This is a genomic window from Klebsiella sp. AqSCr (genome assembly GCF_008452795.1).
Taxonomy (GTDB): domain Bacteria; phylum Pseudomonadota; class Gammaproteobacteria; order Enterobacterales; family Enterobacteriaceae; genus Klebsiella; species Klebsiella pneumoniae.
The window spans coordinates 287,349-345,019 of record NZ_MJDM01000001.1 but is presented as its reverse complement, the minus strand read 5'-3'; the positions used below and the strand labels follow the sequence as shown (position 1 = coordinate 345,019).

Sequence of the window (57,671 nt, the reverse complement as noted above, 5' to 3'; positions counted from 1 at the left end):
ACATGGCCCGCGAGCGTCGCGTTATTGGCCAGAATGCAGCGATCGCCAAGCGTACAATCGTGCGCCACGTGGGCGTTGATCATCAGCAGGTTATCGTTGCCCACCTTTGTTAATCCACCGCCCTGTACTGTGCCGCGATGAATGGTGACGCTTTCGCGAATGCGGTTGCGATCGCCAATTTCCACCCGGGTCGGTTCGCCAGCATATTTCAGATCCTGGTTAACTTCGCCGATGGAAGCGAACTGATAGATCTCATTGTCACGGCCGATTTTGGTGTGGCCGTTAACGACAACGTGAGACTTCAGCACGGTGCCTTCGCCGATTTCGACGTTAGCGCCAACAATACAAAACGGACCAATGTGAACGTTAGCGCCAATCACGGCGCCTTCTTCTACAATGGCGGTAGGATGAACAAAAGCGGTTTTATCAATCACGTATCAGGCCTCCCGGCTACGCGCACACATCATCGTCGCTTCGCAAACCACTTTACCGTCAACCAGCGCAACGCCTTTGAAACGGGTCAGGCCGCGGCGGGTTTTCTCGAAAGTGACTTCCATAATCATCTGATCGCCTGGTACTACCGGGCGTTTGAAGCGTGCTTCATCGATACCCGCGAAGTAGTACAGCTCGCCTGGTTCCAGTTTTCCGACGCTTTTGAACGCCAGAATCCCGGTGGCTTGCGCCATTGCTTCCAGAATCAGGACGCCCGGCAAAATCGGCTTACCAGGGAAGTGCCCCTGGAAAAACGGCTCGTTTACAGAAACATTTTTTACTGCGCGCAGAAAACGACCTTCTTCAAAATCCAGCACGCGGTCTACCAGCAGGAACGGGTAACGGTGAGGCAGAAGTTCCAGAATCTCTTCAATGTGCAGAGTATGAGTGTCAGTAGTCAAAATACTCTTCCTGTCTAAATGTACTAAAAGGCAATAATAACACGGCCTGCGGCAATCTTTTAGCGAATGCAACAGGCCGAAAATGTCATGTGACCAAATGATGAATTAGTCTTGTTGATTAACCTTGCGCTCAATCGCTTTCAGGCGCTTGCTCATCTCGTCAATATTCATCACCAGCGCAGCGGTTTTACGCCACGCCTTGTTCGGCTGCAGCGGAATACCGGAGGAATATACGCCAGGTTCGCTGATAGGACGCATCACCATCCCCATCCCCGTGACGGTGACCTTATCGCAGATTTCCATATGGCCGTTAATCACGCTGGCGCCGCCAATCATGCAGTAGCGGCCAATTTTCAGGCTGCCCGCCATGATAACGCCGCCAGCGACCGCGGTATTGTCGCCAATCACCACGTTATGCGCAATCTGGCACTGGTTATCAATGATAACCCCGTTGCCAATCACGGTATCGTCCAGCGCACCACGGTCAATCGTGGTGCAGGCGCCAATCTCCACGCGATCGCCAATAATGACGCGACCCAGCTGCGGGATCTTTACCCAGTTACCGCGATCGTTAGCGTAGCCGAAGCCATCCGCGCCAATCACCGTGCTGGACTGAATCAGGCAATTCTCGCCGATCTCAATCTCATGGTAAACGGTCACATTAGCCCACAAACGCGAGCCGGCGCCTATTTTCGTATTTTTCCCAACGAAGCAGCCTGCGCCGATAACTACGTTATCGCCCAGCACTACGCCGGATTCGATAACCGCGTTGGCGCCGATGGCAACGTTGCTACCCAGCTTCGCCGACGGATCGATGACCGCGCTCGGCGCGATATCCTCAGCCGGCTGCGGCGTGGTATCAAGAATTTGAGCCATGCGCGCGTAGGTCAGGTAGGGGTTACGCACTACCAGCGCGGCGCTATGGGCAAAAGGTAAATCATCCTGCGTCATCACAACGGCAGAAGCCTGGCAAGCGGCCAGGTGCTCACGGTACTTAGGGTTGACCATGAAAGTGATTTGGCCCGTTTTCGCGCTCTGCATGGACGCAACGCCGGTGATGACGATATCGCCATCACCGTGTAATTCTGCATCCAACTGCTGCGCGAGATCAGCCAGTCGAATTGAAGGCATTACTTATTTAACCTGTTTCAGCACATCAGCGGTGATGTCTTTTACATCGCTGCTGTTATATGCAACGGCATTCGCGTCAACCACCAGATCGATGCTCTGATCTTTCGCTACGCTCTGTACGGCAGTCTGGATACGGGTAACCAGTTTGCCACGCTCTTCGTTGGAACGACGTGCGCGATCCTGTTCAAACGCCTGCGCTTTCTGGGAGAAGGTCTGGCGCTGAGCCATCACGTCTTTTTCCAGTTTGGTACGTTCGGCGCCCGGCTTCATGGACTGCAGACGCTGCATTTTGGATTGCAGGTCGCCTTCCATACGCTGCAGTTCGCTAGCGCGGCCTTTGAACTCGTTTTCCAGCGTGTTGGAAACGCCAGTTTTCTGGGCAACCTGTTGGAACAGGCTGTTCATGTTCACCAGGGCAATTTTATCTGCCGCCTGAGCGGAAGTTACCATTGCCAAACCCAGACCTGCAGCTAATAACCACTTTTTCACAATAAACTCCTTACCATCCCATGAGTACCCAGGGGTACCGTTATTTGCGTGGCGAGGCGATAAACGCGTTATCGCCTACAGTCAGCGCTATACTGCACTTGCATTCCGTTGCCGCCAACAATTACCAGGTTTTACCAATGTTAAACTGGAACTGTTCGGCTTTGTCTCCATCGTACTTTTTGAACGGTTGGGCGTAGGAGAAGACCAACGGCCCCAACGGCGACATCCACTGTACGGCAATACCCGCAGACATACGGATGTTGCTCGGATCGCTGTAATCCGGATAACCAGCGTACGCGCTCGAATCCCAGTGAGTATCCCATACGGTACCCATATCCCAGAAGACGGAAGTCCGGACCGAGTTCGCATATTTGTCACTAATAAACGGCGTCGGGGTAATCAGCTCAAGGCTGGCCACCGCCATCGCGTTACCGCCAACCGCATCATCGGATTTACACGTTGCGGATTCGGTGCTCTTACAGTCATTGGTATAACCGCTATCGCCATCATGACGGCTGCTCGACGGGAAGTACACCGCCTTCGGACCAATGGTGTTCGACTGGAAGCCACGCACGGTGCTGGAACCACCGGCATAGAAGTTCTCATAGAACGGCATCTCTTTGCCGCCGATACCATCGCCATAACCAAAGCGCGTACGACCCAGTACTACCCACTGATGATCGTTGTCGATCGGCACGTAGGTCGCGGTATCCAGCGTCGCTTTGTAGTACTCGTTGTCTGAGCCCGGAATGGTCACCTTACCGTTCAGGTTGACGCGCGAACCTTCCGTTGGGAAGAAGCCGCGGTCAAGCTTGTTATAGGTCCAACCGTAGTTGAAGGTGAAGTCATTCGCACTGAACGAGTTCCGGTCGTTGGTGTTGTCCGGATACTGGCCCATCGAGTTAAGGTAACGCCACATTGCCACCTGCGGCTGCATATTGGACAGGGAGTTATGCACATAACCGACGCCGGCGCGCAGCGTGTTGTATTCATTGACCGGGAAGCCCAGCGTAATGTCTGTACCATAGCTTTTGTTGGTATAGTCAGACAGATCCGCATCGTTCGCATCAAAGTCATTATAGAAGACACGACCGCCGAGGCTTACACCGTCTACGGTGAAGTACGGGTTGGTCACCGACAGCTCGGTATAGGTCTGGTAGTCGTTTTTGGTACCGTTGATCCCGACAGCATAGCCAGTACCTAACCAGTTATCCTGCTGAACGCCCGCCTGGAAGCTGACGCCGCTCTCGGTGCCGTAGCCGATACCGAAGTTGAAGCTACCGGTGTTACGCTCTTTCACCTTGTAGACAACGTCGACCTGGTCCGGGCTGCCCGGCACGCGCTGGGTATCAGTATCCACCGTTTCAAAGAAACCTAAACGGTTGAGACGGTCTTTACCCTGATCGACGAGGTCGCTCCCCAGCCATGCGCCTTCCATCTGGCGCATTTCGCGGCGCAGTACGGCATCTTTAGAGGTGTCGTTGCCTTCGAAGCGAATTTTACGCACGTAATAACGGTTGCCTGCGTCGACGTTAACGTGCAGCTTAACGGTTTTATCGCTGTCGTTGATCTCCGGCTGCGACTGCACGCGCGGATAGGCGTAACCATAACGACCCAACAGTTTCTTGATGTCGTTTTCCATCTTGGTCACTTTCGCGCCGTTGTACAGTTCGCCTGGCTCAACTTTAGTCAGCGCTTCGATTTCCGCGGAATGGCCAGCGAGGTTGCCCGTCACCTGCACTCCGGAAAACTTGTACTGATCGCCTTCGGTGATGTTGACGGTGATGTAGATCCCTTTCTTATCCGGCGTCAGGCTGACCTGGGTAGAATCGATGTTGAAACGGGCATAGCCGCGATCCAGGTAGTAGCTGCGCAGGGTTTCAAGGTCGCCCGCTAGCTTCTGCTTCTGGTATTTACGGTCGCCGACCACGTTCCACCACGGCACCTCATCGCGCAGCTGGAAGTGGGAGATCAGCTCATCGGTCGAAAACGCATGGTTGCCGACGATGTTGATCTGTTGAATTTTTGCGGAGACGCCTTCCTGGAAGACCAGCTTCAAATCGACACGGTTACGCGGCAGCGGCGTAACGACTGCTTTGACGCTGGCGCTGTATTTACCGACGCTGTAGTAGAAGTCTTCAAGACCCTTCTCGATATCCGCGATGGTCGTGCGGTCAAGCGACTCGCCCACCCGAACGCCTGAGGCCTCAAGGTTCTGCTTGAGCATGTCATCTTTCACCGACTTGTTGCCGGAGAAGGTGATGCTGGCGATCGTCGGACGCTCTTTCACCTGCACCAGCAGGGTATCACCATCGCGCAGGACGCGGACGTCCTCGAAGTTGCCAGTGGCAAACAGCGCGCGAATAGTGTTACTGATATCATCGTCGGTCACCGTATCGCCAGGACGCACTGGCATACTGAGGAGGGCCGCACCAACAGCGACACGCTGCAAGCCTTCGAAATGAATGTCCTTCACCACGAACCCTTCAGCACCGTATACAGTCGCGCTGCTAAACAGCAGCGACGCTATGAGCAACTTTTTCATCGCCATCGTTATTATGCGTTCTTCCTAACAAACTCTCTTATAACCGAGAGAAATCATTGAAAAGTGCAAGCCCCATTAACAGCACCAGCAGTATTGAGCCAATGCGATAACTAAAGTCTTGAACTCGCTCGGATACCGGCCCGCCCTTCAGCTTTTCAATCGCTAAAAACAGCAGATGTCCCCCATCCAGTACGGGTAGAGGGAACAGGTTGATGATTCCGAGGTTCACGCTAATCAGCGCCAGGAACATCAGATAATAAATCAACCCAAACTCCGCTGACATTCCAGCCCCCTGAGCGATAGAGATCGGCCCACTGAGGTTGTTCAGTTTGACATCACCGGTTATCAATTTACCCAGCATCCTGACCGTCAGCGACATCAGCTGCCAGGTTTTATCCGTGGCTTCAGCGATGGCGGCAAACGGTCCGTACTGACGTACTGTCTTGTATTCTTCAGGCAGCGGGATGACCTTTGGCACCACCCCTGCGAACCCTTCCGCCTTACCTTTCACCGTTTTCGCATCCGGCGTCAGGGTTAACGGCAGCGCACTCCCCTGCCGTTCAATCTCCAGCGCCAGCGCTTTGCCCGGATTATCGCGCACCAGATTAACAAACGTCATCCACTGCGTTAACGGTTGACCATCGACTTTAACGATCCGGTCGCCCGCTTGCAAACCCGCTTTCTGGGCTGCCGATCCCTCCTGAACCTCAGCCAGCACCGTATCAATCTGCGCGCTGCGCGGCTGGATCCCCAGAGAGGTCACGGGATCTTGCTTGTCTGGCTCAAACGACCAGTGCCGCAGATCGACGATTTTATCCTGGCGCTGATTGGTCCCGAAAGGGGCGACGGTAACTATTGTTTGCGGGTTGCCGATTTTGGCCACCAGCTGCAGACGCACCGCATCCCAATCAGGCGTTTCGATACCATCTATCGCTTTAAGTTCCGTTCCTTTTGCAATTTGTGCTTGCGCGGCAACCGAATTGGGCGTTATTTCACCCACCACCGGCCGCACGCCGGGAACGCCGATGATAAAGACCAGCCAGTAAGCAAAGATAGCGAAAATGAAGTTAGCGATGGGGCCGGCGGCAATAACCGCCGCACGCTGACCGACGGTTTTATTGTTGAAGGCGTAGTGACGCATCTCCGGCGCCACCGCTTCAACACGCTCATCCAGCATCTTGACGTAGCCGCCCAGTGGGATCAGGGCGATGACGAACTCTGTGCCCTGCTTATCCATCCGCCGCCACAGCGCTTTGCCGAAGCCGATAGAAAAACGCTCAACCCGGATACCGCAGCGGCGCGCCACCCAAAAATGGCCAAACTCATGCACCGTAATCAATACGCCAAGCGCAATGATAAAAGCCGCCAGATTCCAGAGCACGCTCAGCATATAACCTTCCGTCAAATCGTCCTGAAGACCAACAGTAGCAGACAGGCGAAGACCGGTACCGCCGCCGTCAGGCTGTCGATACGATCGAGAATACCACCATGTCCGGGAATCAAGTGCCCGCTATCCTTAATGCCGGCCTCGCGCTTAAACATACTTTCCGTCAGGTCGCCCAGCACCGAAGCCAGGGCCGCCACCACCGAACAGACCAGCAGCACCGTCGGCGTGACGTCAAGATGGGCCCACACGCCGTAGGCCCAGGAAATCACTGCCGCGGTCAGCAAACCGCCAAAAAAGCCCTGCCAGGTTTTACCCGGTGAGACCTTCGGCGCCAGCTTGTGCTTGCCAAACATTTTACCAAACATATAGGCGCCAGAGTCCGCGCCCCACACCAGGATCATGACGTACAGCAGCCACAGCGCGCCGCTATAGTGGTTATCGGCATAGTGCCAGGCGCGCAGCGCCAGCATGCCCCAGAAAAACGGGACGATGGTCAGAATGCCGAAGATGAGGCGCAGCACCTTAGAGTGGCGCCAGAATGCCGCCGACGCCGGGTATGAGAGCACCAGCAGTAACGCGACGATCCACCAGGCAAAAGAGGCCCATAGCGACCCTTCAACCATCGGTTGATGAACGTCATAGTGGTATTCAGGCAGCAGAAAAAGCATCGCCGCCAGCAGAAGGCCGCACAGCACCGCCAGCCAAACCCGCTGCGACGTCGAGGTAAAACCGCTCAGTTGTCCCCACTCCCAGGCGGCGAGCATACAGACCACCAGGGTGACGATAGCAAAGCCCATCGGCGGCAATAAAAACAATGCCGCAATGACGATGGGGATTAAGACGAAAGCAGATATCAGGCGATACTTCAGCAAAAGTGACCCCCATCAGGCATGACTGCCACCCGGCTCAGTGCCGCCGAAACGACGCTCTCGATTAACAAAGGCATGGAGTGCACCTTCAAAGTCCTGTTCAGCAAAATCGGGCCAAAGAACATCCGTAAAGTAAAGTTCGGCATAGGCAATTTGCCAAATCAGAAAGTTACTTATTCGGTGCTCTCCCCCGGTCCTAATAACTAAATCAACGGGAGCCAGTTCATGCATGCAGACCTGCTGACTCAGCATGTCTTCCGTGATCTGCTCAGGCAGCAGCGTCCCGTCCTGTACCTGTTTCGCCAGCAAACGAACGCCCTGGGTAATATCCCAGCGACCGCCGTAATTGGCTGCAATATTCAGCGTTAAGCCGGTATTGTTTGCGGTTAGCGCTTCCGCTTTGCGGATCCGCTCCTGCAGGCGCGCATTGAAGCGCGTGGTGTCGCCAATAATCCGCAGACGCACATTGTGTCGGTGCAGGCTTTTGACTTCGCTATCCAGCGCCCAGACGAACAGTTCCATCAGCGCACTGACTTCCTGAGCCGGACGGTTCCAGTTTTCGCTGCTGAACGCGTATAACGTTAACGCCTCAATCCCATTATTCGCCGCGAAGGAGACCGCGCGACGCACGGATTTCGCCCCGGCCTTATGCCCGAAAGCGCGAATTTTACCTTGCCGTTTCGCCCAACGGCCGTTGCCATCCATAATAATGGCGACATGACGGCAGCCATGGGTGGGCGATATTTCGCTGACAGTTTGATTAGCAGACAACATCACGCGTTTTAAGTCCATAATAAGGATTAACTAGCCACCAAACAGAGGCCACCGGGCCGCGCTGGATACGCATTTTTATCCGGTGCCGGGGCTGCAGCCAATCGCAGAGAACAACCAAAAGCTTTACGCAAAAAAGCCGTGTTTTGTCACGGCCACCGTAATCTTTAACAACAAAATGCAACGATCGGGTGGCGCAGACTATATCACCGAAGCCTTGCGCCCACAAATATCACCGCGTTACGCCTGCGCAACCAACCGCTGCAGCTGCTGGTGAGCGATTGCGCGCGCCTCGGCGTCGATAACCAGAACATCATCAATGCTTTGCGGCTCCTGCAGGTCCATCTTATCCAGCACCGCCAGGTTAACCGCCGCAATATCGGTAAAGCGGATATCGCCATGCAGAAACGCGGCAACCGACTCTTCATTAGCCGCATTCAGCGTCGTGGTCGCGGCCTGGCCGACGTCAAACGCGTCCATCGCCAGCTTCAGGCACGGATATCGCGTATAGTCCGGCGCGGAGAAGCTCAGATTGCTCAACTGACAGAAGTCCAGCGGTTTAACGCCGGAATTCAGTCGCTGCGGCCAGCCCATGGTATGGGCGATCGGCGTGCGCATATCCGGCTCCCCAAGCTGGGCCAGCACGCTGCCATCCTGATAGCGAACCATCGAGTGGATCACCGACTGCGGATGGATCAGCACTTCCATCTGCTGGGCCGAGGCGTTAAACAGCCAGCGCGCTTCAATATATTCCAGGCCTTTGTTCATCATCGTGGCCGAATCGACGGAGATCTTGCGCCCCATCGACCAGTTGGGATGACGGCAGGCCTGATCCGGGGTCATCGCCGCCAGTTCAGCCACGGCCGTCTCGCGGAAAGGCCCACCGGAGCCGGTCAGCAGGATAGACGAGACGCCGTTCCGGGCAAGATCAGCGTATCCCAGATGCTGCTGAATTGTCTCCGGCATACTCTGAAAAATAGCGTTATGCTCGCTATCGACCGGTAGCAATCGCGCCCCCGACTGTTGCACCGCCTCCATGAATAAGCGACCGCAGGTCACCAGCGATTCTTTATTCGCTAACAATACCGTTTTCCCGGCGCGGATCGCCGCCAGCGTCGGCACCAGTCCCGCCGCGCCGACGATTGCCGCCATGACCTGATCGACCTCATCCAGCGCCGCGACCTCGGCCGCCGCCTGCTGGCCGCTTAGCACCTCGGTGCGACAGCCATGCTCATGCAGACGGGTGCGCAACCACTCAGCGCTTTGCGCATCGTCCATCACCGCGTAACGGGGGGTAAATTCCAGGCATTGTTCAACCATACGGTCAACGTTTTTCCCCGCGACCAGCGCGGCGACGGAAAAGCGACCAGGGTTATGGCGCACCACGTCCAGCGTGCTACAGCCAATGGAGCCGGTCGAACCGAGAACGGTTAATTGCTTCATGAGACGTCCAGAAGAGTGGAAACAGAATAAAAAGCAAAACGCCGCCAGCAAGCCCCTACGCAGCAACTATCGGGGATAAGGCGGCGGCATTAGGCCTTCAACTAAGCGCTAAAGGCTACAAGGCCAGCGGTCGCAACGCAATCCCGAGAATTGAGCGTACAGTCTTCTGTACGGCGTTTCAGATTTTACTCAGGCCAGAGCCTGTCTGGCCCGAGTAAGGGCAGAGCATTAGAACTGCATCAGTTCCGCTTCTTTGTCTGCCAGCGCCGCGTCAACTTTTTTGATGGCGGCGTCAGTCATTTTCTGCACGTCGTCCTGAGAACGGCGATCGTCATCTTCGCTGATCTCTTTTTCTTTCAGCAGCGCTTTGACTTTATCGTTGGCGTCACGGCGAACGTTACGCACGGCAACGCGCGCCTGCTCGGCTTCACCACGCACGATCTTGGTCAGATCTTTACGACGCTCTTCGGTCAGCGGCGGCAGCGGGACACGAATATCGCTGCCGGCAGAGCTTGGGTTCAGACCGAGGTCTGACGCCATGATCGCTTTTTCAACGGCCGCGGACATAGAACGGTCAAAGACGTTGATTTTCAGGGTACGGGAGTCTTCGACGGTGACGCTGGCCAGCTGGCGCAGCGGGGTCGGAGTACCGTAGTATTCAACAACAATCCCGTCCAGCAGGCTCGGAGAAGCACGACCCGTGCGAATTTTGCTGATTTGGTTTTTGAATGCTTCGACGCATTTTTCCATGCGGATTTCAGCATCTTTTCTGATATCGCTAATCACGTTACGAATCCTTGAAAGCTTGTCTCAGTCAGACCAGACGGGGCACCCGTCGGAAAATGAGCTAAGTATAGTCAGATTTAATGAAAATCACCGGGCAATATCCCCGCGAAAGTAAAGCGGAATATTACCCGGATTTGGCGCTGACGGGAATTATTCCGTGATCAATGTGCCTTCTTTTTCGCCCATCACCACGCGACGCAGGGCGCCAGGTTTGTTCATGTTGAAGACGCGAATCGGTAATTTATGGTCACGCGCCAGGGTGAAGGCCGCCAGATCCATGACTTTCAGCTCTTTTTCCAGAACTTCGCTGTAGGTCAGCTGATCGTACATGGTGGCAGAAGGATCTTTTGCCGGGTCAGCGGTGAATACGCCGTCAACCTTGGTGGCTTTCAGCACCACATCGGCTTCAATTTCGATACCGCGCAGGCAGGCTGCGGAATCGGTGGTAAAGAACGGGTTGCCGGTACCAGCGGAGAGGATCACTACGCGGTTGTTGCGCAGCAGGCTGATTGCCTCTGCCCAGCTGTAGTTGTCGCATACGCCGTTCAGCGGGATGGCGGACATCAGACGAGCGTTCACATAGGCGCGGTGGAGCGCATCACGCATTGCCAGGCCGTTCATGACCGTTGCCAGCATGCCCATGTGGTCGCCCACAACGCGGTTCATACCCGCTTTCGCCAGACCAGCACCACGGAACAGGTTACCGCCACCAATTACTACGCCAACCTGAATACCCAGCTCAACCAGCTCTTTGATCTCCTGAGCCATGCGGTCAAGTATGCTTGCATCAATACCGAAGCCTTCTGAGCCCTGCAGCGCTTCGCCACTTAATTTCAGCAGAATACGTTTGTAGACGGGTTTTGCATTGGTAGCCATGTTTCTTTCCTGAGACTGTCAACGAATGAGATGTGTTAATTCCGGCGACATTGTATGTCGCATTTCAGCGCGGCCACTATAAGCAGTTGGCTGAATTTACAAAATGGGCGCAAAAAGAAGCCGCCCTCAGGCGGCTCCTTTTTTTAAAAATTAAGACTGCTTGGACATCGCAGCAACTTCTGCTGCAAAGTCAGTCTCAACTTTCTCAATGCCTTCGCCCACTTCAAAGCGGATGAAGCCAGTCACGTCAGCGTTGTGCTCTTTCAGCAGCTGGCCAACAGATTTGCTCGGCTCCATAACGAAAGGCTGACCAGTCAGAGAAACTTCGCCGGTGAATTTCTTCATGCGGCCTTCAACCATTTTCTCTGCGATTTCTTTCGGCTTACCGGACTGCATCGCGATGTCCAGCTGAACCTGGTACTCTTTCTCTACCACTTCAGCAGACACGTCTTCCGGCTTAACGAATTCCGGCTTGCTTGCAGCAACGTGCATTGCCAGCTGCTTAACCAGCTCTTCGTCAGCGCCTTTAGCGGCAACCAGAACGCCGATACGCGCACCGTGCTGGTAGCTGCCCAGAACGTCGCCTTCCAGAACAGCGATACGACGGATGTTGATGTTCTCGCCGATTTTAGCAACCAGCGCAACACGTTCTTCTTCGAACTGCGCTTTCAGAACTTCAACGTCGGAGATTTTACCTGCAACAGCGGCGTCCAGTACTTTGTCGGCAAATGCCTGGAAACCACCATCTTTAGCAACGAAGTCAGTCTGGCAGTTAACTTCCAGAATGTAACCGTAGTTGCCTTCGATTTTGGTTTTGATCACGCCGTCAGCAGCCACGTTGCCTGCTTTCTTCGCCGCTTTGATCGCGCCGGATTTACGCATGTTTTCGATTGCCAGCTCGATGTCGCCATTCGCTTCAGTCAGCGCTTTTTTGCAATCCATCATGCCTGCGCCAGTACGTTCGCGCAGCTCTTTTACCAGGGAAGCGGTAATTTCAGCCATTCTAAAATCCTCGGGAGATGTGGATACTGCCCGGCCAACGGCCAAACAGCGTAAATTGAAAAAAGGGGCCGATAATGGGCCCCTATTCATACACGGTACTAATAAGGGCTTAAACCTTATTATTCAGCTTCTACGAAGCTTTCTTCCGCCTGAGAAGCCAGGTCCTGAGAGCGACCTTCACGAACGGTAGCAGCAACAGCGCCCAGGTACAGGCTTACTGCGCGGATTGCATCGTCGTTACCCGGGATAACGAAGTCTACGCCGTCCGGATCAGAGTTGGTATCAACGATAGCAAATACCGGGATGCCCAGGTTGTTTGCTTCTTTGATAGCGATGTGCTCGTGGTCAGCGTCGATAACGAACAGTGCGTCCGGCAGGCCGCCCATATCTTTGATACCGCCCAGGCTGTTTTCCAGCTTGTCCAGCTCACGAGTGCGCATCAGCGCTTCTTTCTTGGTCAGCTTGTCGAAAGTACCGTCCTGGGACTGAGTTTCCAGGTCTTTCAGACGTTTGATGGACTGACGAACGGTTTTCCAGTTAGTCAGCATACCGCCCAGCCAGCGATGGTTCACGAAGAACTGATCGCAGCTCAGAGCAGCGTCTTTTACCGCTTCGCTTGCAGCGCGCTTAGTACCAACGAAAAGGATTTTACCTTTACGAGCAGCGATCTTGTTCAGTTCAGCCAGAGCTTCGTTGAACATCGGTACGGTTTTCTCAAGGTTGATGATGTGAACTTTGTTACGCGCGCCGAAGATGAAAGGCTTCATTTTCGGGTTCCAGTAACGGGTCTGGTGACCGAAGTGAACACCAGCCTTGAGCATGTCGCGCATGGAAACAGTTGCCATGTTTAAAACCTCTATAGATTAAATTGGGGTTATGCCTCCACGTATCCCATATTACCGACCCCGAAGGGCACCCCGGAATATGTGCCGATACGTGTGTGTTATTACACAAAGTGAGCTATGTCGCTTACGTCCATCCTTGTGTATCTGAGATGGAACGGAAGTCCGGCGCGCTTTATACCACAAAATCCATCCAGACACCAACTCTTGTTGACGTCGCGTGCTGTTAATGATTCTCAGTTTGGCACCAGCCTGCCCGGACTGTTACCATTGACAGGACTTACTCTATTATTGTCGAAAATATCGACACTGCTGGACATACTCCATGGCTATCTCTATTAAGACATCTGAAGACATCGAAAAAATGCGCGTTGCCGGCCGCCTGGCCGCCGAAGTGCTGGAAATGATCGAACCCTACGTCAAACCGGGCGTCAGCACCGGCGAACTGGACCGCATCTGTAACGACTATATCGTTAACGAGCAGAAGGCCATTTCCGCCTGCCTCGGCTATCACGGCTATCCGAAATCCGTCTGCATTTCGGTCAATGAAGTGGTCTGTCACGGTATCCCTGATGACGGCAAGCTGCTGAAAGATGGCGATATCGTGAATATCGACGTGACCGTCATTAAAGATGATTTCCATGGCGATACCTCCAAAATGTTTATCGTTGGCAAACCGACGATTCTCGGCGAGCGCCTGTGCCGCATCACTCAGGAAAGCCTGTACCTGGCGCTGAGAATGGTGAAGCCAGGCATCAACCTGCGCACCATCGGCGCGGCGATCCAGAAATTTGTGGAAGCCGAAGGTTTCTCCGTGGTTCGCGAGTACTGTGGCCACGGCATCGGCCGCGGCTTCCATGAAGAACCTCAGGTGCTGCACTACGATTCGCCGGAGACCAACGTCGTACTCAAACCAGGCATGACCTTCACCATCGAGCCGATGGTCAACGCCGGTAAAAAAGAGATCCGCAGCATGAAAGACGGCTGGACGGTGAAAACCAAAGACCGGAGCTTGTCTGCGCAGTACGAGCATACTATTGTGGTGACAGACAACGGCTGCGAAATTCTGACGCTACGCAAGGATGACACCATCCCGGCGATAATCTCGCACGATGAATGATGAAAAGCCGGCGCCCGCCGGCTTTTTTATTAGATAGTTTTTTCTTATGGTGACGCGATGAGCAACTCATTACCTGACACAGCCTCCCCTCTCCTGCCCGTCCCGCCAGAACACCCGGTGAGCTGGCCGCAGGGCGATCTGAACTGTGCCGCAATCAAGGCGCACATCGATACCTTCCAGCACTGGCTGGGCGAGGCGTTTGACTCCGGCATCGTCGCGGAGCAGCTCATCGCGGCGCGCACCGAATTTATCGACCAGTTGCTGCAGCGATTATGGATCGCCTGCGGTTTTGAATCTGTCAGCGACCTGGCGCTGGTCGCCGTCGGCGGCTATGGCCGTGGCGAACTGCACCCGCTCTCAGACGTCGATCTGCTGATCCTCAGTCGTAAAAAACTGCCGGACGACCAGGCGCAAAAAGTCGGCGAACTGCTCACCCTGCTGTGGGACGTCAAGCTGGAGGTAGGCCACAGCGTACGCACCCTCGAAGAGTGCCTGCTGGAAGGTCTCTCGGATCTGACCGTTGCCACCAACTTAATCGAATCGCGCCTGCTGATCGGCGACGTCGCGCTGTTCCTTGAACTGCAAAAACATATTTTTAGCGACGGCTTCTGGCCATCGGAAAAGTTCTTCGCCGCCAAGGTCGAAGAGCAGAACGTCCGTCATCAGCGCTATCATGGCACCAGCTATAACCTCGAGCCGGACGTGAAAAGCAGCCCCGGCGGCTTGCGCGATATCCATACGCTACAGTGGGTGGCTCGCCGCCATTTCGGCGCCACCTCAATGGATGAGATGGTCGGCTTCGGCTTTCTGACCGAAGCCGAGCGCAATGAACTCAATGAGTGTCTGCATCAGCTGTGGCGCATCCGTTTCGCGCTGCATCTTGAACTCACGCGCTATGACAACCGTCTGCTTTTCGACCGCCAGCTCAGCGTGGCCCGCCGGCTAGGCTATGAAGGCGACGGCAACCAGCCGATTGAACACATGATGAAGGACTTCTTCCGCGTTACCCGCCGGGTGAGCGAGCTGAATCAGATGCTGCTTCAGCTGTTTGAGGAGGCTATCCTCGCCCTGACCGAGGATGAAAAGCCACGCCCGATCGATGATGATTTCCAGCTGCGCGGCACCCTTATCGATCTGCGTGACGACACGCTGTTTATTCGCGAACCGCAGGCCATTCTGCGCATGTTTTATATCATGGTGCGCAATAGCACCATCACCGGCATCTACTCAACGACGTTGCGCCATCTGCGCCACGCCCGCCGTCATCTCACCCAGCCGCTGTGCTATATCCCGGAGGCGCGCACGCTCTTTCTTAGTATGCTGCGCCATCAGGGGGCGGTAAGTCGCGGGCTGCTGCCGATGCATCGCCACAGCGTACTGTGGGCCTATATGCCGCAGTGGTCGCATATCGTCGGCCAGATGCAGTTCGACCTGTTTCACGCCTACACTGTCGATGAACACACCGTCCGGGTGATGCTCAAGCTGGAAAGCTTTGCCAAAGAAGAAACCCGCAGCCGCCACCCGCTGTGCGTGGAGCTGTGGCCGCGCTTAACGCACCCGGAGCTGATCTTAATTGCTGCCCTGTTCCACGACATCGCCAAAGGGCGCGGCGGCGACCACTCGATCCTCGGCGCGCAGGATGTGCTGAAGTTTGCCGAGCTGCACGGGCTGAACTCGCGCGAAACGCAGCTGGTCGCCTGGCTGGTGCGTCACCACCTGCTGATGTCGGTCACCGCCCAGCGGCGCGATATTCAGGATCCGGAGGTGATTAAGCAGTTCGCCGAGGAGGTGCAAACGGAAAATCGTCTGCGCTATCTGGTGTGTCTGACCGTCGCCGATATCTGCGCCACCAACGAAACCTTATGGAACAGCTGGAAGCAGAGCCTGCTGCGTGAACTCTATTTCGCCACCGAGAAGCAGCTACGTCGCGGCATGCAAAGCACCCCGGACATGCGCGAACGAGTGCGTCACCATCAGCTGCAGGCGCTGGCCCTGCTGCGGATGGACAATATTAATGAAGAGGCACTGCATCAGATCTGGAACCGCTGCCGCGCCAACTATTTCGTGCGACATACGCCGACGCAGCTCGCCTGGCACGCCCGCAACCTGCTGCGCCACGATCTGAATAAACCGATGATCCTGCTGAGCTCGCAGGCCACCCGCGGCGGTACGGAGATTTTTATCTGGAGCCCGGATCGTCCTTACCTGTTCGCCGCGGTGTGTGGCGAACTTGACCGTCGCAACCTCAGCGTCCACGACGCGCAGATCTTCACCACCCGCGACGGTATGGCGATGGATACCTTTATCGTCCTTGAGCCCGACGGCAGCCCCCTTTCCGCCGACCGCCACGAGGCGATCCGCCAGGGGCTGGAGCAGACCATCACTCAGCGCAGCTGGCAGCCTCCGGCCCCGCGTCGTCAGGCGGCAAAGCTACGCCATTTTTCCGTGGACACCGAGGTGAATTTCCTGCCGACCCATACCGACCGAAAATCGTTTCTGGAGCTGATAGCGCTCGACCAGCCCGGGCTGCTCGCCCGCGTCGGGCAGGTGTTCGCCGACCTCGGGATATCGCTTCACGGGGCGCGAATTACGACAATTGGTGAGCGAGTAGAAGATTTATTTATAATCGCCACCGCCGACCGGCGTGCCCTTAATAATGAGCTGCAACAAGAAGTGCAACAACGGTTGACAGCGGCCCTCAATCCAAACGATAAAGGGTGACGTATTTTTTTTAGTAAATGGAAAGAAACAATGCAGCAGTTACAGAACGTTATTGAGTCCGCTTTCGAGCGTCGCGCCGACATTACGCCGGCTAATGTGGATACCGTGACCCGCGAAGCGGTTAACCAGGTTATCGCCCTTCTTGATTCCGGCGCGCTGCGCGTCGCTGAGAAGATCGACGGTCAGTGGGTGACGCATCAGTGGCTGAAGAAGGCGGTACTGCTCTCTTTCCGTATTAACGATAACCAGGTTATCGATGGTGCGGAAAGCCGCTACTTCGATAAAGTGCCGATGAAATTCGCTGACTACGACGAAGCGCGTTTCCAGAAAGAAGGTTTCCGCGTGGTGCCGCCGGCCGCCGTGCGCCAGGGCGCGTTCATCGCCCGCAACACTGTGCTGATGCCGTCCTACGTTAACATCGGCGCCTACGTTGACGAAGGCACCATGGTTGATACCTGGGCCACCGTCGGCTCCTGCGCGCAGATCGGTAAAAACGTGCATCTGTCCGGCGGTGTCGGCATCGGTGGCGTACTGGAGCCGCTGCAGGCGAACCCGACCATCATCGAAGATAACTGCTTCATCGGCGCGCGCTCTGAAGTGGTTGAAGGGGTGATTGTCGAAGAAGGCTCCGTCATCTCCATGGGCGTTTACCTCGGTCAGAGCACCAAAATCTACGATCGCGAAACCGGCGAAGTCTTCTACGGCCGCGTACCGGCTGGCTCGGTGGTGGTCTCAGGCAACCTGCCGTCGAAAGATGGTAAATACAGCCTGTACTGCGCGGTGATTGTGAAGAAAGTCGATGCCAAAACCCGCGGCAAGGTCGGCATTAACGAACTGCTGCGCACCATCGACTAAAGCAAATAAAAAGCGGGAGATATCCCGCTTTTTTTATATTTGATGCTGGCGAAAATGGATTTTTTCGTTAATTATTCAATGGTTATGATGCTATCAAAGGTACCGTTATGTACGATAATCTGAAAAGTCTTGGCATTACCAACCCTGATGAGATCGATCGCTATAGCCTGCGGCAGGAAGCTAACAACGACATTCTGAAAATCTATTTTCAGAAAGACAAAGGCGAATTCTTCGCCAAGAGCGTGAAGTTCAAATATCCGCGTCAGCGCAAAACCGTCGTCGCCGACGGCGTCGGCCAGGGCTACAAAGAGGTCCAGGAGATCAGCCCCAATCTGCGCTACGTTATCGACGAGCTGGATCAGATCTGCCAGCGCGATCGCACTGAAATCGATCTCAAGCGTAAAATCCTCGACGATTTACGCCATCTGGAAAGCGTGGTCACCAATAAGATCAGCGAAATCGAAGCCGATCTGGAAAAGCTCACCCGTAAGTAAGAGCATCCCGGCGGCGCGTTGCCTGGCCGGGCTGGTGGTCTCTATCCACTCCAGACAGCATGCATCGTCCAGGCCGGGTATGGCGCGTCGCTACCCGGCATTTTTTTTGCCTCCACGTCTTAGCGTTGTTCGTCCAGCTGCAGCGCGATATACAGCAGCAGCCTGTCGTCAAAGCTACCGAGATCCAGGCCGGTCAGCTCCGAGATACGGTTCAACCGGTACTCCAGCGTATTGCGATGAATAAACAGCGCCTTTGACGTCGCCAGCGGCTGCACGTTATGGCGAAACCACGCCTGCAGCGTCCGCCGCAGCAGCCCGTTGTTGTCCATGGCCTTCAAACGCGCCAGCGGACGGGCCAGCTCATTGGCCTGCCAGCCGCCGCGCAGGCTGTCAAGCAGCACCGGCAGCATCAGATCCTGATAGAAATAACTGCGGCTCTCCGGCATCCGCTGCTTGCCAACCATCATCGTCGTCCGTGCGGTACGGTAAGAGCGGGCGATACTTCCTGGGCCGGTGAAGAAGTTGCCCAGCGCCACGCGAAAGCGCAGCTGGCCATTCTCTTTCATCCTGGCGATAAGCTGCTCGACGCGCCGGACGTGATCGTCAGCGTCCCAGCGGCCAAAGCTGTTCAGCGCCGGTTTCAGCACCACCATTTCCGTGAGCGAGACAATGGCCACCAGATTATTGCGATCGGGGGTGGTCAGCGCGTTCTGTAACTGTTGCAGTTCCGCCATCGCGCTGTCCACGCCGAGCTGACCGCTGTCTACCTCAATCATCGCCACCACGCGCGGCTGATTGAGATCGATGCCTAAACGCTGAGCCCATTCGTTCAGCGCCGGGGTATGCTCTTCCGGCTGAATCAGGTTCATCACCAGCTCTTCGCGCAGACGGCTGTCCTGGGCCAGGAGATGCATCAGCCGCGACTGCTCCAGCATCATCTCTGCTGTCATGCACACCAGCTCGCCATATTTTCGCAGCGACTCCGGCTCGCCGGTCAGGCCGATCACCCCGACGATCTCCCCCTCCAGGCGCAGCGGCAGGTTAATCCCCTGGCGAACCCCGTGCAGATGGCGAGCGACCGCGTCGTCGATATCCACCACCCGCCCCTGGGAGAGGACCAGCAGCGCGCCTTCGTGCAATTCACCAATCCTTTCCCGATCGCCGCTGCCGATGATCCGCCCGCGGGCATCCATCACGTTGATATTGGTATCGATGATGCGCATGGTCCGCGCCACAATATCCTGCGCCATTTTGGTATCAAGATGCCAGCCAGCCATGTAGTCCTCCCCTTTGCTGGGCACCAGCATAAAAGAGTCATCGTCGCGCTGCATTGTGCATTTGCACTAAGCCGGGGTGAGATATGTGGAGTTGTGGGGGCGGTCACAGAACGAAAAAAGCCCCTGCCCTCGGCGAGGGAAGGGGCTGGGAAGCGAGCGCTGGCGGTTACTGCAACAGCAGATAGATAGAGGCGTCGCCGCGCTGAATGTTCAGCGCCAGTACGGACGGTTTGGCGTCGAAGATTTTCCGCAGATCGGCGATGTTTTTCACCGGCTGCTGATTCGCCCCGACGATGACGTCGCCTTTCTTGAGGCCAATCTGTGCCGCCGGGGTACCGGCTTTCACATTATTGACCACCACGCCCTTATCCTGACCCTTATTGCTCATTTCCGCCCCTTCAATCCCGTTGAAGATGGTGCTGGAGTCAACCTGGGTCTGGTTGCTCTGCTGCAGTTCGACGGTCACGGTCACCGGTTTGCCGTCGCGCAGCAGACCAAGCTCAACTTTGCTGCCGATAGGCATGGTGCCGACCTGGGCACGCAGCGCGGCGAAGCTGCTGATCGCTTTCCCGTTGAGGGAGGTGATGACATCGCCGGCTTTAATGCCCGCTTTCGCGGCCGCCGAACCTGGCATTACCTGGCTGACGAAGGCCCCGCGCTGGGCATCGACTTTCATCGCTTTCGCCAGCTCAGAGTTCAGTTCGGTGCCCATAATGCCGAGCTCACCGCGTTTCACCTGGCCATATTTCACCATCTGCTCGGTCAGGTTTTTCACCATGTTGCTCGGGATAGCAAAACCGATACCGATGTTGCCGCCGTCCGGCGCCAGAATGGCGGTGTTGATACCGATCAGCTCGCCGTTGAGGTTCACCAGCGCGCCGCCGGAGTTCCCGCGGTTAATCGCCGCATCGGTCTGGATAAAGTTTTCGTAGTTTTCCACGTTGAGGCCGCTACGGCCCAGCGCGGAGACAATCCCGGAGGTCACGGTTTCGCCCAGACCGAACGGGTTGCCGATAGCCACGGTGTAATCACCGACGCGCAGCGCATCGGAGTCGGCAAGCTTAATCGCCGTCAGGTTTTTTGGATCCTGAATCTGAATCAGCGCGATATCAGAGCGCGGATCTTTGCCGACGACTTTGGCATCAAACTTACGGCCATCGCTCAGCTGAACCTTAATCGTGGTGGCGTTGTCCACGACGTGGTTGTTGGTCACCACATACCCTTTGGCGGCATCAATGATGACGCCGGAGCCCAGCGCCATAAATTTCTGCTGCTGGCCGCCGTCAGGCTGACCGCCCTGTCCGCCGCCCTGGCAAAACGGCGAACTCTGGAAAGGAGAACCATCCTGGCAGAACGGCGAATTATCGCCAAAGAACTGCTGGAAGTTACGTGGCATCCGTGGGGTATTAACGGTGGTGCTACCTTCAACGTTAATGCTCACCACCGACGGCATCACCTTCTCCAGCATCGGGGCCAGGCTTGGCATCTGCTGTGCATTAGTAGCCGAAGATGCCGTTTCTGCCGCGCTCGCAGAGAGCGGGGACAACGCCAGACCTAAACTCAGAGCCAGTGCACTCATTGCTAACGTGGTTTTTTTCATCAGTTTCAATCTCAATATCAGGTAACGAAAGTTGCTGTGTACGTGACTATCAGAGTCATTTTATAACGCTAAGTTCCGGAATTAAGTTTCTGGAAAAAGTAAAAATTTATTGTCCATCTTTACAAAACTCCAGCCTATTCCACCGCCATGAGTCGCCGATATTCATCCCACGCATACAAATCCGTCATCCCGCTGATATAGTCCTGAATCAGACGGCAGCGATAATAGTATTCCATCAGCGCAAATTCGGGCGCCGTACGCGCCAGTTTATTTACCGCTTCAACATAGGCCAGCCGGTGACGGGTCGAAAGTTTCTGATACAGCCGGGAGGCAATGGGTAAACGTCGTACCCGCTCCTGCGCTACTAATTCGCTGAAATCCTCCAGCGATAATTTCAGCAGCGGCTGATAGATATCCAACAGGCCGCTGATCACCCGGTAGCCCTGCAATTCCAGCTGCTCAACATCCGGATGGCTAAAGACCTGTTTCATCGCCACATTTTTATAGAGTTCCAGTAGCTGACTGCAATCGCTGTCGTCCTCCAGCAACGCATGATTAAAGTCCCCGGTGAAGATTGCCGGCAGGTTGTCAATAAATCGGCGCGCCGCGTAGGGCACCAGCTTATTCAGCGTATTCACCCGCAAATACATAAAAAACTGATCTTCCGCGCTCTGCTTCAGATAATTGGCTCGCGATTTCTCCCAGGCATTTTCTACTACCTGCGAAAATAACGAGCCTTTTTCATGACTGCCCCAGGCGTCGTAAAGATGCTGATAGAGCTGTTCTGCGCTAAAAATACGTTTTTCCACCGCGTCCTCGAGATCCGCGACGCAATATGAGATGTCATCTGCAGCCTCCATAATCCAGGTTAATGGAAACCGATTGTAAGGCGCGAGATCCAGTTCTTTACGCAAACGCGCGACATACTCTTCTTCGGCTAAATAATAGCCAGGTTTCTTCATTAAATAACTGTGGCTGGCCGGCGTCTCCTCAGACCACCACGCCGGACGAGTATATTTCAGGATACATCCCACCTGCGCCCAGGTCAGGTTCATACGCATTAGCGTATGGACCAGACGAATGCCCTGCGCGTTGCCCTCAAAGCTGCAGAGATCCTGGCGCACTTTACGGCGCAGCGCATTAAGCGATGTCTCTCCGTCATGCAGGCGTAAGGCCTGCACTTCGCAGCGATCGTCGGTCAGCGGCTGCCCGAGCGCATCGCCGGGCGCCAGGCGCTGACGGAACCAGTCGTTAATCGCCGCTTCGCCAAAATGGCCAAACGGGGGATTGCCGATATCGTGCATCAGGCAGGCCATCTCCACCACGCTCTCGAATGGCCCGGTCAGCTCTTCCAGGCCATACTCTTCCAGCAGCCTCAGCTCTTTCAGCCGGCTCAGCACCTCTTTGGCGATATAGCGCCCCACCTGCTGCACCTCCAGCGAGTGGGTCAGGCGAGTGCGCACCGCCGCGTTGCGCTCGAGCGGGAAGACCTGAGTTTTTTGCTGCAGGCGGCGGATTGCCGGCGAGTTGACGATCCGTCCCCGATCGCTTTCAAAGATCCGCAGGATGTCGCGCTCCGTCTCCACCCGCGGCGGCGAACGGAAGCGTCGACGCCAGTTTATCTTGTTGCGAAAATCAATCTTTGCCATAGCCTCTCCCGCGCGAGCAATACGCTTCCCCTTAAGCGCATGATAGACTATGCAACTAAACCTGACACATCGCGAGTAAATCTATGAAAATTGGCATTATTGGCGCTATGGAAGAGGAAGTTACCCTTCTGCGCGACAAAATCGAAAACCGCCAGACCATCACCATTGGCGGAAGCGAAATCTATACCGGCCAACTTCACGGCGTTGACGTCGCTCTGCTGAAGTCTGGTATCGGAAAAGTAGCGGCGGCGATGGGCGCGACCCTGCTGCTGGAGCGCTGCCAGCCTGACGTGATCATTAATACCGGTTCTGCCGGCGGCCTGGCGTCGACGCTGAAGGTCGGCGATATCGTCGTCTCCGATGAAGCGCGCTACCACGACGCCGACGTCACCGCCTTCGGCTATGAATACGGCCAGCTCCCTGGCTGCCCGGCGGGTTTTAAGGCGGATGAAAAACTGGTGGCCGCCGCAGAGAGCTGCATTAAAGCGTTAGATCTCAACGCCGTTCGCGGCCTCATCGTTAGCGGGGATGCCTTCATTAACGGCTCTGTCGGTCTGGCGAAGATCCGCCATAATTTCCCGCAGGCGATCGCCGTGGAAATGGAAGCGACCGCCATCGCCCACGTCTGCCATAACTTTAAGGTTCCTTTCGTAGTGGTTCGCGCTATCTCCGACGTGGCCGACCAGCAGTCCCACCTCAGCTTTGAGGAGTTCCTTGCGGTCGCCGCCAGACAGTCCACCCTGATGGTGGAGAATCTGGTACAGAACCTGGCACGTGGCTAAGTCGCTATCCTTCGCGCTTGCCGCGCTGCTGTTACTCGCCCCGGCGTGGCTGCTGGCCGCGCCGCGGGTGATCACCCTCTCCCCCGCCAATACCGAACTGGCCTTTGCCGCCGGGATCACGCCGGTCGGCGTCAGCAGCTATTCCGATTATCCTTCGCAGGCCAAAACGATCGAACAGGTTGCCAGCTGGCAGGGAATGAACCTGGAACGCATCGTGGCGCTCAAGCCAGACGTGGTGCTGGCCTGGCGCGGGGGCAATGCCGAACGCCAGGTTAACCAGCTGCAGTCTCTGGGTATTCATGTCCTGTGGGTACAGACCTCGACCATAGAAGAGATCATCGCTACCCTGCGTGAGCTGGCGCAGTGGAGCCCGCAGCCGGAAAAAGCGCAGCAGGCGGCGCAGGCGATGCAGCAGGAATACGATGCGTTGAAAGCGCGCTATGCCAACGCGCCGAAGAAACGCGTCTTCCTGCAGTTCGGCTCCGCACCGCTGTTCACCAGCGGCCCCGGTTCGATTCAGGATCAGGTGCTAAGGCTTTGCGGCGGCGAGAATATCTTCGCCACCAGCCGCGTTCCCTGGCCGCAGGTGAGCCGCGAACAGGTGCTGGCCCGCCAGCCGCAGGCGATCGTGGTGACCGGGGATGCCAGCCGCATTGCCGAAGCGCAGCGCTTTTGGCAACATCAGCTCACCATTTCGTTGATTGCGTTACACAGCGACTGGTTTGAACGCGCCGGCCCACGTATTATCCTCGCCGCCAAACAACTTTGTGCGGCGCTTGACCAGGTAAAATAATCATCCGGCACACCGGATGTTCAGTGGGAATCAACGATGCTTGTCTATTGGCTGGATATTATTGGCACAGCTGTCTTCGCGATCTCCGGCGTACTGCTGGCCGGAAAACTGCGTATGGACCCATTCGGCGTGCTGGTGTTAGGGGTAGTGACGGCGGTAGGCGGCGGGACCATCCGCGACATGGCGCTGGCGAATGGCCCGGTATTCTGGGTCAAAGATCCCACCGATCTGGTGGTGGCGATGGTCACCAGCATGCTGACCATCCTGCTGGTCCGCCAGCCTCGCCGGCTGCCGAAATGGATCCTGCCCGTTCTTGATGCCGTCGGTCTGGCGGTGTTTGTCGGCATTGGCGTCAATAAAGCTTTTCTCGCTGGCAGCGGCCCGCTGGTCGCGGTGTGCATGGGGGTGGTGACCGGCGTCGGCGGCGGGATTATTCGCGACGTGCTGGCGCGGGAAATTCCTATGATTCTGCGTACCGAAATCTACGCCACCGCCTGTATCGTCGGCGGTATTGTCCACGCCACGGCACACGACACCTTTCATCTCCCGCTGGAGAATTCGGCAATGATGGGGATGGTGGTCACCCTGGTAATTCGTCTGGCGGCTATTCGCTGGCATCTGAAGCTGCCGACGTTTGCCCTGGACGATAACGGTCGGTAATAAAAGCAAAACGGTAACCTTAAGGTTACCGTTTTTAGGGTTTGCTCCCTCCCGCTGGGGGAGAACTCGCTTTAAACGCTGAACGAGGAGCCGCAGCCGCAGGTGCTTTTCGCGTTCGGATTGGTCACGATAAAGCGCGAACCTTCCAGCCCTTCGGTATAGTCGACAGAGCCGCCGACCAGATACTGCAGGCTCATCGGGTCAACCACCAGGCCGACGCCCTGTTTCTCAATGGTCATATCCCCTTCGTTCACCTGATCGTCAAAGGTGAAGCCATACTGGAAACCGCTGCAACCGCCGCCGGTGATATACACGCGCAGTTTCAGGTTCGGATTATCTTCATCCGCAATCAGGTGTTTTACTTTATTGGCTGCGGCTTCGGTAAACTCCAGCGGCAACGCTACGTCATCACTCATTTTCTGCTCCCATTGATACTTCCGGCCGGTTAAAGAATAACCGGACCTTTTGAGCCATTATCTAATACCCTGGTAAATCGTTCAAGTATTCTCCCGGGGAGCCTGCTGCGCTTTTGCCGCCTGCTCGGCTTCCTGCTTCGCCAGAGTACGCTGCAGAATGGTCGAATACAAAGGCTTACCGCCGAGGAATTGCGCCAGTAGTGTTGCGCCAAGGCAGGTAATAATCATTGGCAAAATGAGCTGATAGTTATCGGTCATCTCAAGCACCAGCACGATCCCGGTCAGCGGCGCACGCACCGAGGCGGCGAGCAGCGCCCCCATACCGGCAATCGCGAAGGTGCCGGCATCGAGATGGTAGGCCGGAAACAGCGGAATAGCCGCCATGCCGAACGCCGTGCCCAGCAGCGTGCCGAGCGCCAACATAGGCGCGAAAATGCCCCCTGGCGCGCCGGAAGAGAAGCAGATCAGCGTGGTCACCACGCGGGCAATAAAGATAAACAGCAGCAGTCCGACGGAGAAGTTACCGGCAGCGGCGATAGGGATCAAGTTAAAGCCACCGCCCACCGCGGAGGGCTGCATCAGCCCCAGCAGACCGCAGAGCCCGCCGATTAATCCGCCAATCAACACCCATTTTTTGATGTTGCCGCCGTGGATGCGCTGGAACAGATCCTGAGTGCGCAGCACCAGAAAATTAAACAGCGGGCCAAAGCAGCCAAACAGCATGCCCAGCACCAGATACAGCCATAGGGTATTTACCGGGGCGTTGCTTAGTTTACCCACCTCAATGATCGCCGCTTCGCCGTTGAAAATGCGAAACACAATGCTCGACATGATCACGCCGGTAAACACCGCTTTAATGGAGATCAGGTTGTAGCGGAACTGCGGGCGCATCTCTTCGATGATAAACAGAATACCGGCCAGCGGCGCATTAAAGGCCGCCGAAAGCCCCGACGCCGCACCGGTCGCCAACAGCGTATGCCGCGCTTCCGGACTGCGCATGCGGAAAACGTCCAGCACCATGCGCCCAATGTTGCCGCCAAGCTGTACCATCGGTCCTTCACGACCCAGCACCATCCCGGCGCCAAGGGTCCCCATGCCGCCAACGAATTTCACCGGCAGCACGCGCCACCAGCGCACCGGCCGCAGCTCCTCCAGCGCGCCCTCAATTTCCGGAATCCCGGAGCCGCCGGCCTCCGGCGCAAAGCGACGCACCAGAAAATAGCCGACCATCGCCAGCAGCGCCGACAGGATAAACGCCAGCGGCCAGACCAGATACCAGTGGTCCGCCACCTGCGCCAGCGCGCCGATCCGCTGGTTCTGCACCCAGTTCACGCTCTTTTCAAAGGCGACGCCCACCAGCCCCGCCAGCGTGCCGACCACTGCCGCCATAAACAGCACCGCCAGCGGCGTTTTATCGCGTTGAATCAGACGGCGCACCGCATCGCCGCGACGCACCCGCACAAACTGATGTGCTTCAAAAGAGGGAGTTTCTGCTTTCATGCCGTTATCAATTATTGGTAATACAAATGAAGAGAGCGGCATTTTAGCCGTCCCGGCGCGCTGCGTCGTCAAAAAAATGCCCTTGCGGCACATTGTTTCAATTGGGCAAAACTTTCATAACCATCCTGGAATAACTTAGAATAGCCGATAAAACATTTTTCACGAACCAGGACCCTGGCCATGAGCAAATCTGAAAATCTGTACCACGCTGCGCGCGAACTGATCCCCGGCGGCGTTAACTCGCCGGTGCGCGCTTTCACCGGCGTCGGCGGCACACCGCTGTTTATCGAACGCGCGGATGGCGCTTACCTCTATGACGTGGATGGGAAAGCCTATATCGATTATGTCGGTTCCTGGGGTCCGATGGTGCTGGGCCACAACCACCCGGCTATCCGCAATGCGGTGATCGAGGCGGCATCCCGCGGCCTGAGCTTTGGCGCGCCGACCGAAATGGAAGTGAAAATGGCGGCCCTGGTGACCGAGCTGGTGCCGACCATGGATATGGTGCGGATGGTGAACTCCGGTACCGAAGCCACCATGAGCGCCATTCGCCTGGCGCGCGGCTTCACCGGTCGCGACAAAATCATTAAGTTCGAAGGCTGCTACCACGGCCATGCCGACTGCCTGCTGGTGAAAGCCGGTTCCGGCGCGTTGACCCTCGGCCAGCCGAACTCGCCGGGCGTCCCGGCCGATTTCGCCAAACATACCCTGACCTGCACTTATAACGACCTCGCCTCGGTGCGCGCGGCGTTCGAGCAGTATCCGCAGGAGATCGCCTGCATCATCGTCGAGCCGGTGGCCGGAAATATGAACTGCATTCCGCCGCAGCCGGAATTCCTGCCGGGCCTGCGCGCCCTGTGCGACGAATTTGGCGCCCTGCTGATTATCGACGAAGTGATGACCGGCTTCCGCGTGGCGCTGGCAGGCGCTCAGGCTTACTACGGCGTGGAGCCGGATCTGACCTGTCTGGGGAAAATCATCGGCGGCGGGATGCCGGTAGGCGCCTTCGGCGGCCGCCGTGAGGTGATGGATGCCCTGGCTCCCACCGGTCCGGTCTATCAGGCGGGCACCCTCTCCGGCAACCCGATCGCCATGGCGGCTGGCTTCGCCTGCCTGAACGAAGTGGCGCAGCCGGGGGTCCATGAAACCCTGACTGAACTGACTAACCAGCTGGCGCAAGGCCTGCTGGATGCGGCACGTGACGCCGGGATCCCGCTGGTGGTCAATAACGTCGGCGGCATGTTCGGCATCTTCTTTACCGATGCCGAAACCGTCACCTGCTATCAGGACGTGGTGAAGTGCGACGTTGAACGCTTCAAGCGCTTCTTCCATCTGATGCTGGAGGAAGGCGTGTACCTGGCGCCGTCAGCGTTTGAGGCCGGCTTTATGTCCGTGGCCCACAGCGAAGAAGATATCGACAACACCATCGACGCCGCGCGTCGGGTATTTGCCAAGCTGTAAGGTGCTTGAATGCCTGGTGGCGCAGGGATTTTCCCGGAGGAGGCGCATTGCGCCTTATCCGGGCTACCAAATCGCACAGCGCTGTAGCCCCGGTAAGCGATAGCGCCACCGGGGATGTTGAAGCCATCCAGGACCGTTAGCGACTCTGCTTTCTCAGCAAATAAATAAAGTAAGGCGCGCCGATAAAGGTCGACAGTAGCCCCGCCGGGATCTGATACGGGAACATCATCATCCGTCCGCACCAGTCGGCGAAGACCAGCAGCAGCCCGCCAGTCAGCCCTGAAATCACCATATGCGGTAGGGTTCGCCGGAAGCCCATCATCCGCGCGATATGCGGCGCCATCAGCCCGACAAAGCTCAGCGGGCCGATGGTCAGCGTCGCCGCCGCCGTCAGGCAGGCCGCCAGCAGCAGCAGAACAATCCGCGATGACGTCAGCGCCATGCCCACCGCTCGCGCCGCCTCCCCGCCCAGCGGCAGGATGGTTAACCAGCGACGACAGAGCGGCGCCAGCGCCAGCAGCGCCAGCATTACCGCGCCGCTACGCACCACTCTCTCCGGCGTCGCGCTATATGTCGACCCCGAGATCCACGTCAGGATCTGCGCCATACGCGGATCGCCGCTGGCCTGCAGCATCATCAGCAGCATAGTGAAGGCGGTGCTCAGCGCCATCCCCGCCAGCAGCATCCGATGCGGCGAGAAGCCGCCGCGCCCGGCGGCGAGCATAATGATCAGCAAGGTGGCCGCCGCGCCAAGGCTGCCGGCCGGCAGCAGCCAGCCAAAGGCGTCGCCAGGCACGAAGAACAGCATCAGCACCACGCCAAAAGCCGCGCCGGAGCTGATGCCCAGCACTTCCGGGCTGGCCATCGGGTTGCCGGTCAGGCGCTGGATAATACAGCCGGCGACCGCCAGCATGACCCCGGCGAACAGGGCCGACAGCACCCGCGGCCAGCGCCAGGGCAGCAGTTGCTCCAGCAGATCGCCGTGGGCCCACAGCCAGCCGTGGGCATCGCGACCAAAGGCCAGCGCCACGCTCACCGCCAGCAGCAGCAACGCGACGCCTGCGAGAACAAACCATTGCACATGATAGCGCTCAGGCTGCACATTATCGCCGCCGTTCATCACCGGGGCGCTGATGCTGCGCAACCGCGGCAGCAGCCACAGCAGCAGCGGCGCGCCAATCAGGGCGGTGACCGAGCCGGTGGAGACTTCCCGCCATACCCGGCTCAGCCAGAGGATCACCTGATCGGAAAGCCACAGGAGCAGCGCGCCGATCAGCGCCGCCAGCAGCAGCCGCGCCAGCAGCCGACGGGCGCCAAGCATTTTCGCCAGCAGCGGCGCGAACAGGCCGATAAAGCCGATAATCCCTACCGCGTTCACCAGCAGCGCGCTGATGACGATCGCCAGCGTCAGGGCGCCGAGGCGCGCCAGGGACAGCGCCAGCCCGAGGTTACGCGCCACCCCGTCATCGAGCCCCATCAGGGTCAGCGGCCGCAGCAGCAGCAAGGTGAGTATTGCCCCGCCAAGCAGCTGCGGCCACAGGCGCTGCGCTACGCTCCAGTCGGTCTGCGTCAGCGTCCCGGTGCTCCACAGGAACATGCTTTGCAGCTGGTCGTGATGGAAAATCACCATCAGCTGGTTAAGCGCGCCACAGTAAAGGCTGACCACCAGCCCCGCCAGGATCAGCGTTACCGGCGACAGGCGCTTGCCCCACGAGACGCCAAACACCAGCGCGCCCACCAGACAGGCCCCGGCCAGCGCGGCGAATTGCGACGCCAGCACGCCGGGAATAGCCCATAACGTGGTGACCGTTATCCCCAGCTGCGCGCCGGTGGCGACGCCAAGGGTGGTCGGTTCCGCCAGCGGATTACGCAGCACCTGCTGGAACAGGACACCAACCAGTCCCAGCCCGGCGCCCACCAGCAGCGCAACAGCCAGTCTCGGTAACAAACTGTAATGAAACAGCATTTGGGCAATATCATCGACATCCGGCTGCCACAGCGCCTGCCGCCACTGCGCATAGGGCAAGGCGACATTGAGGTTGACGATGCTCAGCGCGAAGGCGACGCCCAGCAGCCCGGCCAGCAGGATAATAGCTAACGGCGAGAGACGCGTATTCATGCCGGTCTCCCCTGGGCATCAGCCAGCACGCGGGCAAAATGCATCGCTGACAGCGTCGCGCCGTAGAACCAAACCGCCGGAACGCGCTGGAAGCGGCCCGCGCGCACGAAGGGCATCGCCTGCCATAGCGGCGTCGCCAGCAGTTGAGCCATATCTCGCTCATTGCCATGGTCGAAACAGATGACATCGGCTTCGTTAAATGCCGCCAGCCTGTCGATGCCAACGCTAACGCTTCCCCAGAATGCCGCTTCGCCGTGCCAGGCGTTTTTAATACCAAAGCGATCAAGCACCTCCTGGAACAGGCAGTTTTCGCCAAACACCAGCACGTGGCGGGGATCGAGCAGAGAGATCATCAGCAACGGACGATCGCCGCGCCCGGCAAAACGCGGACGCAGGCTCTCCATCAGCGCGTCGAACTCCGCCAGATGGCGCTTCGCCTGCTGCGTTTTGCCCAGCAGATCGGCCATTTCCAGTAGCGAACGCTGGGCCATCGCCAGCGGCCGTTTGCCGTCGCTGAAGGTGAAACCGCGGCCGGGCGCGATACGCGCCAGCTTCTCCGGCGACGGGCCGTAGCCCGCCGACCAGACGATAAACGACGGTTTCATCTGCGTCAGCAGTTCAAGGTTGGGTTCGGTACGCAGACCAACATCGATCACCGAGTCGTGCAGCGCGGGTTCGTTCACCCACAAGCGATAGTTGGGAATATCGGCCACGCCATAGGGCGTCACGCCGAGCGCCAGCAGCAGCTCCGCGGGCAGCCACTCCAGGGCGACCACGCGCTGCGGGTCGACGTCGGCCGCCTGCGCGCCGCGCATCTGCCACAGCAGCGGCGAGAGCGCCATCGCGATCAGCAGGCGGCGTCGGGTTATCAGAGTTGGGTTCATCATCAATAGACAAAGCTTACCGGCGCCGCACCGGCCGGGTGTGGCAGGATCCCCATCGGGATGCCGTAGATCTGTTCCAGAGTGTCGCTGCGCATCAGTTCCGCCGGCGTCCCCTGAGCAATCATTTCTCCGCCGCGCAGGGCCACCAGATAGTCGCAATAGCGGGCCGCCATATTAATATCGTGCAGGACGGCGATCACCGTCAGGCCGCGCTGCTGGCTGAGACGATGCACCAGCGCCAGAACATCGACTTGATGAGCAATATCCAGCGCCGAGGTGGGTTCATCGAGCAGCAGGCAGCGACTGTCCTGCGCCACCAGCATGGCGATCCACGCCCGCTGGCGTTCACCGCCGGAGAGGCTGTCCACCAGACGATGAGCGAGCGGCTTCAGCCCCACCAGCGCAATCGCCTCTTCTACTTTCTCACGGTCCGCTGCGCCAAAGCGACCCAGCGCGCCGTGCCATGGATAGCGGCCGATCGCCACCAGCTCGCGCACCGTCATACCTTCGGCCGGCGGCAGCTGCTGCGGCAGATAGGCCACTTTGCGGGCAAAGGCTTTGCTGCCCCAGCTCTCCAGCGGCTGCCCGTCCAGCAGCACTTCGCCTGCGGAGGGCGGCTGATGACGGCCAAGCATTTTCAGTAACGTCGATTTGCCGGAGCCATTATGGCCGATCAGGCCTGTGACTTTTCCGGTCGGGAAGGTGAGCGAGAGCGGATGGAGCAATGTGCGGCCAGGCACACGGAAAGTGACGCGATCCAGCGCGAAGGTGGTTTCTGCGTGCGGAGTCTGTTCCTGCATAGCGATAACCTGATAGAGGGCGCGGCGAACCGCGCCCGTAGGTGGTTAGAAACGGAAGGTGGCGGTGGCGACGACCTGACGTCCGGCGCCCCAGTAGCAGGCGTATTCGCTGTAGCAACTGGAGACATATTCGCGGTCGAACAGGTTGTTGACGTTGACGCCGACCGACGATCCCGGCAGGCCAAAGCGCGCCAGATCGTATTTCACCGTCGCATCCATCAGCGCATAACCGGCCACACTAAAGGCATCATTTTTCTTACCGGTGCTGGTGTCATTTTTGTAGTAGCTGACCGTTGAACCGATATAGCGCGCCCCGGCCCCAATCGTCAGACCGCTCAGCGCGGTTTCGTGGAAGGTATAATCCGCCCACAGGGAGGCCATGTTACGCGGCACTTCCGCCGGACGTTTGCCGTTGAACACCGTATCGTGAGTGTACTCCGCATCGGTGTAGCTGTAGGCCGCGGTGACGTTAATATTGGCGTTCACCGCCGCCTTCGCCTCCAGCTCAAGGCCGCGGGAGCGGATCTCGCCGGTCTGGATGCTGAACGCCTGGTTAGCCGGATCAGCCGTCAGGTTCTTGTCTTTGGTCAGCTGATAGACCGCCGCGGTGACCACCACTGGCATATCTTTCGGCACGTATTTCACGCCGGCTTCATACTGCTTACCGCGCGACGGATCGAACGGCTGGCCGCGGCTGTTGGAACCCGATACCGGTTCAAACGATTCGCTGTAGCTGAAGTACGGAGAGATGCCGTTATCGAACAGGTAGTTGATGCCGCCGCGCCAGCTGAACTGCTGGTCGTGATTCTCCGCCAGGCTGTTGGTGGCGCGGGTTAACGTTGAGGTCGTGGCGTAATCGTAACGGCCGCCCAGGGTCATCACCCATTTATCCCACTCCATCTGATCCTGCGCGTACAGGCCGGTCTGCTCCATCCGGTTGAGGACCGCGTACGGGAAGGTGACCTGAATATTCGGATTGCCGTACTGCGGATTGCTCATGCTGATAGGATCCGCCGTCCCGTAGTCGGCATCCACATCGTTACGCATCCGCGAGTAGTCCACGCCGGTCAGCAGCGTATGGCTGACCGCGCCGGTGGCGAAATCAGACTGCAGCTGGGTATCGACGGTGAAGGTGTTCAGGTGCTCGTCGGAGCGCACGTAGGCGCGATTCATGTAGCCCGGCGCGACATAGCCGTTGCCGTATACCGAACGATAGAGCGTATGCACATCGGCATAGCGCAGGTTCTGCCGCACGGTAAAGGTGTCATCGAACTGATGGGAGAAGCTGTAGCCCACCATCTTCTGGCGGCGGGAGATTTTATTATCGGACTCGCCTTCGTTGAAATCGGTCGGCAGCTTGTGCGCCTTACCGTTGGCGTCGTAATACGGCACCACGGTGCCTTCGCGCGGCAGCCAGCCGTAGTAGCCCGCATCCGGGTCATTCTGGAAGTTGCTCAGGAAGGTGAAGTCGGTTTTATCGTCCGGACGCCAGCTAAAGGAGGGCGCCACCGCGTAGCGGGTCGATTTCGCCATCTGCTGCTGGGCATCCTGACTGCGGCCAAGGCCGGTCAGGCGATACGACCAGACGCCGGCATCATCAATGGCGTCGCTAAAGTCAAACCCGGTCTGCCACAGATTGTCGGTGCCCATCTTAAACTGCACTTCTTTCAGCGGCTCGGTAGTCGGGCGCTTGCTGACCATGCTGACGATACCGCCCGGGTTGCTGTTGCCGTACAGCACCGAGGTTGGCCCGCGCATCACTTCCACACGCTCGAGGAAGTAAGGATCCATGGAGACTTCAGAGTAGTTATTCCCCTGCAGCTTCATGCCGTCCAGATACTGGTTGGTGTTGACGGTCGTCGAGGTGGTGAAGCCGCGAATGGTGACCACGTCATAGGTGGTCGAACTGCCACGAGTGGAGAAGACGCTTGGCGTATAGGAGAGCGCCTCTTTTACCGTCGTCGGCTGGCGCATCTCCATCTCCTGGCGCGTCACCACCGACACAGACTGCGGCGTTTTTTCAATCGGGGTATCGGTTTTGGTCGCCGTGGCGGAGCGTTTTGCCGCGATAGTCGGCGCCGGTCCCCAGGCGCTTTCCTGGGCGGCCGGGGCGGCAACGACGGTGATGGTTTCTTCTTGCTTCGGTTGTTCTGCTGCCTGTGCGTAGACAGACATGCCGCTAACCGCCGTGGCTACTACAGCTGCGACTTTACGCAGCGAGTGATTTGGCTGAGCAGTTTTTGGACGCGCCATGGGTATATCTCTGATGAAAGTGAATGATAACGTAAACGAGAATTATTATTATGACGGGCGATATAATAGGCGAAACGTCGAAGGCAAGGCAAGCGATATGCCTGTCGCCGCCGGTCGAAGGCTGAATTAATAACCAGATAGTTATTATGGAGTTAAAGAGCCGTTAACTTTTTTACAGGCATAAAAAAACCCCTTAATACTTTCGTATTAAGGGGTCTGGTCGTGCGGTCAAAATCAGTTACTGCCGAACATATCCTTGATCCAGCCCGCGACGCCGTCGCTCTTTTCCTGCTGCTTCGGCGGCTGTTGCTGCTGTTGCTGCTGTTGCTGCTGTTGCTGCTGCTGCTGCCCGGACTGATTAAACGGATTTTTCGCTTCCTGTTGCTGCAACTGCTGCTGTTGCATCATTTCGCCCTGACGGCACAGCGCATCCGGCTGCGTGGTCCAGACCGGCAGCGAACGCATACCACCGCTGCAGACGAAGTTGCCGTTGCTGTCCACGCCCATATCAACCACGTCTTCCGGCACCGTCAGCACCAGCGGCGTTGGCGTCTGGTTCGCCAGATAGCGCTGGTAAATCGACATCGCGCCGCTGGCACCGTACAGTTTGGTCGGCTGGTTATTGTCGCGCCCCACCCAGGTGATGGTCACCTGACTACCGTCGATGCCGGCGAACCAGGTATCGACGTTATTGTTGGTGGTCCCGGTTTTCCCCGCCAGATGCAGGCCCGGATACTTCGCCCCCAGCTGACGCCCCGTACCGCGCTGCACCACCTGCTGCATAGTCCACAGCGTCATGTAGGCCGCCTGGGCAGGCACCGCGCGCTCCGCCTGCGGATAGCTCTGGTAGAGCACAGTGCCATCTTCGGCAATCACTGACCGCAGCGCGGAAAGCGGCGCACGGTTCCCACCGCTGGCGATGGTCTGGAAGGCCTGGGCCACTTCAATCGGTGTCAGGTTCAGCGCGCCAAGCAGCATCGACGGCACCGCGTTGAGCTGATTCTTCGGCGCCCCCAGTTTAGTCCAGGTATCGACTACCGCCGGCAAGCCCAGCGCCATCCCGAGGTTAACCGTCGGGACGTTCATCGAGCGAGTCAGGGCATCGACCAGCATCACCTGACCGCTGAAACGACGATCGTCGTTCTGCGGGGACCACGTCTGACCGTTGGACAGGCGAATCGTCACCGGCGCATCGGCGATCCAGGTATTCAGGCGATACTGATTCGGCTGGCTCAGCGCGGTCAGATAGGTCGCCGGCTTGGCCAGAGAACCAATCGATCGGCGGGCCTGCATCGCGCGGTTATAACCGGCGAACTGCGGCTCCGCGCCGCCGACCATCGCCCGCACTTCGCCGGTGAAGCGGTCAACCACCACCATGGCGGTTTCCAGGTCTGCCAGCTTACGCTGTTTCTTCAGAACCGGGATCCCTTCGGAGGCCGCTTTTTCCGCCGCATCCTGCGCCACCGAGTCGAAAGTGGTGAAGATCTTCACGCCGGAGAGATCTTTCACTTTATCGCCCAGCTTCGCCTGCAGTTCCTGACGAACCATCTGCATAAACGCCGGCTGCGGTGAAATCACCCCGCCGCGCGGCTGCACGCCCAGCGGACGTGCGCTGAGCATGTCGTACAGCTCCTGGTCGATAACCTGCTGCTGCTGCAGCAGACGCAGCACCAGATTGCGTCGTTCAAGGGCCAGTTTCGGGTTACGCCACGGGTTATAGACCGACGCCCCTTTCACCATCCCCACCAGCAGCGCCTGCTGGTCGAGGCTCAGCTCTTCCACCGGACGGCCGAAGTAATACAGGCTGGCCAGCGGGAAGCCGCGAATTTCGTTATCGCCGCTCTGGCCGAGGTACACCTCGTTCATATACAGCTCAAGGATGCGATCCTTGCTGTAGCGGGCGTCGACGATCAGCGCCATATACGCTTCGTTGGCTTTACGCCAGTAGGAGCGTTCGCTGGAGAGGAACAGGTTTTTCACCAGCTGTTGGGTCAGGGTACTCGCCCCCTGCACCGTTCGGCCTGCCGTCAGGTTCGCCAGCACCGCGCGGCCGATGGAGTAGAGACTGATCCCATCGTGCTCATAGAAGTGGCGGTCTTCGGTCGCCAGCAGGGTATCCACCAGCAGATCGGGGAAGCCGCTGCGCTTCACGAACAGGCGCTGCTCGCCGTTCGGCGACTGCAGCATGGTGATAAGACGCGGATCGAGGCGGAAGAAACCGAACTGGCGGTTATTATCCATATTCTCGATGGTCTCAAGATGGTCGCCGTCGAAAGTAAGACGCGCGCGCACCTGCCCTTCCTTACTGTCCGGGAAATCGAACGGACGACGGATCATCTCGATGCTGTTAGCCTGCACGGTATATTCGCCGGGGCGCGTCATCGCGCTGACCTGGCGATACTGCGTGGCGTTGAGCAGACGCACCATCTCGTTTTTGCTGATCTGCATGTCCGGCTCAAGGTTGACCATCCGGCCATAGACCGCGGCCGGCAGCTCCCAGACTTTACCGTCAATGCGGCTGCGGATTTTCTGGTCGAGGTAGACGCCATAGGCGGCAATCAGCACCGCGAAGACAATCCCCAGCTTGACCAGCAGCCACAGCCAGCTGCGCTTCCGACGAGGCTTGCCACCTTTGCCTTTGGCTTTTCTCGGCACCGGTTTCTCATCCTCATAATCATCGTCATCATACTCGTCGTCGTAGTCCTCTTCCCGGACCCGGCGACGGGTGACTTTCTGTTTAGTCGGACGTGAGGGTCTTCCCTTACGTCCGATAGGCTCGCGGTCATCTCCCGCCATGCTTTTTCTCCGCAACGTTCAGGCGCAAAGGCCTGATTCTCAATACTTCCCCTGTTCAGAGGAAGAAGAAATCTCTCAAATTAACGTCCAGGCTGCTTATCCTTCGGACGACAACCTGCTGGCAGGCAGGACGCGCCGCCAGCCTTTCAGAGGGTTGGTTTGCTTCATGTTACATGATACTAACAATAAAAATTCACCATAAAATCATTGTGTTAAACGCATCATCGGCAGAATAAGTCAGAACATAGCACGTAATGTTCAGGGCATACAGGATAGCACTAAAATGCGACATTCTTAACCAGCATTTTACCTCCTGCGCACGTAACAAGATGGGAAAGAGTATGTTTTTTAATAACATAAAAAACGGCGCGCTTCCTGCCGGTCAGCGCAGTGGCATCATCCGCGGATGAAAATATATTTTCCCAGCGCCAACGTTTATTATTGATAAAAGTAAAGTCGATTAAGCGCCTTTCCGTTGATAAAAATGAGAGCCTGTTAACATTTATGCAGAATAATATTTTATGATGACACCAGGTAAATATTTGTTAAACTAGCGGCCAGTGATTCATTATTTTGATTACTCTATGATGCGTATTCCGCTTATATTTCCGCTTTGCATGGTAGCCCTTCTCTCTGGCTGCCAACAAAAACCCGCCTCAACGCTCAGCCCGGCTATCAGCAGCCAGGCGCAGCTCGAGCAGCTCTCGTCCGTGGCGGCCGGGACGCGCTATCTCAAGAATAAATGTAATCGTAGCGATCTCCCCGCTGATGAAACGATATATCGGGCAGCGGTGAATGTCGGTAAAGCGCGCGGATGGGGAAATATTGACGTGGCGACGTTAAGCCCAAATAGCGACCGGCTTTACCAACAGCTTTTACAGGACAGTACCCCGGAAGCCACACAGTGCAGTCAATTTAATCGTCAGCTCGCGCCATTTATTGCCAGCTTGCGCAGCGACTAAGCGAAATATCCTCAGCGCGCCGGTTATTGTGCGCGCTTTTATTCCTCTTTCGGCTCCTCGTCAATTTTTCCGCCCGGCCAGTCCTCCAGCGCCGCGAGGGTAAAGGTCGTGCCGTTGAAGCTGAAGATCGTCACATCCTGCTGGATCTGCTCCACCACCAGGTTCGGCAGGGGTGAATCGCCCTCCGTCCACGCTTTGCCGTTTAATACAATGCTGCGCTTTTCCGGTCGCGAGGCGTAGACATGGGCGCTGTAGCGCAGAGGCGGCAGCGTATCGCTGTCCACTTCCGGCGCCGCGGGCGCGCTGGCTTTTGCCGCCGGCGGCGGCGTCTTTGGCGCGGCCTCTCCGGCAGCGGTTAACGGCAGAAGCGCCGCATGCGCCACCGGCAAGGGCAGCGTTTGCGGCGGTGCTGGGTGACGCCACTGCTCGCCGCCAAACCAGCCGAGCGCGATAAATAATCCGGCGTACAGCGGGATAATCCAGCCGGGGATCTGCACCATCCGTCCGCGGATCACCGGCGCATCATCCAGCGAGGACGGCGGCTGATGCGTCACCAGCGGCGGGATCCCTCTTTCACTGTCATCACGAACAATCACAACCGTCTCCTGTTCCCTCACCATAACGAGAAGGCGCCCTTACGGATGCCCCAGACTGCTGACAAAGTGCAATCTTCAGGAATTGCCCGGCGGCGCTACGCTTGCGCGGGCCTACAGATAACTGCATAACTGTTTGAAATTGCAATCTTTCGTAGGCCAGGTAAGGCGAAAGCCGCCACCCGACAGAAAGGCGAGCACAATAACGAAACAGGTTTGTCATCAGCCAGAGGCGCCCTTACGGGCGCCCTACGTTATGTTATTTACTGCTCACCGGCAGGCCAGCGCCCTGCGACTCGCCCTGCGGCAACTCGAGAACGGCAACCGACCAGGCCGGCAGCGTGACCGAACCGTCAGCGGCAACCTGCACGCCGCTCGCCAGCGACCGGTCGCCCGCCGCCTGCTGAATAGCGCTCAGCTGGAGCGATGTGCCGGCGAAGTCCTGCAGCGTCCGGCTTTCCGGCGCGGCGTTGATCGCCACCACGATGCCGTCGACACGGCTGTCCAGACTGGCGCCAGCCTGCATCCCGTCATCGATGGTCATCACCAGCAGACTCGTCTGCTGATCGGCGCCAGTATTGCGGAAGTCCACGCGCTTCATCACCGTCGCGCCGTCGCCGAGGGTAAACAGCGGAGACGATTTACGCAGCGCGGTCAGCTCCTGATAAAACGCGGTCATCTGCTTGAGCTCCGTTTCACCCGGAGTAGCCACCGCGTCTTTCACCCGGGCGATAATGTCATAGTTGCTGCCATCATCGCTGCTGCGCGGCATACCGACGTTGTAGTTGTTGTCCTGCAGGGAGTAGTCCACGCGGTTAAACCAGTCGCCGGAATCATACGAATCGCGGGTAAAGGATTTAGAGCGCAGCAGCTCCGAGCCCTGCTGGTCAAAGGCGATCCCCTGGCCGAGCATCACCGTCGCCAGCGACACCGCCTGCATCCGGACGCGGGTATCGAGATCCGCCTCCTGAGCGGCTTTATAGCTGATCATGTCCCACAGCGTCTGGTTATCGTGTTTTGACACATAGTTCACGACTTCCGTCGGATCAGCCGCATAGCCGCCTGGCGCGCCGTTATAGTCAATCTCGCTGCCTCTCTTCACCGCGCCGTCTTTGTCGATCAGCACAAAGTCCGCAAGGTTACCGGCCATGCCGAGACGGGTCAGATCGGCGAGGTGACGCGCCTGATCGTCGGTCAGGGTGGTCAGCTCATTCGGCAGAACGCCGGCCCCGCTGCCCACGCCCTGGTTCTGGCGTAATGCGTCACCGGAGTCGAACGGCCCGCCGCCGCGCACGGCGTCGCGCAGACGATCGGAGAACGTGCCGATCCCGGTGCCTTTGAGATTGATTTGCGAGGCAATTTCAAAGCGATCGCTCTGGTTGGAATCCCAGCCTTCGCCAAAGAAGTAGATATCCGGGTTCAGCGCTTTAATGCGTTCCCAGGCCGAGAGGATCTGCGCTTTCGGGTGGTAGCCCATCAGGTCGAAGCGGAAGCCATCGATCTTATAATCGGTGGTCCATACCGCCAGTGAATCGGCGATAAGCTTGGCGAACATCCGGTGCTCTGGCGCCGAGTCGGAGCAACAGGTAGCCGATTCCACGCTGCCGGTGGTTTCGTTCAGACGCTGGTAGTACCAGGGGACGATCTTATCCAGTACCGAGGTGCGATCGGTCGGGCCGGCGGCGTTGGTGTGGTTGTACACCACGTCCATAATGACGTTCATTCCCAGATCCTGCTTGATCGCCTGAATCATGGTGCGGAACTCTTTAATACGCGCCGTGCCTTCCGGATCGGTGGCGTAGGATCCTTCCGGTACCGTGTAGTGGAACGGATCGTAGCCCCAGTTATAGGAGTCGGTCTGCGCCACCAGCGTATTCAACGCCTGCACCTGCGGGTTATCCTTGCTGTCGTTCTGCTTCAGCTGGGTCAGCACCTCTTCGACCGTCGAACCGCTGTCGCAATAGCCCGCGAACTCGCTGCTCTTCACCGCGCTATTGACCTCGCACAGGCGGCTGAACGGCTGCTGAATATCGGCGACCTTGTCGCTGAACTCATTGACCGTCGCCAGATCGAAGACCGGCAGCAGCTCAATATGGGTCACGCCCGAGGCCGACAGCTGTTTCAGATGCTGGACCATATTGCTTTCCTGGGCGGTGAGCGCCAGATACTTACCGCGCAGCTCCGCAGGCACGGTTTGATCCCAGGCGGAGAGATCGCGAATATGCGATTCGTGAATCGTCATTTTCGCCAGATCGGCTTTGGTTTTCTGCGCGTGCGGCATCGTCAGCCCGTCCCAGCCTTCCGGCTTCAGCGCGCTGTCGTTGAGATCGACCACCTGGCTGTACTCCGAGTTGGTCGACAAACTGTGGGCGTAGGGATCGGTCACTTCGTACTGCTCGACTTTACGCGACTGCGGGTGGTAGACCGTCATCGCGTAGCGGTAGAAGGCGCCCTTCAGGTCGCTTCCCCCCTGCCAGGACCAGGCGCCGGAGGCGCTATCGCGGGTCATCGGGTGACTGGCTATCACTTTCTTGTCCGCGCTATAGATCACCAGCTCGACCTGCTGCGCCGTGGGCGCCCAGACGCGGAAGGTCACGCCGCTATCGGTTAGCTGGGCGCCATAGCTCAGCGCCTCGGCGGCGGCGGCATAGGTATCGTCCAGCACGCCGGCGGTCTGCACCTGGGTGGCTGAGCTCAGGATCCCATCGCTTTCCGCGGCTATCGCCACCGTCTCGCCCTGCAGCAATTCATCGACGTTAACATCATCCGGCAGTTTAAAGGCTGGATAGCTGGCGAGATGCGGGAAGCGCATGCTTACCTGCTGGCTGACGGTGGTGGGGGTCAGCTTGACATATTTATCGCTAAATTCGCCGTTACTGTCGGCGGCCACCTTACTGCTGTGGCTGTAATAGAGGCGCACAATGGGTTTATTTTCCCCACCCGGCCACAGCAGAGTAGTCTTATCGACCCAGTGCGCATCGGCCAGCGCCACGCCAAAGGCGGCGCGGAAGGCGTCGGCGCGGGAGTCATAGACCGCGCTGTTGCCGGCGATGACCGATACCGTCCGATCGGTGAAATCACTGAAAGAGACGCGCAGGTCGCTGTCGATAAGCTTATTGGTGCCATCGCGGACGATAACGTTGATGCATCCGCTCTCTTTAGTCAGCGGGATCACCCAATAAGGGCCATATTTGTCGCTGCCGGTCGGGGTGGTGCTGACATCATTCCAGTCCGCCACCGGCGCGCTCAGCGCGTCACAGGTTTCGTTGTTCCATAAATAGAGGTTTTTCGTCGCATAGTCGGCCGGCGTGCTGCTGGTGATGCCGGCGATATCGACGAGATGAATGACAGCTTGCCTGGCGGAAGCCTGCACCGCTTCGCCTGGGACGGCAACGTCCGGTAAGCGGACGACGACATCCTGCGGGTCGGGCGTGCCGGGAGTGCCTGGGTTGCCAGGATTGCCTGGTGAACCCGGTGAGCCAGAGGTAGAAGAGGAAGAGCTGTTATCACAGCCACTCAATAATACTAACGATCCAAGAAATAGGGCATGACAGGTATATCTGAGCATTCGATAGTCCCTAATATGCTTATTAAATTATAAAAGGTAAGAAAGGATGAATATCTTTACAGCGCGCTAATTAGATATTTTTGCTTTCCCAGGCGCAATCATCCCCCACAAATGAGCGGGGGGCGTAGGAAGCCGGGGGAGTAAATCAATAAAGGGAATGACGACCCGAAACCGCAAACTGATTATGATTCGCCACGCTTATCGCCACTCTCCGGCAATAAATAATTCAAAAGCCAATAATCACCTACCTGTTTCGGTAGGGTATTACGCCAACGTGCAGAAAAATAAATTAGCAAAGGAATTAAAATGCCAGTTTCTGTGATGAGGTTAACAAATATAAATAAAGGGATAATTAAATTATTACCACAAATTGTGACGCTCATCATATTAATAACCGCTATCCCACAGCTGGCGAAATTAACCTGGCGCGTGGTATTCCCTGTGAGTCCTGAGGATATTTCCGCCCTACCGTTAACCATGCCTCCGCCGGCAGATCCGGAATTAAAAAATGTGCGGCCCGCATTTACCCTGTTTGGCCTGGCGGTGAAAATTAGCCCCACGCCAACGGATGCTGCCAGTCTCAATCAGGTGCCGGTTTCCAGCCTGAAGCTACGCCTGGCCGGGCTACTCGCCAGCAGCAACCCGGCGCGCTCCATCGCTATTATCGAAAAGGGAAATCAGCAGGTTAGCCTTAGCACGGGCGATCCTCTCCCAGGGTATGATGCGCGGATCGCCGCCATTCTGCCTGACCGGATCATCGTCAACTATCAGGGGCGCAAAGAGGCCATTTTATTATTTAACGACAGTCGCGCGCCGTCGCCGCCGCCCACCGCCGCGGGCAACCCGCCCCTCGTGAAGCGACTCCGCGAACAGCCGCAAAATATCCTCACTTATTTATCTATTTCGCCGGTACTCAGCGGCGACAAACTGCTGGGTTATCGGCTGAACCCAGGCAAAGACGCCTCGCTGTTTCGCCAGTCCGGCCTGCAGGCAAATGATTTGGCGATTGCCTTAAACGGCATCGATTTACGCGACCAGGAGCAAGCGCAACAGGCGCTGCAAAATCTGGCCGACATGACCGAAATAACGCTAACCGTTGAGCGGGAAGGCCAACGACACGATATTGCTTTCGCGCTGGGGGATGAATAATTGCCAACCATGAAACGCCTGCGAAAAATGCTGCCTACGCTGCTGATATTAACCCCGCTGCTATTTTCTCCGGCCGCCGCGGAGGAATTTTCCGCCAGTTTTAAAGGCACCGATATCCAGGAATTTATCAATACCGTCAGCAAAAACCTGAATAAAACGGTGATTATCGATCCCAGCGTACGCGGTACTATCACCGTGCGCAGTTACGATATGCTCAATGAAGAACAATATTATCAATTCTTCCTCAGCGTGCTGGATGTATATGGCTTCGCCGTGATCAATATGAATAACGGCGTGCTAAAAGTGGTCCGCGCCAAAGACGCCAAGACCTCGGCCGTGCCGGTCGCCAGCGCGGCCGCGCCGGGCGAAGGCGATGAAGTGGTCACCCGGGTGGTGCCCCTGACCAACGTCGCCGCCCGCGATCTCGCCCCGCTGCTCCGCCAGCTGAACGATAACGCTGGCGCCGGCAGCGTGGTCCATTATGAGCCCTCCAACGTACTGCTGATGACCGGCCGCGCGGCGGTTATCAAACGCCTGCTGACCATTGTCGAGCGCGTCGACAACGCCGGGGATCGCAGCGTGGTGACCGTGCCCCTTTCCTGGGCCTCCGCCGCGGAAGTAGTCAAACTGGTTACCGAGCTTAATAAAGATACCAGCAAGTCGGCGCTGCCGGGCTCGATGGTGGCGAACGTGGTGGCCGATGAGCGCACCAACGCGGTACTGGTGAGCGGCGAACCAAACTCGCGCCAGCGCATCATCGCCATGATCAAACAGCTCGACCGCCAGCAGGCGGTACAGGGTAACACCAAAGTGATCTACCTGAAGTACGCCAAAGCCGCCGATCTGGTGGAGGTTCTGACCGGGATCAGCAGCTCGCTGCAGAGCGACAAGCAAAGCGCCAGGCCAGTGGCCGCGATCGACAAAAATATTATTATCAAAGCCCACGGCCAGACCAACGCCCTGATCGTCACCGCGGCGCCGGACGTGATGAACGATCTTGAGCGGGTGATCGCCCAGCTCGATATCCGCCGCCCGCAGGTGCTGGTGGAGGCGATTATTGCCGAAGTGCAGGATGCCGATGGCCTTAATCTCGGTATCCAGTGGGCAAACAAAAACGCCGGCATGACGCAGTTCACCAACAGCGGTTTGCCGATATCGACGGCTATCGCCGGCGCCAACCAGTACAACAAAGACGGTACCATCAGCAGCTCGCTGGCCAGCGCCCTCGGCTCGTTTAACGGTATCGCCGCCGGCTTCTATCAGGGGAACTGGGCGATGCTGCTCACCGCCCTCTCCAGCAGTACCAAGAACGATATTCTGGCCACCCCCAGCATCGTCACCCTCGATAACATGCAAGCCACCTTTAACGTCGGCCAGGAAGTTCCGGTATTAACCGGCTCGCAAACCACCTCAGGCGACAACATCTTCAATACCGTCGAGCGCAAAACCGTCGGCATTAAACTGAAGGTGAAGCCGCAGATTAACGAAGGCGATGCGGTGCTGCTGGAGATAGAGCAGGAGGTATCGAGCGTTGCCGACTCGGCCTCCAGCACCAGCAGCGATCTCGGGGCGACCTTCAATACCCGGACGGTGAATAACGCCGTGCTGGTCGGCAGCGGCGAAACGGTGGTGGTTGGCGGGCTGCTGGATAAAACCGTCACCGATACCGCTGACAAAGTGCCGCTGCTCGGGGATATCCCGGTGATCGGCGCCCTGTTCCGCTCCGACAGCAAGAAAGTGTCGAAACGCAACCTGATGCTGTTTATCCGCCCGACCATCATTCGCGATCGCGATGAGTACCGCCAGGCTTCTTCCGGCCAGTACACCGCCTTCAACAATGCGCAAACTAAACAGCGGGGTAAAGAAAGCAGCGAAGCGTCGCTCAGCAACGACCTGCTGCACATCTATCCGCAGCAGGAGACCCAGGCCTTCCGCCAGGTCAGCGCCGCCATTGACGCCTTCAATCTCGGAGGCCGCCCATGACGCCAGCCGCCGAACGCCGTCCGCTGTTGCCCTTCGCCTGGGCCCGCGCGCACCATCTTGTGCTGCTCAGCGACGGCGAATGCTGCGAAGCGCTGTGCCGCCCCGATACCGCCGCCCGGGCGCTGCTGGAAGCGCGCCGCCTGGCGGACGGCCCGATGCGCGTCAGCCGTCTGGCGCCGGACGCGTTCGAGAAAGTGCTGGTGCTCAGCTATCAGCGTGATTCGGCGGAGGCGCACCGCATGATGGCCGACATCGGCAACGAGCTCGACCTCTATACCCTCGCCGAAGAGCTGCCGGACACCGACGATCTGCTCGACAGCGAGGACGACGCGCCGATCATCCGCCTGATCAACGCCATGCTCACCGAGGCCATCAAAGAGAAAGCCTCGGATATTCATATCGAAACCTACGAGCGCCATCTGCAGATCCGCTTTCGCGTCGACGGCGTGCTGCGCGAAATTCTGCGCCCGCAGCGGCGGCTGGCCGCCCTGTTAATTTCGCGCATCAAGGTGATGGCCAGCCTGGACATTGCCGAAAAGCGGGTCCCTCAGGATGGCCGCATGGCGCTGCGCATCGGCGGGCGAGCAATCGACGTGCGCGTCTCCACCCTGCCCTCCAGCCACGGCGAACGCGTCGTCCTGCGTCTGCTGGACAAAAACAGCGTCAACCTGGATCTGCTGACGCTGGGCATGCCGCCCGCCCTGCTCGATCGGGTCGATGCGCTGATCGCCCGCCCGCACGGCATCATCCTGGTCACCGGTCCGACCGGCTCCGGGAAAAGCACGACGCTCTACGCCGCCCTCAGCCGCCTCGACGCCCGGGAGCGCAACATCATGACCATTGAAGATCCGGTGGAGTATGAGCTGGAGGGCATAGGCCAGACCCAGGTCAACGCCAAAGTCGAGATGACCTTCGCCCGCGGCCTGCGCGCCATCCTGCGCCAGGATCCGGACGTAGTGCTGGTGGGCGAAATCCGCGATGGCGAAACCGCCCAGATCGCCGTTCAGGCCTCGCTGACCGGGCACCTGGTGCTGTCGACCCTGCACACCAACAGCGCGCTGGGCGCCATTTCCCGTCTACAGGATATGGGCGTGGAACCTTTTTTACTCTCCACCTCGCTGCTGGCGGTGATGTCGCAGCGGCTGGTGCGCCAACTGTGCCCACACTGCCGTCAGCCCTGGCAGGCGGATGCCAACACCGCCCGGCAGATGGCGGTCCCGGTCGGCGCGCGGCTGTGGCAGCCCAAAGGCTGTCCGGAGTGTAATTTCATCGGCTATCGCGGGCGTACCGGGATCCATGAACTGCTGCTAATCGACGATCGCGTGCGCGCCGCCATCCACCGCGGCGAAAACGAGATCACCCTGATCCAGCAGCTGGGGCCAGCCTGGCAAACCCTGCGTCATGCCGGACGCGACAAAGCGCTGGCGGGGATCACCAGCTGGGAGGAGGTGATGCGGGTCACCGAACAGCAAACGACGGAAAGCGTCTAAGATGGCCCTGTTTCGCTATCAGGCGCTGGACGCGCAGGGCAAAACCCGCCGCGGCCTTCAGCAGGCCGACTCCGCCCGCCACGCCCGCCAGCTGCTGCGGGACAAGGGCTGGCTGGCGCTGGAAGTGACAACTGCCGACCCGGCGCGGCGACTGTGGGCCGGCGGATCCCTTACCCGGCGTACCAGCGCCGGTGATTTAGCCCTGCTCACCCGCCAGCTGGCGACTCTGGTTGCCGCCGGGATCCCGCTGGAAAAGGCGCTCGATGCCGTCGCCCAGCAGTGCGAAAAGCCGTCGCTAAGAACGTTAATGGCCGGGGTGCGCAGCAAAGTGCTCGAAGGCCACTCGCTGGCGGAGGCGATGCGCGGCTATCCCGCCTGCTTCGACGGGCTGTTCTGCGCCATGGTGGCGGCCGGCGAAACCTCCGGCCATCTCGACGGCGTACTGAACCGGCTTGCTGACTATACCGAGCAGCGCCAGCAGCTCCGCGCCCGCCTGCTGCAGGCGATGATCTACCCCATCGTACTGACGCTGGTCGCTATCAGCGTGATCGCCATTCTGCTCTCCACCGTGGTGCCGAAAGTCGTTGAGCAGTTTGTCCATCTTAAACAGGCCCTGCCCTTCTCTACCCGGCTGCTAATGAGCCTGAGCGACATCGTGCGCAGCGCGGGCCCCTGGCTGGCGCTGCTGTCGTTACTGGCGCTGCTGGCGCTGCGCTATCTGCTGCGCCAGCCCGCCCGGCGGCTCGCCTGGGACCGGGCGCTGCTGCGCCTGCCGGTCATCGGCCGCGTGGCCCGCAGCGTCAACAGCGCGCGCTACGCCCGCACCTTAAGCATTCTCAATGCCAGCGCGGTGCCGCTGCTGCTGTCGATGCGCATCAGCGCCGACGTCCTCAGCAACGCCTGGGCGCGCAGCCAGCTGGCGGCGGCCAGCGAATCGGTACGCGAAGGCGTCAGTCTGCATCGGGCGCTGGAATCCACCGCCCTGTTTCCGCCGATGATGCGCTACATGATCGCCAGCGGCGAACAGAGCGGCGAACTGACCGCCATGCTGGAGCGCGCGGCGGAGAACCAGGACCGGGAGCTGAGCGCGCAGATCCAGATGGCCCTCAGCCTGTTTGAGCCTCTGCTGGTGGTCACCATGGCCGGCATGGTGCTGTTTATCGTGCTGGCCATCCTGCAGCCGATCCTGCAACTGAACACCCTTATGAGTATGTAACTGTATTAATGGAGAAAACTATGCAACGGCAACGCGGTTTCACGTTACTGGAAATTATGGTGGTGATCGTCATTCTCGGCATTCTCGCCAGCCTGGTGGTGCCTAACCTGATGGGCAACAAGGAGAAAGCGGACCGCCAGAAAGTCGTCAGCGATCTGGTGGCGCTCGAGGGAGCGCTGGACATGTATAAACTCGACAACAGCCGCTACCCCAACACCGAGCAGGGACTGCAGGCTCTGGTGACCGCTCCGGCCGCCGAGCCGCATGCCCGCAACTACCCGGAAGGCGGCTATATCCGCCGTCTGCCGCAGGACCCGTGGGGAAATGAGTATCAGCTGTTAAGCCCGGGTCAGCATGGCGCCATCGACGTCTTCAGCGTCGGCCCGGACGGGATGCCCGACACCAATGACGATATCGGCAACTGGACCCTCGGGAAGAAATAGTGTCTCAGCGCGGTTTCACCCTCCTGGAGATGATGCTGGTCCTGCTGCTGATCGGCGTCAGCGCCAGCATGGTGCTGCTGGCGTTTCCCTCCGCCCGCCCCCAGGAGGCCACACAGATCCTGGCGCGCTTTCAGGCGCAACTGGATTTTGTCCGCGAGCGCGGGCAGCAAACCGGTCAGCTCTTCGGCATTATCATCCACCCTGAGCGCTGGCAGTTTATGCGCCTGCAGCCTGCCGACGATAGCGCCCCGGCGGCGGCTGACGACCGGTGGGGCAACGCGCAGTGGCTGCCGCTGCAGGCCGGACGCGTCACCACGGCGGAAACCCTCCCGCGGGCCAGGCTGACGCTGCGCTTTCCCGACGGCCAGGCGTGGACGCCGGGCGAGCAGCCCGACGTGCTTATTTTTCCCGGCGGTGAAGTCACGCCGTTTCAGCTGCGGATTGACGCCGCGACGGGCATCAACGTCGACGCCCAGGGCGACAGCCAGCCGCTGGCGGCGCGGGAGCAGCCATGAAGCGTGAAGCCGGAATGACGCTTATCGAAGTGATGGTCGCGCTGGTGATTTTCGCCCTCGCCGGCCTGGCGGTGATGCAGTCCACCCTGCAGCAAACGCGCCAGCTCGGGCGTATGGAAGAGAAAATCCTCGCCAGCTGGCTGGCGGATAACCAGCTGGTGCAGCTGCGGCTGGAGAAACGCTGGCCTGCCCTCAGCTGGTCTGAAACCACCGTGGAGGCCGCCGGGACGCGCTGGTTTGTCCGCTGGCAGGGAGTGGAAACCGCGCTGCCGCAGCTGCGGGCGCTGGACGTGGAGGTCCGGCGGCAAAAAAGCGATCCCGCGCCGCTGGCCACCCTGCGCACCTGGGTGACGCCGCCATGATAACGAAAATGCGCGGTTTCACTCTGATCGAAACGCTGCTGGCGCTGGCTATCCTCGCCGTCCTCAGCGCCGCCGCCGTGATGGTGCTGCAGAACGTCATCCGCGCCGATGGCCTGACCCGCGAGAAAAGCCAGCAGATCGCGGCCCTCCAGCGCGCCTTTCGCCAGATAGCCGACGATGTCACCCACATCATTCCCCGTCGCGCCAGAAACAGCGACACGTTTTTCTTCGCCGGACGTTTCCAGTTGCAGAGCGACGACTGGGGACTGGCCTTCAGCCGCAGCGGCTGGCCAAACCCGCTGGGGATCCTCCCGCGCTCGGAGATCCAGAACGTCAGCTACCGTCTGCGCCAGCAGCAGCTTGAGCGTCTGAGCTTCGATCAGCAGGATCCGCTGACCGGCAGCCAGCCGACGGTCCGGGTGCTGCTGCGCGAGGTAACCGCGTTTCGCCTGCGGTTTTACGCCGACGGGCGCTGGCAGGAGACCTGGGACCGCTCGCAGAGGCTGCCGCAGGGGCTGGAGATCACCCTGACGCTGGCGAACAGCGGGGAGATAACCCGCCTGTTTTTACTTACCCCGGGAGGCGGCCAGTGAAAAATCGGCAACGCGGCGTCGCGCTCCTGATGGTGCTGTTCATCCTCGCCCTGATGATGATCCTCGCCAGCGCCATGACCGAGCGCACCGCGGTCATGTATCAGCATACCGCCGTGACCCTCGATAATTTGCAGGCCAGATGGTACGCCCTGGCGGCGGAAAATATGGCCGCCGCGCTGCTGCAACGCGATGCGCTGGACTCGCCCAGTCAAACGAATCTGGCGCAAACCTGGGCGCAGGAGGGGCGCCGTTTTACCCTCGACGATGGCGAAATCCGCGCCACGATCCGCGACGGGCACGCCTGCTTCAACCTCAATGCTATTGACCATCGCGCGGATGAGGCTGGCGACGGAATGCCCTACCCGACCGACGTCTTCGTTCGGCTGCTGGCGCTGCTCGGCGAGCCGCCGCTGCGCGCCAGCCAGATCGCCGCCGCCCTTGGCGACTGGACGGACAGCGACGGCCAGCCGCGGCTGAACGGGGCGGAGGACGAGGTCTATATGGCGCAAACCCCGGGCTATCTCGCCGCCAACCAGCCGATGCAGGATGTCAGCGAGTTGCGCCTGCTGGCCGGGATGGACGCCGCGCTCTATCAGCGCCTGCTCCCCTTCGTCTGCGTCCAGCCGGATGACGCGCTGCAGGTCAATGTCAACACCCTGCGCCCCTCCCAGGCCGCCCTGCTGGTGGCCCTCTTTCCCGGCGATCTGACGCTGCAGGAGGCGCAACAGCTGCTGCACAACCGCCCGCGAACCGGGTGGAGCAGCGTCGCCGCCTTTCTCGCGCAGCCGACGCTGCAGAAAACCGATACCACGCTTGCCCGTCCCTGGCTGACGGTGCACAGCGCACGCTTTATCGCCGCTTTTACCGTGGTGACTGGCAATCTCCGCTTTCAGCTGCACAGCGTCCTGCAACAATCGGGGCGCACGTTTACCGTCGTCCAGCGGCGATATGGACTCTCTATGGTGGTCGATGAACAAGATTAATGCTTCTCCCCAGGCCATGCTGATCGTGCGCCTCGCCGCTGCGCAGGCGCCGCTGCACTGGCAACTCTTCGCCCCCGGCGAGCCGCACCACGAGGCCAGCGGCCGGTGGCCGACTGACGACGCCAGCCCTTTCCCGGCGCTGGCTGAGCAATACCCGGCCTGGGTGCTGATCCCGGCCAGCGACTGCGCGTTTCACTCGCTCACCCTACCGGCGGGCCTGCGTAAACCGCCGCTGCAGGTGGCCCCGTTTCTGCTGGAAGAGCAGCTGGCCGACGATGTGGAAGCCACCCATTTTGCCCTGCTCCACCGCCAGCAGGCCCAGTGCGAGATCGTCGCCGTACAGCGGCAAAAAATGCGCGACTGGCTGGCGCGCTGCGAATCGCTCTCCTTACAGCCCCTGGCGTTGACGCCCGACGTGCTGGCCCTGCCCTGGCAACTGCCGGCGTGGGGCGCGGTGCAGGTGGACGAGCAGTGGCTGATCCGCCACCAGCCGTGGGGCGGCATGGCAGCGGAAAACGTCTGGCTGACGGAGCTGCTGCAGAGCGAGGCGGAAGAGCACGTCATCGACAGCTATTCGCCGCCGCCCGCGGCGCCGGGCGTCTGGCGGGAGCAGCCTGCGCAGACATTGCTGACCCTTGCCGCACGCCATCCGGCAGCGCAGAAACTCAGTCTGCTGCAGGGGGAGTTCGCCGTCCGGCGGCGGTCTGCGCAGGCGAGCTGGCGTCCGGCGCGGTATGCCGCGCTGGCTCTGGCGTTACTGGCAGGGGCAAACAGCGTGCTGGACCATCGCGATCTGGCGCGTCAGGCCGAGGCGGCGCAACAGGCCAGCCGGGCCTTCTATCACCGCTGGTTTCCGACGGAGAAAAAGGTGATTAACCCGCGACTGCAGATGCAGCAGCACCTGCAAACCCTCACCCGTCAGGCGCAGCATGCCCCCCTCGTCGACCGCCTCAGCGCCTTGCAAAACATCCTCAGCGAAACGCCGGGGATCCGTCTGCGAGCGCTGAGCTGGGATGCCGCGGGCAATCGTCTGCAGCTGGATATCGCCGCGGTCTCTTCCCGGGCGCTGGAGCAGTTTACCCAGCGGGCGCAGCCGCGGTTTCGCGTCCGGCCGGGCGACATGATCACGAAACCGGATGGCATTGAGGGACAACTGACGCTGGAGGAAAACGATGGCTAATCTGCTTATCTGGTGGCGGCAGCGCACGCCGTCGGAGCAGCGCCTGTTGCTTGGTCTGACAGGGCTGCTGGCGGCATGCGCCTTCTGGTATGGGCTGTGGCAGCCCTGGCGAGCCCGCGAGGCGCAGTGGCGGCAAACCCTGGTGAAAGAGCAGGCCAGCCTGCGCTGGATGACGGAGCAGGCTCCGCGCCTGCAGCAGCTCAGCCAGCAGCCCGCGCCGGCGGCAAAAGAGGCGCTCACCGCGCTGGTGATGCGCGAGGCGGCGAGCCACGGACTGACGGTCATCCGCCTGCAGCCGCAGGGAAAACGTCTGCAGATCACCCTTCAGCCCTGCGCTTTCCAGGCGCTGATCGACTGGCTGGACGCTCCGGCGATGCGCGGCGTCAACGCGATCTCGCTGTCCGTGACCGGGCAGCCGTCGCGACCCGGCTGGGTCACGGTCAACCATCTGCTGCTGGAGCGCGACGATGAAGGCTAACTGGATCGCGGGCGGACTGCTGCTGGTCCTCTATCTGTTGTGGCTCACCGCCACGGCTCCGGCGCGCCTGCTGGCCCCCATGCTGCCGCCCGGCGTACAGGTGGGGCAGTTTAGCGGCAGCGTCTGGCGCGGCGCGGCGCAACCGGTCTACTGGCATGGGGAACGGCTTGAACGACTGGCGTGGTCGCTGACCCTGGCGGGCTGGCAGGTCTCTCTCAGCGATCCCCGCGGCGTGATGGGTCAGGCCCGGCTGTGGGGCCTTCGCGATCTGCGCCTACAGGAGGGGCGGCTCACCGCCCCCGCCAGCATGCTCAGCCGCTGGTTGATGTCGACTATGCCCGTCAAGGCCGCGGGGGAGGTCACCTTCAGCCTGACCGAAGGGCGGTTCAGCGACGGACGCTGCCGGCAAATCATCGCCGGAGGCGCGCAGTGGCGGCAGGCCCGACTGCACTCCCCGGTCGGCAGCCTGGAGCTGGCCCAGGTTAATGGCACCTTCCGCTGTACGGTGGACGGCGCCGTGGCGCTGACTCTCCGTCAGGACTCTCATCAGCTGAGCCTCAGCGGCCAGGGGACTCTGTCGCCCGATGGCCGCTATCTGTTTCGCGGCACGCTACAGCCCCGGCAGGGGATGCCGCCGCTGCTGGCGCTGCTGGTCACGCGCCCGACAGCGAATAACGCCCCGGGCCCGACGCCGTGGCAGCTGCAGGGAAAATGGTTACCACAGGAGCAAAAATGACGACACTAGCCGCGTTATCGCTGCACTTTCCCTTTGTCTGGTATGGCTTTCTACTGCTGTTCGGCCTGGCGCTGGGCAGCTTTTACAATGTGGTGATCTATCGTCTGCCGCGCATGTTGACCCAGACCGCGGACGACGAGCGGATAACCCTCAGCACCCCGGGCTCTTCCTGCCCGCAGTGCCGCCAGCCGATCGCCTGGCGGGACAATATCCCGCTGCTCAGTTTCCTCTGGCTGGGCCGTCGCGCCCGCTGCTGTCAGGCGCCCATCGCGTGGAGCTATCCGCTGACCGAGCTGGCCACCGGCCTGCTGTTTATCCTCGCCGGAGCTTTGCTGGCGCCGGGCCTGCCGCTGGCGGGCGGCCTGGTGCTGCTCTCGTTCCTGCTGATACTGGCGCGGATTGACGCCCGGACCCAGCTGCTGCCCGATCGCCTGACTCTGCCCCTGCTGTGGGCCGGGCTGCTGTTCAATCTTAACGAGGTGTACATTGCCCTGCCGGATGCGGTCGCCGGGGCGATGGCCGGTTATCTGGCGCTGTGGTCGGTCTACTGGCTGTTCCGCCTGCTGACCGGGAAAGAGGCGCTGGGCTATGGCGATTTTAAGCTGCTGGCGGCGCTGGGCGCCTGGTGCGGCTGGCAGGTTCTGCCGCAGGTGCTGTTGCTCGCTTCGGCCAGCGGGCTGGTGTGGACCCTGCTGCAACGCCTGTGGACCCGGCAGTCGCTGCAGCAGCCGCTGGCCTTCGGCCCCTGGCTGGCGCTGGCCGGCGGGGGTATTTTTCTCTGGCAGCAGATGGTCTAGCGTTTGCGAACCGACTGGCCGGGCAGGATGCCGCCCGGCAGCGGCGGCTACGAGTATTTTTTGCTGCGGCGGGTCGGGGCGGCGTTGGCCGGATCGTCCGGCCAGACGTGCTTCGGATAGCGTCCCTTCATCTCTTTCTGCACCTCGCGGTAGCTCCCTTGCCAGAAGGCGCTCAGATCGCGGGTGATCTGCAGCGGACGCTGGGCAGGCGACAGCAGCTCCAGCACCAGCGGCACCCGCCCCTCGGCGATCACCGGCGTCGTGGCCTCGCCGAACATCTCCTGCATACGCACCGCCAGCGCTGGCGGGTTCTCCGCATGGTATCGGATCGCCAGGCGGCTGCCGGTCGGCACGGTATAGTGCGTCGGCAGCTCGCGATCCAGCTTCTGGCGCAGCGGCCATGGCAGCCAGTCCTGTAGCGCCTGACGCAGATCCAGCGCCTTCAGCGCCCGCAGGGAATGAACGCCGTTCATCTGCGGCAGCAGCCATGCCTCCAGCGAGGCCAGCAGCGAAGCGTCATCCACTGCGGGCCATGCCTCTTCCGGCAGCCACTGCGCCGCACAGTGCAGCCGCAGGCGCAGCTGCTCAGCCTCTGGCGTCCAGTTGAGCACCCCGAGGCCTTTCTCACGAATACCGTTGAGCATCGCCTGATGCAGCTCTGCCTCAGAGGGCTTCGCCAGCGGCTGGGTCTTGATCACCAACTGGCCGATCACCGTCCGCCGCCAGGCTTTTAGCGTCCCCTGCGCTTCATCCCACTCCACCGTGTCGGAACTTTTCGCCAGTTCAGGGCGGGCGGCGATCAGCTCGCCGATTTCCACTGGCAGAGCCAACAGCATGCGGGCATCCGGCGAAGCGCTACCCTGCAGCAGCAGCGGAGCGATAAGCCATTCATGACGGCCCAGCGCGTCGTCGGCGTCCAGCATCGCGCCCATGCCGTTCGCCAGCTGGTAGCGCCCCTCCTGACCGCGGCGGCGGGCGATGCGATCGGCGAAGGCCGACGCCAGCAGCCCCGCCATTAGCCCGGCATCGGGCTGGCCGCCGCGGCGGGCCAGGCGTTTCATCAGCTGCTGCGCTCGCTGCTGCCAGTTGGCCTGCTGACGGGAAAAGACGGCCCCCAAATCCACCAGTCCGCCGCGCGGCGGCTCCTCGAGGATCGCCGCCAGCTTTGCCGCTGTCGCCGCCTCGTCATCGGTCTGCGCGGCGGCCAGCATCGCCGCCAGCCGCGGCTCGTTGCCAAGCGCTGCCATTTTGCGGCCAAACGCCGACAGCCGCTCGCCGTCCAGCGCCGACAGCGCCTCCAGCAGGCGACGCGCGGCGGCCAGATTGACCGCGGGCGGCTGATCCAGCCAGGCCAGCGCGGCCGGATCGTGGCAGCCCCACTGTAGCAGCTCCAGCAACAGCGCCGACAGATCGCTGTGCAGGATCTCCGGCTCGCTCTGCGCCGCCGCCCGTTCCGCCTGTTCTTTGCCGAGCAAATGCAGGCAGATCCCCGGGGAGAGACGACCGGCGCGTCCGGCACGCTGCGTCATCGATGCCTGGCTGATGCGCTGCGTCACCAGCCGGGTCAGGCCGGTGCGCGGGTCAAAGCGGGCGACCCGCTCCTGGGCGCTGTCGACCACCAGGCGGATCCCCTCGATGGTCAAACTGGTCTCGGCAATATTGGTGGCCAGCACCACTTTGCGCTTCCCGGCCGGCGCCGGGAGGATCGCTTTGCGCTGTTCGCTTAAGGGCAACGCGCCATACAGCGGGCAGAGAATGACATCCTCCGCCACGCGCTCCGTCAGCTGTTCCAGAACGCGCTGGATCTCGCCGACGCCGGGCAGAAACAGCAGCATCGATCCCTGTTCATGCCGCAGGAGCTCCGCCGCCGCTACCGCCACCGCCTCATCAAAACGCTGGTGCGCGGAGAGCGGGCTGAAGCGACGCTCCACCGGATAAGCGCGCCCCTCCGAGACCACCACCGGCGCCTCCGGCAGCAGACGCTGCAGGCGATCGTTATCGAGGGTCGCCGACATGATCAGCAGCTTGAGATCGTCACGTAACCCCTGCTGGACGTCGAGCAGCAGGGCCAGGGCCAGATCCGCCTGCAGGCTGCGCTCGTGAAACTCATCGAGGATCACCAGCCCCACGCCCGTCAGCTCCGGATCGCGCTGGATCATGCGCGTCAGGATCCCCTCCGTAACCACCTCCAGGCGGGTCTGCGGTCCGACGCAGGTTTCGGCGCGCATGCGGAAACCCACGGTCTCCCCCGGCTTTTCGCCAAGCAGTTCAGCCAGCCGCTGCGCGACATTACGCGCCGCCAGGCGCCTCGGCTCGAGCAGGATAATGCGTCCCGCGATGTTGCCCTCGGCGAGGATCTGCAGCGGCAGCCAGGTCGACTTCCCGGCGCCGGTCGGCGCGTTGAGCAAAACCTGCGGCGCATGCTGCAGGGCGGATAACAGTTCTGGAAGGACAGCGGCAACCGGCAATGAGGACACAAAAGGCTCCGGGGGTTAACATTCAGGGGTTCGCATTGTAGCATCCCCCTAATTCATTACCGAGTCTCTATCATGTCTGAGCCGAAAAGGCTGTTTTTTGCTCTTGAACTGCCGTCTGCCGTCCAGAAGCAGATTGTCCAGTGGCGGGCAACGCACTTCCCCGAAGATGCCGGCAGGCCCGTCGCGGCGGATAATCTTCATCTGACGCTGGCGTTTCTCGGCGAGGTGAGCGCGGAAAAACAGCGGGCGCTGGCCGCTCTCGCTGGTCGCCTGCGCCAGCCGGGCTTTACCCTGACGCTGGACGATGCCGGACAGTGGCTACGTTCGCGAGTGGTGTGGCTCGGAACCCGCCAGCCGCCGCGCGGCCTGCTGCAGCTCGCCAGCATGTTGCGCGCTCAGGCGGCGCGCAGCGGCTGCTATCAGAGCCCGCAGCCGTTTCACCCGCATATTACCCTGTGGCGCGATGCTCGCCAGGCGGTGCCGATCCCGGCCCCCGGCTTTCGCTGGACATTTCCGGTGAACGAGTTCGTGCTCTATGAGTCCAGCTTTAGCCGCGGGCGCACGCGCTACACGGCGCTGGAACGTTATCCGTTTGATAAGGAAAGTTGATGCAGTTTGATCCGCCGTTGCAGCCCGCCATTTTGCTTAAACGTTACAAACGATTTCTTGCTGACGTGGTCACCCCCGATGGCCGCGAGCTGACGCTCCACTGCCCGAATACCGGGGCGATGACCGGCTGCGCCGCCCCGGGCGACACCGTCTGGTATTCCACCTCAGACAATGCGAAGCGCAAATATGCCCACACCTGGGAATTAACTGAAATCCAGCAGGGCGCAGTTATTTGCGTCAATACGCTGCGCGCGAATTCTTTGGCGAAAGAGGCGATTTCCGCCGGAATAATTTCTGAACTTTCAGGCTATAACCAGCTGAAA

The 57,671-nt window shown here is 59.4% G+C and carries 52 protein-coding genes (2 of these 52 cut by a window edge); 26 read left to right on the top strand and 26 right to left on the bottom strand.

Annotated elements, in window-relative coordinates:
• The 13 genes from lpxA to rpsB form a co-directional block, all read right to left on the bottom strand.
• Nucleotides 1–434, bottom strand: partial view of an acyl-ACP--UDP-N-acetylglucosamine O-acyltransferase gene (gene lpxA, locus BHE81_RS01590; RefSeq protein WP_004178647.1) — the 5' portion only. It extends 355 nt beyond the left edge of the window; only the first 434 of its 789 coding nucleotides appear in the window; the start codon lies at nucleotides 432–434; the stop codon falls past the left edge of the window.
• Nucleotides 435–437: 3 nt separating this feature from the next.
• Nucleotides 438–893, bottom strand: coding sequence for a 3-hydroxyacyl-ACP dehydratase FabZ (fabZ, locus tag BHE81_RS01585; protein ID WP_004145858.1), 456 nt, complete (start codon nucleotides 891–893; stop codon nucleotides 438–440).
• Nucleotides 894–998: 105 nt separating this feature from the next.
• The gene (gene lpxD, locus BHE81_RS01580) at nucleotides 999–2,024 is read right to left on the bottom strand and encodes a UDP-3-O-(3-hydroxymyristoyl)glucosamine N-acyltransferase (protein ID WP_004147159.1); all 1,026 of its coding nucleotides are present in this window, start codon (nucleotides 2,022–2,024) and stop codon (nucleotides 999–1,001) included.
• Nucleotides 2,025–2,027: 3 nt separating this feature from the next.
• Nucleotides 2,028–2,513 (bottom strand): molecular chaperone Skp, encoded by a 486-nt coding sequence (gene skp, locus BHE81_RS01575; RefSeq protein ID WP_004178645.1) that lies wholly within the window; start codon nucleotides 2,511–2,513, stop codon nucleotides 2,028–2,030.
• Between the two features lie 121 nt (nucleotides 2,514–2,634).
• A complete protein-coding gene (gene bamA, locus BHE81_RS01570; RefSeq protein WP_110246436.1) occupies nucleotides 2,635–5,064 on the bottom strand; it encodes an outer membrane protein assembly factor BamA in 2,430 nt (809 codons plus the stop codon).
• Nucleotides 5,065–5,095: 31 nt separating this feature from the next.
• The gene (rseP, locus tag BHE81_RS01565) at nucleotides 5,096–6,448 is read right to left on the bottom strand and encodes a sigma E protease regulator RseP (protein WP_023302290.1); all 1,353 of its coding nucleotides are present in this window, start codon (nucleotides 6,446–6,448) and stop codon (nucleotides 5,096–5,098) included.
• Nucleotides 6,449–6,459: 11 nt separating this feature from the next.
• Nucleotides 6,460–7,317, bottom strand: a complete 858-nt coding sequence (gene cdsA / locus BHE81_RS01560) for a phosphatidate cytidylyltransferase (protein ID WP_002889318.1) — start codon at nucleotides 7,315–7,317, stop codon at nucleotides 6,460–6,462.
• A 12-nt stretch (nucleotides 7,318–7,329) separates the two neighbouring features.
• A complete protein-coding gene (ispU, locus tag BHE81_RS01555) occupies nucleotides 7,330–8,088 on the bottom strand; it encodes a (2E,6E)-farnesyl-diphosphate-specific ditrans,polycis-undecaprenyl-diphosphate synthase (RefSeq protein ID WP_002889316.1) in 759 nt (252 codons plus the stop codon).
• Between the two features lie 237 nt (nucleotides 8,089–8,325).
• Complete coding sequence (gene ispC / locus BHE81_RS01545; RefSeq protein WP_019705886.1) at nucleotides 8,326–9,528, bottom strand: 1-deoxy-D-xylulose-5-phosphate reductoisomerase; 1,203 nt, start codon at nucleotides 9,526–9,528, stop codon at nucleotides 8,326–8,328.
• Between the two features lie 228 nt (nucleotides 9,529–9,756).
• Nucleotides 9,757–10,314 (bottom strand): ribosome recycling factor, encoded by a 558-nt coding sequence (gene frr, locus BHE81_RS01540; RefSeq protein WP_002889308.1) that lies wholly within the window; start codon nucleotides 10,312–10,314, stop codon nucleotides 9,757–9,759.
• 150 nt (nucleotides 10,315–10,464) lie between these two features.
• A complete protein-coding gene (gene pyrH, locus BHE81_RS01535; RefSeq protein WP_002889306.1) occupies nucleotides 10,465–11,190 on the bottom strand; it encodes a UMP kinase in 726 nt (241 codons plus the stop codon).
• Nucleotides 11,191–11,340: 150 nt separating this feature from the next.
• A complete protein-coding gene (tsf, locus tag BHE81_RS01530) occupies nucleotides 11,341–12,192 on the bottom strand; it encodes a translation elongation factor Ts (RefSeq protein WP_004151930.1) in 852 nt (283 codons plus the stop codon).
• A 119-nt stretch (nucleotides 12,193–12,311) separates the two neighbouring features.
• Nucleotides 12,312–13,037, bottom strand: a complete 726-nt coding sequence (gene rpsB / locus BHE81_RS01525) for a 30S ribosomal protein S2 (protein ID WP_002889299.1) — start codon at nucleotides 13,035–13,037, stop codon at nucleotides 12,312–12,314.
• Nucleotides 13,038–13,359: 322 nt separating this feature from the next.
• On the opposite strand from rpsB, the gene map reads away from it, so the two are divergent.
• The 4 genes from map (at nucleotide 13,360) to BHE81_RS01505 (ending at nucleotide 18,224) form a co-directional block, all read left to right on the top strand.
• The gene (map, locus tag BHE81_RS01520; protein ID WP_002889297.1) at nucleotides 13,360–14,154 is read left to right on the top strand and encodes a type I methionyl aminopeptidase; all 795 of its coding nucleotides are present in this window, start codon (nucleotides 13,360–13,362) and stop codon (nucleotides 14,152–14,154) included.
• A gap of 57 nt (nucleotides 14,155–14,211) precedes the next feature.
• Nucleotides 14,212–16,875 (top strand): bifunctional uridylyltransferase/uridylyl-removing protein GlnD, encoded by a 2,664-nt coding sequence (glnD, locus tag BHE81_RS01515; protein ID WP_004151931.1) that lies wholly within the window; start codon nucleotides 14,212–14,214, stop codon nucleotides 16,873–16,875.
• A 30-nt stretch (nucleotides 16,876–16,905) separates the two neighbouring features.
• Complete coding sequence (gene dapD, locus BHE81_RS01510) at nucleotides 16,906–17,730, top strand: 2,3,4,5-tetrahydropyridine-2,6-dicarboxylate N-succinyltransferase (RefSeq protein ID WP_002889295.1); 825 nt, start codon at nucleotides 16,906–16,908, stop codon at nucleotides 17,728–17,730.
• A gap of 107 nt (nucleotides 17,731–17,837) precedes the next feature.
• Entirely contained in the window at nucleotides 17,838–18,224 is a 387-nt protein-coding gene (locus BHE81_RS01505; protein ID WP_002889292.1) for a DUF3461 family protein, read from the top strand.
• A gap of 119 nt (nucleotides 18,225–18,343) precedes the next feature.
• Here the strand turns inward: BHE81_RS01505 and cdaR are convergent, their stop codons facing one another.
• From cdaR to dgt, 3 genes are all read right to left on the bottom strand, one after another.
• Nucleotides 18,344–19,501: a DNA-binding transcriptional regulator CdaR gene (gene cdaR / locus BHE81_RS01500; protein ID WP_110246439.1), complete on the bottom strand. Its 1,158-nt coding sequence runs from the start codon at nucleotides 19,499–19,501 to the stop codon at nucleotides 18,344–18,346.
• A 166-nt stretch (nucleotides 19,502–19,667) separates the two neighbouring features.
• Nucleotides 19,668–21,101, bottom strand: coding sequence for a serine endoprotease DegP (degP, locus tag BHE81_RS01495; protein WP_004145870.1), 1,434 nt, complete (start codon nucleotides 21,099–21,101; stop codon nucleotides 19,668–19,670).
• Nucleotides 21,102–21,235: 134 nt separating this feature from the next.
• Entirely contained in the window at nucleotides 21,236–22,750 is a 1,515-nt protein-coding gene (gene dgt / locus BHE81_RS01490) for a dGTPase (protein WP_004145871.1), read from the bottom strand.
• Nucleotides 22,751–22,833: 83 nt separating this feature from the next.
• Between dgt and mtnN the strand changes: the two genes are divergently transcribed.
• Genes mtnN through BHE81_RS01475 form a run of 3 tightly spaced genes read left to right on the top strand, consistent with a single transcriptional unit; the run spans nucleotide 22,834 to nucleotide 24,985 of the window.
• Nucleotides 22,834–23,532, top strand: a complete 699-nt coding sequence (gene mtnN, locus BHE81_RS01485; RefSeq protein ID WP_002889282.1) for a 5'-methylthioadenosine/S-adenosylhomocysteine nucleosidase — start codon at nucleotides 22,834–22,836, stop codon at nucleotides 23,530–23,532.
• On the top strand, nucleotides 23,525–24,325 hold the full coding sequence (gene btuF, locus BHE81_RS01480) for a vitamin B12 ABC transporter substrate-binding protein BtuF (protein ID WP_002889279.1): 801 nt from the start codon (nucleotides 23,525–23,527) through the stop codon (nucleotides 24,323–24,325). The genes mtnN and btuF overlap by 8 nt, the downstream gene beginning before the upstream one ends.
• Nucleotides 24,326–24,361: 36 nt before the next feature.
• On the top strand, nucleotides 24,362–24,985 hold the full coding sequence (locus BHE81_RS01475; protein ID WP_002889277.1) for a TRIC cation channel family protein: 624 nt from the start codon (nucleotides 24,362–24,364) through the stop codon (nucleotides 24,983–24,985).
• A 71-nt stretch (nucleotides 24,986–25,056) separates the two neighbouring features.
• Here BHE81_RS01475 and erpA read toward each other — a convergent pair whose 3' ends face one another.
• A complete protein-coding gene (erpA, locus tag BHE81_RS01470) occupies nucleotides 25,057–25,401 on the bottom strand; it encodes an iron-sulfur cluster insertion protein ErpA (RefSeq protein WP_002889275.1) in 345 nt (114 codons plus the stop codon).
• 81 nt (nucleotides 25,402–25,482) lie between these two features.
• Nucleotides 25,483–26,901: a H(+)/Cl(-) exchange transporter ClcA gene (clcA, locus tag BHE81_RS01465; RefSeq protein WP_004151932.1), complete on the bottom strand. Its 1,419-nt coding sequence runs from the start codon at nucleotides 26,899–26,901 to the stop codon at nucleotides 25,483–25,485.
• 180 nt (nucleotides 26,902–27,081) lie between these two features.
• Here clcA and hemL point away from each other — a divergent pair, with 180 nt between their 5' ends.
• Nucleotides 27,082–28,362, top strand: coding sequence for a glutamate-1-semialdehyde 2,1-aminomutase (gene hemL / locus BHE81_RS01460; RefSeq protein WP_002889272.1), 1,281 nt, complete (start codon nucleotides 27,082–27,084; stop codon nucleotides 28,360–28,362).
• 136 nt (nucleotides 28,363–28,498) lie between these two features.
• Here hemL and fhuB read toward each other — a convergent pair whose 3' ends face one another.
• The 5 genes from fhuB to mrcB all read right to left on the bottom strand — a co-directional run bounded on the left by fhuB (nucleotide 28,499) and on the right by mrcB (nucleotide 37,214).
• Nucleotides 28,499–30,481 (bottom strand): Fe(3+)-hydroxamate ABC transporter permease FhuB, encoded by a 1,983-nt coding sequence (gene fhuB / locus BHE81_RS01455; RefSeq protein WP_004147134.1) that lies wholly within the window; start codon nucleotides 30,479–30,481, stop codon nucleotides 28,499–28,501.
• Nucleotides 30,478–31,368 (bottom strand): Fe(3+)-hydroxamate ABC transporter substrate-binding protein FhuD, encoded by an 891-nt coding sequence (gene fhuD / locus BHE81_RS01450; RefSeq protein ID WP_032738433.1) that lies wholly within the window; start codon nucleotides 31,366–31,368, stop codon nucleotides 30,478–30,480. The genes fhuB and fhuD overlap by 4 nt, the downstream gene beginning before the upstream one ends.
• Entirely contained in the window at nucleotides 31,368–32,165 is a 798-nt protein-coding gene (fhuC, locus tag BHE81_RS01445) for a Fe3+-hydroxamate ABC transporter ATP-binding protein FhuC (protein ID WP_002889212.1), read from the bottom strand. Before fhuC ends, fhuD begins: the two co-directional genes overlap by 1 nt.
• A gap of 45 nt (nucleotides 32,166–32,210) precedes the next feature.
• Nucleotides 32,211–34,418, bottom strand: a complete 2,208-nt coding sequence (fhuA, locus tag BHE81_RS01440) for a ferrichrome porin FhuA (protein ID WP_004178624.1) — start codon at nucleotides 34,416–34,418, stop codon at nucleotides 32,211–32,213.
• 234 nt (nucleotides 34,419–34,652) lie between these two features.
• Entirely contained in the window at nucleotides 34,653–37,214 is a 2,562-nt protein-coding gene (gene mrcB, locus BHE81_RS01435) for a bifunctional glycosyl transferase/transpeptidase (protein ID WP_023342987.1), read from the bottom strand.
• Nucleotides 37,215–37,604: 390 nt separating this feature from the next.
• On the opposite strand from mrcB, the gene BHE81_RS27995 reads away from it, so the two are divergent.
• Together BHE81_RS27995 and gspS are read left to right on the top strand one after the other, a co-directional pair.
• Entirely contained in the window at nucleotides 37,605–37,739 is a 135-nt protein-coding gene (locus tag BHE81_RS27995) for a hypothetical protein (protein ID WP_004147125.1), read from the top strand.
• 62 nt (nucleotides 37,740–37,801) lie between these two features.
• The gene (gene gspS, locus BHE81_RS01430) at nucleotides 37,802–38,176 is read left to right on the top strand and encodes a type II secretion system pilot lipoprotein GspS (RefSeq protein WP_032409075.1); all 375 of its coding nucleotides are present in this window, start codon (nucleotides 37,802–37,804) and stop codon (nucleotides 38,174–38,176) included.
• Between the two features lie 38 nt (nucleotides 38,177–38,214).
• Here gspS and gspB read toward each other — a convergent pair whose 3' ends face one another.
• The gene (gene gspB / locus BHE81_RS01425; RefSeq protein WP_021313451.1) at nucleotides 38,215–38,772 is read right to left on the bottom strand and encodes a type II secretion system assembly factor GspB; all 558 of its coding nucleotides are present in this window, start codon (nucleotides 38,770–38,772) and stop codon (nucleotides 38,215–38,217) included.
• Between the two features lie 256 nt (nucleotides 38,773–39,028).
• On the bottom strand, nucleotides 39,029–42,337 hold the full coding sequence (gene pulA, locus BHE81_RS01420) for a pullulanase-type alpha-1,6-glucosidase (protein WP_023302296.1): 3,309 nt from the start codon (nucleotides 42,335–42,337) through the stop codon (nucleotides 39,029–39,031).
• A gap of 184 nt (nucleotides 42,338–42,521) precedes the next feature.
• Between pulA and BHE81_RS27990 the strand changes: the two genes are divergently transcribed.
• From BHE81_RS27990 to BHE81_RS01355, 14 genes are read left to right on the top strand one after another with little or no spacing between them, the layout of a single operon-like run.
• Nucleotides 42,522–42,659 carry a hypothetical protein gene (locus BHE81_RS27990; RefSeq protein ID WP_004219434.1) on the top strand — a complete coding sequence of 46 codons (138 nt, stop codon included), beginning with the start codon at nucleotides 42,522–42,524 and terminating at the stop codon, nucleotides 42,657–42,659.
• Nucleotides 42,644–43,486 carry a type II secretion system protein GspC gene (gspC, locus tag BHE81_RS01415; RefSeq protein ID WP_012737418.1) on the top strand — a complete coding sequence of 281 codons (843 nt, stop codon included), beginning with the start codon at nucleotides 42,644–42,646 and terminating at the stop codon, nucleotides 43,484–43,486. Before BHE81_RS27990 ends, gspC begins: the two co-directional genes overlap by 16 nt.
• Before the next feature lie 9 nt (nucleotides 43,487–43,495).
• Nucleotides 43,496–45,469, top strand: a complete 1,974-nt coding sequence (pulD, locus tag BHE81_RS01410; protein ID WP_024622953.1) for a GspD family T2SS secretin variant PulD — start codon at nucleotides 43,496–43,498, stop codon at nucleotides 45,467–45,469.
• Nucleotides 45,466–46,959, top strand: coding sequence for a type II secretion system ATPase GspE (gene gspE, locus BHE81_RS01405; RefSeq protein WP_004151936.1), 1,494 nt, complete (start codon nucleotides 45,466–45,468; stop codon nucleotides 46,957–46,959). The genes pulD and gspE overlap by 4 nt, the downstream gene beginning before the upstream one ends.
• 1 nt (nucleotide 46,960) lies before the next feature.
• Complete coding sequence (gene gspF, locus BHE81_RS01400; protein WP_004177382.1) at nucleotides 46,961–48,175, top strand: type II secretion system inner membrane protein GspF; 1,215 nt, start codon at nucleotides 46,961–46,963, stop codon at nucleotides 48,173–48,175.
• A gap of 20 nt (nucleotides 48,176–48,195) precedes the next feature.
• Nucleotides 48,196–48,618, top strand: a complete 423-nt coding sequence (gene gspG, locus BHE81_RS01395; RefSeq protein ID WP_002889054.1) for a type II secretion system major pseudopilin GspG — start codon at nucleotides 48,196–48,198, stop codon at nucleotides 48,616–48,618.
• Nucleotides 48,618–49,133 (top strand): type II secretion system minor pseudopilin GspH, encoded by a 516-nt coding sequence (gene gspH, locus BHE81_RS01390; RefSeq protein ID WP_021313445.1) that lies wholly within the window; start codon nucleotides 48,618–48,620, stop codon nucleotides 49,131–49,133. The genes gspG and gspH overlap by 1 nt, the downstream gene beginning before the upstream one ends.
• On the top strand, nucleotides 49,130–49,495 hold the full coding sequence (gene gspI / locus BHE81_RS01385) for a type II secretion system minor pseudopilin GspI (RefSeq protein WP_002889025.1): 366 nt from the start codon (nucleotides 49,130–49,132) through the stop codon (nucleotides 49,493–49,495). The genes gspH and gspI overlap by 4 nt, the downstream gene beginning before the upstream one ends.
• Nucleotides 49,492–50,088: a type II secretion system minor pseudopilin GspJ gene (gene gspJ / locus BHE81_RS01380; protein ID WP_023342989.1), complete on the top strand. Its 597-nt coding sequence runs from the start codon at nucleotides 49,492–49,494 to the stop codon at nucleotides 50,086–50,088. The genes gspI and gspJ overlap by 4 nt, the downstream gene beginning before the upstream one ends.
• The gene (gspK, locus tag BHE81_RS01375; protein ID WP_077254844.1) at nucleotides 50,085–51,071 is read left to right on the top strand and encodes a type II secretion system minor pseudopilin GspK; all 987 of its coding nucleotides are present in this window, start codon (nucleotides 50,085–50,087) and stop codon (nucleotides 51,069–51,071) included. The genes gspJ and gspK overlap by 4 nt, the downstream gene beginning before the upstream one ends.
• On the top strand, nucleotides 51,058–52,251 hold the full coding sequence (gspL, locus tag BHE81_RS01370; RefSeq protein WP_032428212.1) for a type II secretion system protein GspL: 1,194 nt from the start codon (nucleotides 51,058–51,060) through the stop codon (nucleotides 52,249–52,251). Before gspK ends, gspL begins: the two co-directional genes overlap by 14 nt.
• Nucleotides 52,244–52,729 (top strand): type II secretion system protein M, encoded by a 486-nt coding sequence (locus BHE81_RS01365; protein ID WP_004151943.1) that lies wholly within the window; start codon nucleotides 52,244–52,246, stop codon nucleotides 52,727–52,729. The genes gspL and BHE81_RS01365 overlap by 8 nt, the downstream gene beginning before the upstream one ends.
• Nucleotides 52,719–53,465, top strand: a complete 747-nt coding sequence (locus BHE81_RS01360) for a type II secretion system protein N (RefSeq protein WP_023316460.1) — start codon at nucleotides 52,719–52,721, stop codon at nucleotides 53,463–53,465. The genes BHE81_RS01365 and BHE81_RS01360 overlap by 11 nt, the downstream gene beginning before the upstream one ends.
• Nucleotides 53,462–54,262 (top strand): prepilin peptidase, encoded by an 801-nt coding sequence (locus BHE81_RS01355; RefSeq protein ID WP_004145898.1) that lies wholly within the window; start codon nucleotides 53,462–53,464, stop codon nucleotides 54,260–54,262. The genes BHE81_RS01360 and BHE81_RS01355 overlap by 4 nt, the downstream gene beginning before the upstream one ends.
• Before the next feature lie 47 nt (nucleotides 54,263–54,309).
• Here BHE81_RS01355 and hrpB read toward each other — a convergent pair whose 3' ends face one another.
• Nucleotides 54,310–56,739, bottom strand: coding sequence for an ATP-dependent helicase HrpB (gene hrpB / locus BHE81_RS01350; protein WP_023302300.1), 2,430 nt, complete (start codon nucleotides 56,737–56,739; stop codon nucleotides 54,310–54,312).
• A 72-nt stretch (nucleotides 56,740–56,811) separates the two neighbouring features.
• On the opposite strand from hrpB, the gene thpR reads away from it, so the two are divergent.
• Nucleotides 56,812–57,348, top strand: coding sequence for an RNA 2',3'-cyclic phosphodiesterase (thpR, locus tag BHE81_RS01345; protein ID WP_004177389.1), 537 nt, complete (start codon nucleotides 56,812–56,814; stop codon nucleotides 57,346–57,348).
• On the top strand, nucleotides 57,348–57,671 hold the start of the coding sequence (sfsA, locus tag BHE81_RS01340) for a DNA/RNA nuclease SfsA (RefSeq protein WP_023342992.1). 393 nt of this gene lie beyond the right edge of the window; the window shows 324 of its 717 coding nt (coding positions 1–324); it begins with the start codon at nucleotides 57,348–57,350; its stop codon lies off the right edge, out of view. The genes thpR and sfsA overlap by 1 nt, the downstream gene beginning before the upstream one ends.

Coding starts and splice junctions, on each gene's coding strand:
- lpxD (WP_004147159.1), bottom strand. CDS start 2,024: ATGCCTTCAATTCGACTGGCTGATCTCGCGCAGCAGTTGGATGCAGAA.
- bamA (WP_110246436.1), bottom strand. CDS start 5,064: ATGGCGATGAAAAAGTTGCTCATAGCGTCGCTGCTGTTTAGCAGCGCG.
- rseP (WP_023302290.1), bottom strand. CDS start 6,448: ATGCTGAGCGTGCTCTGGAATCTGGCGGCTTTTATCATTGCGCTTGGC.
- ispU (WP_002889316.1), bottom strand. CDS start 8,088: ATGTTGTCTGCTAATCAAACTGTCAGCGAAATATCGCCCACCCATGGC.
- ispC (WP_019705886.1), bottom strand. CDS start 9,528: ATGAAGCAATTAACCGTTCTCGGTTCGACCGGCTCCATTGGCTGTAGC.
- pyrH (WP_002889306.1), bottom strand. CDS start 11,190: ATGGCTACCAATGCAAAACCCGTCTACAAACGTATTCTGCTGAAATTA.
- tsf (WP_004151930.1), bottom strand. CDS start 12,192: ATGGCTGAAATTACCGCTTCCCTGGTAAAAGAGCTGCGCGAACGTACT.
- rpsB (WP_002889299.1), bottom strand. CDS start 13,037: ATGGCAACTGTTTCCATGCGCGACATGCTCAAGGCTGGTGTTCACTTC.
- map (WP_002889297.1), top strand. CDS start 13,360: ATGGCTATCTCTATTAAGACATCTGAAGACATCGAAAAAATGCGCGTT.
- glnD (WP_004151931.1), top strand. CDS start 14,212: ATGAGCAACTCATTACCTGACACAGCCTCCCCTCTCCTGCCCGTCCCG.
- dapD (WP_002889295.1), top strand. CDS start 16,906: ATGCAGCAGTTACAGAACGTTATTGAGTCCGCTTTCGAGCGTCGCGCC.
- BHE81_RS01505 (WP_002889292.1), top strand. CDS start 17,838: ATGTACGATAATCTGAAAAGTCTTGGCATTACCAACCCTGATGAGATC.
- cdaR (WP_110246439.1), bottom strand. CDS start 19,501: ATGGCTGGCTGGCATCTTGATACCAAAATGGCGCAGGATATTGTGGCG.
- degP (WP_004145870.1), bottom strand. CDS start 21,101: ATGAAAAAAACCACGTTAGCAATGAGTGCACTGGCTCTGAGTTTAGGT.
- dgt (WP_004145871.1), bottom strand. CDS start 22,750: ATGGCAAAGATTGATTTTCGCAACAAGATAAACTGGCGTCGACGCTTC.
- mtnN (WP_002889282.1), top strand. CDS start 22,834: ATGAAAATTGGCATTATTGGCGCTATGGAAGAGGAAGTTACCCTTCTG.
- BHE81_RS01475 (WP_002889277.1), top strand. CDS start 24,362: ATGCTTGTCTATTGGCTGGATATTATTGGCACAGCTGTCTTCGCGATC.
- erpA (WP_002889275.1), bottom strand. CDS start 25,401: ATGAGTGATGACGTAGCGTTGCCGCTGGAGTTTACCGAAGCCGCAGCC.
- clcA (WP_004151932.1), bottom strand. CDS start 26,901: ATGAAAGCAGAAACTCCCTCTTTTGAAGCACATCAGTTTGTGCGGGTG.
- hemL (WP_002889272.1), top strand. CDS start 27,082: ATGAGCAAATCTGAAAATCTGTACCACGCTGCGCGCGAACTGATCCCC.
- fhuB (WP_004147134.1), bottom strand. CDS start 30,481: ATGAATACGCGTCTCTCGCCGTTAGCTATTATCCTGCTGGCCGGGCTG.
- fhuD (WP_032738433.1), bottom strand. CDS start 31,368: ATGATGAACCCAACTCTGATAACCCGACGCCGCCTGCTGATCGCGATG.
- fhuC (WP_002889212.1), bottom strand. CDS start 32,165: ATGCAGGAACAGACTCCGCACGCAGAAACCACCTTCGCGCTGGATCGC.
- fhuA (WP_004178624.1), bottom strand. CDS start 34,418: ATGGCGCGTCCAAAAACTGCTCAGCCAAATCACTCGCTGCGTAAAGTC.
- mrcB (WP_023342987.1), bottom strand. CDS start 37,214: ATGGCGGGAGATGACCGCGAGCCTATCGGACGTAAGGGAAGACCCTCA.
- gspS (WP_032409075.1), top strand. CDS start 37,802: ATGCGTATTCCGCTTATATTTCCGCTTTGCATGGTAGCCCTTCTCTCT.
- pulA (WP_023302296.1), bottom strand. CDS start 42,337: ATGCTCAGATATACCTGTCATGCCCTATTTCTTGGATCGTTAGTATTA.
- BHE81_RS27990 (WP_004219434.1), top strand. CDS start 42,522: ATGATTCGCCACGCTTATCGCCACTCTCCGGCAATAAATAATTCAAAA.
- gspC (WP_012737418.1), top strand. CDS start 42,644: ATGCCAGTTTCTGTGATGAGGTTAACAAATATAAATAAAGGGATAATT.
- pulD (WP_024622953.1), top strand. CDS start 43,496: ATGAAACGCCTGCGAAAAATGCTGCCTACGCTGCTGATATTAACCCCG.
- gspE (WP_004151936.1), top strand. CDS start 45,466: ATGACGCCAGCCGCCGAACGCCGTCCGCTGTTGCCCTTCGCCTGGGCC.
- gspF (WP_004177382.1), top strand. CDS start 46,961: ATGGCCCTGTTTCGCTATCAGGCGCTGGACGCGCAGGGCAAAACCCGC.
- gspG (WP_002889054.1), top strand. CDS start 48,196: ATGCAACGGCAACGCGGTTTCACGTTACTGGAAATTATGGTGGTGATC.
- gspI (WP_002889025.1), top strand. CDS start 49,130: ATGAAGCGTGAAGCCGGAATGACGCTTATCGAAGTGATGGTCGCGCTG.
- gspJ (WP_023342989.1), top strand. CDS start 49,492: ATGATAACGAAAATGCGCGGTTTCACTCTGATCGAAACGCTGCTGGCG.
- gspL (WP_032428212.1), top strand. CDS start 51,058: ATGAACAAGATTAATGCTTCTCCCCAGGCCATGCTGATCGTGCGCCTC.
- BHE81_RS01365 (WP_004151943.1), top strand. CDS start 52,244: ATGGCTAATCTGCTTATCTGGTGGCGGCAGCGCACGCCGTCGGAGCAG.
- BHE81_RS01360 (WP_023316460.1), top strand. CDS start 52,719: ATGAAGGCTAACTGGATCGCGGGCGGACTGCTGCTGGTCCTCTATCTG.
- BHE81_RS01355 (WP_004145898.1), top strand. CDS start 53,462: ATGACGACACTAGCCGCGTTATCGCTGCACTTTCCCTTTGTCTGGTAT.
- thpR (WP_004177389.1), top strand. CDS start 56,812: ATGTCTGAGCCGAAAAGGCTGTTTTTTGCTCTTGAACTGCCGTCTGCC.